Origin of the sequence: Sulfitobacter sediminilitoris (assembly GCF_010667575.1) — a bacterium.
Lineage (GTDB): Bacteria > Pseudomonadota > Alphaproteobacteria > Rhodobacterales > Rhodobacteraceae > Sulfitobacter > Sulfitobacter sediminilitoris.
In genome coordinates, this window is sequence record NZ_JAABNT010000004.1 from 223,829 (window position 1) to 280,365 (window position 56,537).

General features: G+C 58.8%; 55 protein-coding genes (2 of these 55 running past the window's edge). 19 read left to right on the forward strand and 36 right to left on the reverse strand.

Annotated elements, in window-relative coordinates; translation table 11 throughout:
- The 4 genes in view from atpD to GV827_RS08905 are tightly spaced (at most 19 nt apart) and all read right to left on the reverse strand, a layout consistent with a single transcriptional unit that may run on beyond the window.
- Positions 1–125, reverse strand: the beginning of a protein-coding gene (atpD, locus tag GV827_RS08890) for a F0F1 ATP synthase subunit beta (RefSeq protein WP_164353436.1). The gene continues 1,300 nt to the left of window position 1, outside the view; only the first 125 of its 1,425 coding nucleotides appear in the window; it begins with the start codon at positions 123–125; its stop codon lies off the left edge, out of view.
- 19 nt (positions 126–144) lie between these two features.
- Positions 145–1,023 carry a F0F1 ATP synthase subunit gamma gene (locus tag GV827_RS08895; protein ID WP_164353437.1) on the reverse strand — a complete coding sequence of 293 codons (879 nt, stop codon included), beginning with the start codon at positions 1,021–1,023 and terminating at the stop codon, positions 145–147.
- 14 nt (positions 1,024–1,037) lie between these two features.
- Positions 1,038–2,576: a F0F1 ATP synthase subunit alpha gene (gene atpA / locus GV827_RS08900; protein WP_164353438.1), complete on the reverse strand. Its 1,539-nt coding sequence runs from the start codon at positions 2,574–2,576 to the stop codon at positions 1,038–1,040.
- The gene (locus GV827_RS08905; protein WP_328823131.1) at positions 2,577–3,137 is read right to left on the reverse strand and encodes a F0F1 ATP synthase subunit delta; all 561 of its coding nucleotides are present in this window, start codon (positions 3,135–3,137) and stop codon (positions 2,577–2,579) included.
- A 359-nt stretch (positions 3,138–3,496) separates the two neighbouring features.
- Between GV827_RS08905 and GV827_RS08910 the strand changes: the two genes are divergently transcribed.
- The gene (locus tag GV827_RS08910; protein WP_204325799.1) at positions 3,497–4,939 is read left to right on the forward strand and encodes a hypothetical protein; all 1,443 of its coding nucleotides are present in this window, start codon (positions 3,497–3,499) and stop codon (positions 4,937–4,939) included.
- An 84-nt stretch (positions 4,940–5,023) separates the two neighbouring features.
- Here GV827_RS08910 and GV827_RS08915 read toward each other — a convergent pair whose 3' ends face one another.
- On the reverse strand, positions 5,024–5,851 hold the full coding sequence (locus GV827_RS08915) for a class II aldolase/adducin family protein (RefSeq protein ID WP_164353441.1): 828 nt from the start codon (positions 5,849–5,851) through the stop codon (positions 5,024–5,026).
- Between the two features lie 154 nt (positions 5,852–6,005).
- Between GV827_RS08915 and GV827_RS08920 the strand changes: the two genes are divergently transcribed.
- Entirely contained in the window at positions 6,006–6,833 is an 828-nt protein-coding gene (locus GV827_RS08920) for an alpha/beta fold hydrolase (RefSeq protein ID WP_164353442.1), read from the forward strand.
- A gap of 23 nt (positions 6,834–6,856) precedes the next feature.
- On the opposite strand, the gene GV827_RS08925 is transcribed toward GV827_RS08920, so the two are convergent.
- Entirely contained in the window at positions 6,857–7,615 is a 759-nt protein-coding gene (locus GV827_RS08925) for a methyltransferase domain-containing protein (RefSeq protein WP_164353443.1), read from the reverse strand.
- Between the two features lie 61 nt (positions 7,616–7,676).
- Here GV827_RS08925 and gloB point away from each other — a divergent pair, with 61 nt between their 5' ends.
- The 3 genes from gloB to GV827_RS08940 all read left to right on the forward strand — a co-directional run bounded on the left by gloB (position 7,677) and on the right by GV827_RS08940 (position 11,918).
- Positions 7,677–8,444: a hydroxyacylglutathione hydrolase gene (gene gloB, locus GV827_RS08930; protein WP_164353444.1), complete on the forward strand. Its 768-nt coding sequence runs from the start codon at positions 7,677–7,679 to the stop codon at positions 8,442–8,444.
- A 175-nt stretch (positions 8,445–8,619) separates the two neighbouring features.
- Positions 8,620–10,941: an ATP-dependent Clp protease ATP-binding subunit ClpA gene (gene clpA / locus GV827_RS08935; protein WP_164353445.1), complete on the forward strand. Its 2,322-nt coding sequence runs from the start codon at positions 8,620–8,622 to the stop codon at positions 10,939–10,941.
- The gene (locus tag GV827_RS08940) at positions 10,938–11,918 is read left to right on the forward strand and encodes a M23 family metallopeptidase (protein WP_164353446.1); all 981 of its coding nucleotides are present in this window, start codon (positions 10,938–10,940) and stop codon (positions 11,916–11,918) included. Before clpA ends, GV827_RS08940 begins: the two co-directional genes overlap by 4 nt.
- Before the next feature lie 139 nt (positions 11,919–12,057).
- Here the strand turns inward: GV827_RS08940 and GV827_RS08945 are convergent, their stop codons facing one another.
- The 3 genes from GV827_RS08945 to GV827_RS08955 form a co-directional block, all read right to left on the reverse strand.
- A complete protein-coding gene (locus GV827_RS08945; protein WP_164353447.1) occupies positions 12,058–14,100 on the reverse strand; it encodes a peptidoglycan -binding protein in 2,043 nt (680 codons plus the stop codon).
- Positions 14,101–15,327 carry a biopolymer transporter ExbB gene (locus tag GV827_RS08950; RefSeq protein WP_164353448.1) on the reverse strand — a complete coding sequence of 409 codons (1,227 nt, stop codon included), beginning with the start codon at positions 15,325–15,327 and terminating at the stop codon, positions 14,101–14,103. It abuts the gene before it with no gap.
- 75 nt (positions 15,328–15,402) lie between these two features.
- Positions 15,403–15,933, reverse strand: a complete 531-nt coding sequence (locus tag GV827_RS08955) for a gamma-glutamylcyclotransferase (RefSeq protein ID WP_164353449.1) — start codon at positions 15,931–15,933, stop codon at positions 15,403–15,405.
- A gap of 65 nt (positions 15,934–15,998) precedes the next feature.
- On the opposite strand from GV827_RS08955, the gene GV827_RS08960 reads away from it, so the two are divergent.
- A complete protein-coding gene (locus tag GV827_RS08960; RefSeq protein WP_164353450.1) occupies positions 15,999–16,997 on the forward strand; it encodes a DUF2125 domain-containing protein in 999 nt (332 codons plus the stop codon).
- 104 nt (positions 16,998–17,101) lie between these two features.
- Here GV827_RS08960 and GV827_RS08965 read toward each other — a convergent pair whose 3' ends face one another.
- The 7 genes from GV827_RS08965 to GV827_RS08995 form a co-directional block, all read right to left on the reverse strand.
- Positions 17,102–17,854, reverse strand: a complete 753-nt coding sequence (locus GV827_RS08965) for an extensin-like domain-containing protein (protein ID WP_164353549.1) — start codon at positions 17,852–17,854, stop codon at positions 17,102–17,104.
- 42 nt (positions 17,855–17,896) lie between these two features.
- Positions 17,897–18,820 carry a prephenate/arogenate dehydrogenase family protein gene (locus GV827_RS08970; protein ID WP_164353451.1) on the reverse strand — a complete coding sequence of 308 codons (924 nt, stop codon included), beginning with the start codon at positions 18,818–18,820 and terminating at the stop codon, positions 17,897–17,899.
- A complete protein-coding gene (gene hisC / locus GV827_RS08975) occupies positions 18,804–19,904 on the reverse strand; it encodes a histidinol-phosphate transaminase (protein WP_164353452.1) in 1,101 nt (366 codons plus the stop codon). The genes GV827_RS08970 and hisC overlap by 17 nt, the downstream gene beginning before the upstream one ends.
- A 127-nt stretch (positions 19,905–20,031) precedes the next feature.
- Positions 20,032–20,652: a 30S ribosomal protein S4 gene (gene rpsD, locus GV827_RS08980; protein WP_164353453.1), complete on the reverse strand. Its 621-nt coding sequence runs from the start codon at positions 20,650–20,652 to the stop codon at positions 20,032–20,034.
- 173 nt (positions 20,653–20,825) lie between these two features.
- Positions 20,826–21,356, reverse strand: a complete 531-nt coding sequence (locus GV827_RS08985; protein WP_204325800.1) for a biliverdin-producing heme oxygenase — start codon at positions 21,354–21,356, stop codon at positions 20,826–20,828.
- A gap of 82 nt (positions 21,357–21,438) precedes the next feature.
- Positions 21,439–23,670 carry an ATP-binding protein gene (locus GV827_RS08990; RefSeq protein WP_164353455.1) on the reverse strand — a complete coding sequence of 744 codons (2,232 nt, stop codon included), beginning with the start codon at positions 23,668–23,670 and terminating at the stop codon, positions 21,439–21,441.
- Between the two features lie 284 nt (positions 23,671–23,954).
- On the reverse strand, positions 23,955–24,536 hold the full coding sequence (locus GV827_RS08995; protein WP_164353456.1) for a DNA-3-methyladenine glycosylase I: 582 nt from the start codon (positions 24,534–24,536) through the stop codon (positions 23,955–23,957).
- A 117-nt stretch (positions 24,537–24,653) separates the two neighbouring features.
- On the opposite strand from GV827_RS08995, the gene GV827_RS09000 reads away from it, so the two are divergent.
- From GV827_RS09000 to yddG, 5 genes are all read left to right on the forward strand, one after another.
- Positions 24,654–25,505, forward strand: coding sequence for an EAL domain-containing protein (locus GV827_RS09000; protein WP_328823132.1), 852 nt, complete (start codon positions 24,654–24,656; stop codon positions 25,503–25,505).
- Between the two features lie 151 nt (positions 25,506–25,656).
- Positions 25,657–26,832 (forward strand): acetyl-CoA C-acetyltransferase, encoded by a 1,176-nt coding sequence (locus GV827_RS09005; protein WP_164353457.1) that lies wholly within the window; start codon positions 25,657–25,659, stop codon positions 26,830–26,832.
- Positions 26,833–26,909: 77 nt separating this feature from the next.
- The gene (gene phbB, locus GV827_RS09010; protein ID WP_164353458.1) at positions 26,910–27,632 is read left to right on the forward strand and encodes an acetoacetyl-CoA reductase; all 723 of its coding nucleotides are present in this window, start codon (positions 26,910–26,912) and stop codon (positions 27,630–27,632) included.
- A 316-nt stretch (positions 27,633–27,948) separates the two neighbouring features.
- Positions 27,949–28,890 (forward strand): transcriptional regulator GcvA, encoded by a 942-nt coding sequence (locus GV827_RS09015; RefSeq protein ID WP_164353459.1) that lies wholly within the window; start codon positions 27,949–27,951, stop codon positions 28,888–28,890.
- Positions 28,887–29,747 (forward strand): aromatic amino acid exporter YddG, encoded by an 861-nt coding sequence (gene yddG, locus GV827_RS09020; protein ID WP_164353460.1) that lies wholly within the window; start codon positions 28,887–28,889, stop codon positions 29,745–29,747. The genes GV827_RS09015 and yddG overlap by 4 nt, the downstream gene beginning before the upstream one ends.
- Positions 29,748–29,773: 26 nt before the next feature.
- Here yddG and GV827_RS09025 read toward each other — a convergent pair whose 3' ends face one another.
- The 3 genes from GV827_RS09025 to GV827_RS09035 all read right to left on the reverse strand — a co-directional run bounded on the left by GV827_RS09025 (position 29,774) and on the right by GV827_RS09035 (position 31,012).
- Positions 29,774–29,938, reverse strand: coding sequence for a YdcH family protein (locus tag GV827_RS09025; protein ID WP_164353461.1), 165 nt, complete (start codon positions 29,936–29,938; stop codon positions 29,774–29,776).
- 109 nt (positions 29,939–30,047) lie between these two features.
- Positions 30,048–30,800 carry a tRNA1(Val) (adenine(37)-N6)-methyltransferase gene (locus GV827_RS09030; protein WP_328823133.1) on the reverse strand — a complete coding sequence of 251 codons (753 nt, stop codon included), beginning with the start codon at positions 30,798–30,800 and terminating at the stop codon, positions 30,048–30,050.
- On the reverse strand, positions 30,797–31,012 hold the full coding sequence (locus GV827_RS09035; protein ID WP_164353552.1) for a putative signal transducing protein: 216 nt from the start codon (positions 31,010–31,012) through the stop codon (positions 30,797–30,799). The genes GV827_RS09030 and GV827_RS09035 overlap by 4 nt, the downstream gene beginning before the upstream one ends.
- 69 nt (positions 31,013–31,081) lie before the next feature.
- On the opposite strand from GV827_RS09035, the gene GV827_RS09040 reads away from it, so the two are divergent.
- Positions 31,082–32,080, forward strand: a complete 999-nt coding sequence (locus GV827_RS09040; RefSeq protein ID WP_164353462.1) for a polyprenyl synthetase family protein — start codon at positions 31,082–31,084, stop codon at positions 32,078–32,080.
- Here the strand turns inward: GV827_RS09040 and GV827_RS09045 are convergent.
- From GV827_RS09045 to soxR, 5 genes are all read right to left on the reverse strand, one after another.
- A complete protein-coding gene (locus GV827_RS09045; RefSeq protein ID WP_164353463.1) occupies positions 32,073–32,879 on the reverse strand; it encodes a 4-(cytidine 5'-diphospho)-2-C-methyl-D-erythritol kinase in 807 nt (268 codons plus the stop codon). The two genes, GV827_RS09040 and GV827_RS09045, sit on opposite strands and share 8 nt — an antisense overlap.
- Entirely contained in the window at positions 32,869–34,584 is a 1,716-nt protein-coding gene (locus GV827_RS09050) for a tetratricopeptide repeat protein (RefSeq protein ID WP_164353553.1), read from the reverse strand. Before GV827_RS09050 ends, GV827_RS09045 begins: the two co-directional genes overlap by 11 nt.
- A 163-nt stretch (positions 34,585–34,747) precedes the next feature.
- A complete protein-coding gene (locus GV827_RS09055; protein ID WP_164353464.1) occupies positions 34,748–36,400 on the reverse strand; it encodes an electron transfer flavoprotein-ubiquinone oxidoreductase in 1,653 nt (550 codons plus the stop codon).
- Between the two features lie 84 nt (positions 36,401–36,484).
- Complete coding sequence (locus tag GV827_RS09060) at positions 36,485–37,123, reverse strand: DUF998 domain-containing protein (RefSeq protein ID WP_164353465.1); 639 nt, start codon at positions 37,121–37,123, stop codon at positions 36,485–36,487.
- Between the two features lie 132 nt (positions 37,124–37,255).
- Positions 37,256–37,711, reverse strand: coding sequence for a redox-sensitive transcriptional activator SoxR (gene soxR / locus GV827_RS09065; protein WP_164353466.1), 456 nt, complete (start codon positions 37,709–37,711; stop codon positions 37,256–37,258).
- Between the two features lie 85 nt (positions 37,712–37,796).
- Between soxR and GV827_RS09070 the strand changes: the two genes are divergently transcribed.
- From GV827_RS09070 to GV827_RS09080, 3 genes are all read left to right on the forward strand, one after another.
- Complete coding sequence (locus GV827_RS09070) at positions 37,797–38,177, forward strand: VOC family protein (RefSeq protein WP_164353467.1); 381 nt, start codon at positions 37,797–37,799, stop codon at positions 38,175–38,177.
- 139 nt (positions 38,178–38,316) lie between these two features.
- A complete protein-coding gene (gene greA, locus GV827_RS09075; protein ID WP_164353468.1) occupies positions 38,317–38,787 on the forward strand; it encodes a transcription elongation factor GreA in 471 nt (156 codons plus the stop codon).
- 14 nt (positions 38,788–38,801) lie between these two features.
- Complete coding sequence (locus GV827_RS09080) at positions 38,802–39,860, forward strand: hypothetical protein (RefSeq protein ID WP_164353469.1); 1,059 nt, start codon at positions 38,802–38,804, stop codon at positions 39,858–39,860.
- Between the two features lie 90 nt (positions 39,861–39,950).
- On the opposite strand, the gene GV827_RS09085 is transcribed toward GV827_RS09080, so the two are convergent.
- Genes GV827_RS09085 through GV827_RS09100 form a run of 4 tightly spaced genes read right to left on the reverse strand, consistent with a single transcriptional unit; the run spans position 39,951 to position 43,985 of the window.
- Positions 39,951–42,011, reverse strand: a complete 2,061-nt coding sequence (locus GV827_RS09085; RefSeq protein WP_328823134.1) for a molybdopterin-binding protein — start codon at positions 42,009–42,011, stop codon at positions 39,951–39,953.
- Entirely contained in the window at positions 42,008–42,499 is a 492-nt protein-coding gene (gene mobB, locus GV827_RS09090) for a molybdopterin-guanine dinucleotide biosynthesis protein B (RefSeq protein WP_164353470.1), read from the reverse strand. Before mobB ends, GV827_RS09085 begins: the two co-directional genes overlap by 4 nt.
- The gene (mobA, locus tag GV827_RS09095; protein ID WP_164353471.1) at positions 42,496–43,098 is read right to left on the reverse strand and encodes a molybdenum cofactor guanylyltransferase MobA; all 603 of its coding nucleotides are present in this window, start codon (positions 43,096–43,098) and stop codon (positions 42,496–42,498) included. Before mobA ends, mobB begins: the two co-directional genes overlap by 4 nt.
- On the reverse strand, positions 43,095–43,985 hold the full coding sequence (locus tag GV827_RS09100) for a formate dehydrogenase accessory sulfurtransferase FdhD (protein ID WP_164353555.1): 891 nt from the start codon (positions 43,983–43,985) through the stop codon (positions 43,095–43,097). Before GV827_RS09100 ends, mobA begins: the two co-directional genes overlap by 4 nt.
- 47 nt (positions 43,986–44,032) lie before the next feature.
- Here GV827_RS09100 and GV827_RS09105 point away from each other — a divergent pair, with 47 nt between their 5' ends.
- Positions 44,033–44,752 carry an AzlC family ABC transporter permease gene (locus GV827_RS09105; protein ID WP_164353472.1) on the forward strand — a complete coding sequence of 240 codons (720 nt, stop codon included), beginning with the start codon at positions 44,033–44,035 and terminating at the stop codon, positions 44,750–44,752.
- A complete protein-coding gene (locus tag GV827_RS09110; protein WP_164353473.1) occupies positions 44,749–45,075 on the forward strand; it encodes an AzlD domain-containing protein in 327 nt (108 codons plus the stop codon). Before GV827_RS09105 ends, GV827_RS09110 begins: the two co-directional genes overlap by 4 nt.
- Here the strand turns inward: GV827_RS09110 and GV827_RS09115 are convergent.
- The 5 genes from GV827_RS09115 to GV827_RS09135 all read right to left on the reverse strand — a co-directional run bounded on the left by GV827_RS09115 (position 45,064) and on the right by GV827_RS09135 (position 49,170).
- Positions 45,064–45,672, reverse strand: a complete 609-nt coding sequence (locus GV827_RS09115; RefSeq protein ID WP_328823135.1) for a hypothetical protein — start codon at positions 45,670–45,672, stop codon at positions 45,064–45,066. The two genes, GV827_RS09110 and GV827_RS09115, sit on opposite strands and share 12 nt — an antisense overlap.
- Before the next feature lie 35 nt (positions 45,673–45,707).
- Positions 45,708–45,842, reverse strand: coding sequence for an aa3-type cytochrome c oxidase subunit IV (locus GV827_RS09120; protein ID WP_164353474.1), 135 nt, complete (start codon positions 45,840–45,842; stop codon positions 45,708–45,710).
- 89 nt (positions 45,843–45,931) lie between these two features.
- Positions 45,932–46,405, reverse strand: a complete 474-nt coding sequence (locus GV827_RS09125) for a DUF6173 family protein (protein ID WP_164353475.1) — start codon at positions 46,403–46,405, stop codon at positions 45,932–45,934.
- Positions 46,406–46,411: 6 nt separating this feature from the next.
- Positions 46,412–47,464 carry an MBL fold metallo-hydrolase gene (locus tag GV827_RS09130; RefSeq protein ID WP_164353476.1) on the reverse strand — a complete coding sequence of 351 codons (1,053 nt, stop codon included), beginning with the start codon at positions 47,462–47,464 and terminating at the stop codon, positions 46,412–46,414.
- Positions 47,464–49,170 carry an acyl-CoA dehydrogenase gene (locus tag GV827_RS09135; RefSeq protein WP_164353477.1) on the reverse strand — a complete coding sequence of 569 codons (1,707 nt, stop codon included), beginning with the start codon at positions 49,168–49,170 and terminating at the stop codon, positions 47,464–47,466. The genes GV827_RS09130 and GV827_RS09135 overlap by 1 nt, the downstream gene beginning before the upstream one ends.
- 137 nt (positions 49,171–49,307) lie before the next feature.
- Between GV827_RS09135 and GV827_RS09140 the strand changes: the two genes are divergently transcribed.
- Positions 49,308–50,243 carry an L-threonylcarbamoyladenylate synthase gene (locus GV827_RS09140; protein ID WP_164353478.1) on the forward strand — a complete coding sequence of 312 codons (936 nt, stop codon included), beginning with the start codon at positions 49,308–49,310 and terminating at the stop codon, positions 50,241–50,243.
- A 3-nt stretch (positions 50,244–50,246) separates the two neighbouring features.
- Here the strand turns inward: GV827_RS09140 and GV827_RS09145 are convergent, their stop codons facing one another.
- Entirely contained in the window at positions 50,247–50,816 is a 570-nt protein-coding gene (locus GV827_RS09145; RefSeq protein ID WP_164353479.1) for a YqgE/AlgH family protein, read from the reverse strand.
- A 154-nt stretch (positions 50,817–50,970) separates the two neighbouring features.
- Between GV827_RS09145 and GV827_RS09150 the strand changes: the two genes are divergently transcribed.
- Positions 50,971–51,780, forward strand: coding sequence for a protein-disulfide reductase DsbD domain-containing protein (locus tag GV827_RS09150; RefSeq protein ID WP_164353480.1), 810 nt, complete (start codon positions 50,971–50,973; stop codon positions 51,778–51,780).
- Here the strand turns inward: GV827_RS09150 and GV827_RS09155 are convergent, their stop codons facing one another.
- Together GV827_RS09155 and GV827_RS09160 are read right to left on the reverse strand one after the other, a co-directional pair.
- On the reverse strand, positions 51,781–55,176 hold the full coding sequence (locus GV827_RS09155) for an efflux RND transporter permease subunit (protein WP_408056267.1): 3,396 nt from the start codon (positions 55,174–55,176) through the stop codon (positions 51,781–51,783).
- A gap of 6 nt (positions 55,177–55,182) precedes the next feature.
- Positions 55,183–56,537 carry the 3' portion of an efflux RND transporter periplasmic adaptor subunit gene (locus GV827_RS09160; protein WP_164353482.1) on the reverse strand. Its footprint extends 97 nt past the window's final position, so the window shows 1,355 of its 1,452 coding nt (coding positions 98–1,452); its start codon lies beyond the right edge, outside the window — the gene reads right to left on this strand; its stop codon occupies positions 55,183–55,185.

Genomic DNA, 56,537 nt, shown 5'->3' on the forward strand with positions numbered 1-56,537 from the left:
AGAACCAGTGTCTTGCCCTGGTTCGGTGTGTGAAGAGCGTTCAGGATCTCTGGCAGGTTTTCTTCGAACTGCACGTCAACGACGGCGCCGATGACCTGAGTGATTTTGCCGACTGCATTTGCCATGTCGTTTCTCCGGTTTTGCTTACAGCGCTTCCGCGCCGGAAATGATTTCGATCAGCTCGTTCGTGATGACGGCCTGACGCGAACGGTTGTATTCAATTGTCAGGTTCTCGATCATCTCGCCCGCGTTACGTGTGGCGTTATCCATTGCGGACATCCGTGCGCCCTGCTCAGAGGCTGCGTTTTCAAGCAGACCCGAGAAGATCGCCGTGGCAACGCCACGCGGCAGAAGATCCGCCAGAATGGCTTCTTCGGAAGGCTCGTAGTCGAACAGGGTCGATGCCCCTTCGTCTTCGCCTTTGTCCTCGAACTTGGCCGGGATGATCTGCTGTGCCTGTGGCACCTGGCTGACCACGTTCACGAATTCTGCGTAGAACAGCGTTGCCACGTCAAATTCGCCCGCGTCGAAGCGACCCAAGATGTCTTTGGCAACACCCTGCGCATCAGCATATCCCAGACGCTTAACGTCGGACATATCAACGTGACCGACAAGGTGATTGCTGTAATCCCGCTTGAGCTGGTCACGGCCTTTCTTGCCAACGGTCAGGATCTTCACTGTCTTGCCAGCGGCAAGCAGCTCCTGCGCCTTCACCTTGGCCTTCTTCACGATGTTCGTGTTGAAGCCACCGCACAATCCGCGCTCCGAGGTCATGACAACCAACAGATGCACATCATCCGATCCGGTGCCAGACAGCAGCTTGGGTGCTGAATCCGACCCACCGACCGACGCGGCAAGCCCCGCCATCACGGCATTGAACCGCTCAGCGTAGGGGCGTGCCATTTCGGCAGCTTCCTGCGCGCGGCGAAGTTTCGCCGCGGCAACCATTTGCATGGCCTTTGTGATCTTGCGGGTCGATTTGACCGACGCGATCCTGTTTTTAAGGTCCTTGAGATTTGCCACTGGGCTATCTCCCCTTAAACGTGGTCAGCGGCGTATGAATCGAGCGCTGCTTTGATCTTGTCTTCCAGCTCGTCCTTCACCTTGCGATCGTTGTTGGTGATGTCCTTGAGCAGGTCCGCATGCTTGGAACGCAGGTGGTTCAGCAGGCCTTGCTCCCATGCACCAACCGCAGACACCTCAAGCTTGTCGAGGTAGCCGTGCGTACCTGCGTAGATGACGCAGACGATCTCGGCGTTGGACAGCGGCGAATACTGCGGCTGCTTCATCAGCTCGGTCAGACGGGCACCACGGTTCAGCAGCTGCTGAGTGGCGGCGTCAAGGTCAGAACCGAACTGTGCGAAGGCAGCCATCTCGCGGTACTGGGCAAGCGACAGCTTCACCGGACCGGCGACCGAGGACATCGCCTTGGTCTGGGCCGAGGAGCCCACGCGCGAAACCGACAGACCGGTGTTCACAGCAGGACGGATACCCTGATAGAAAAGTTCGGTCTCAAGGAAGATCTGACCGTCGGTGATCGAAATCACGTTTGTCGGAATAAACGCCGAAACGTCACCACCCTGTGTTTCGATCACGGGCAGCGCTGTCAGCGAACCCGAGCCAAACTCTTCGCTCAGCTTCGCGGAACGCTCAAGCAGGCGGGAGTGCAGATAGAAAACGTCACCAGGATAGGCTTCGCGGCCTGGTGGGCGGCGCAGCAGCAGGGACATCTGACGATAGGAAACCGCCTGCTTGGAAAGGTCATCATAGATGATCAGCGCGTGACGGCCGTTGTCGCGGAAGTACTCGGCCATCGCTGTCGCGGCGTAGGGCGCGAGGAACTGCATCGGCGCTGGCTCAGACGCAGTAGCGGCCACAATGATTGAGTAATCAATGGCACCGGATTCTTCGAGCTTCTTAACCAGCTGCGCAACAGTGGAGCGCTTCTGGCCGATCGCAACGTACACACAGTACATTTTCTTGCTTTCGTCACCGTCAGCGGCCTCGTTCACCTGCTGCTGATTCAGCATCGCGTCAAGCGCAACGGCGGTTTTACCTGTCTGGCGGTCACCAATGATCAACTCTCGCTGACCACGACCGATAGGGATCATCGCATCCACGGACTTCAGGCCGGTTGCCATCGGCTCGTGCACGGACTTGCGGGGGATAATGCCCGGCGCCTTAACATCGGCGATGCCACGCTCTGTTGAATTGATCGGGCCTTTGCCATCAATCGGGTTACCCAGACCGTCAACAACACGACCCAGCAGCGCATCACCGATTGGCACGTCCACGATGGAGTTGGTGCGCTTGACGGTGTCACCTTCTTTGATGTCGCGGTCGTTACCGAAGATAACAACACCAACGTTGTCCGCTTCAAGGTTCAGGGCCATGCCCTGAATACCACCGGGGAATTCGACCATTTCACCGGCCTGAACGTTGTCCAGACCGTAAACGCGGGCAATACCGTCACCGACGGAGAGCACACGGCCAACTTCGGCCACTTCAGCTTCTTGACCGAAATTCTTGATCTGGTCCTTCAGGATCGCAGAAATCTCTGCAGCTTGGATACCCATTTATCCGACCTCTTTCATTGCATTCTGGAGGGAATTGAGCTTCGAGCGGATCGACGTGTCGATCATCTTGGAGCCCACTTTGACGATAAGACCGCCGATGAGAGATTCATCAACGGTCGTTTGAAGCGATACGGTTTTGCCGGTGGTCGCCTTGAGCGACTTGGCAAGCTTGTCTGATTGCGCCTTGGTCAGCGCTTTGGCGGACGTAACCTCTGCGGTGACCTCGCCCTTGTCTTCGGCGATTTTCTCGCGAAGGGTTTTCACCAGTTGCGGCAGCACGAACAGGCGGCGCTTGGAGGCCATCAGTGACAGCGTGTTCGCCATCGTTGGCGACAGCTTCATCTTCTTGGCCAGCGCATCGACGGCGTTGCCCTGCTGCTCACGGGTGTAGATCGGCGAATGGATCAGGTTGCGGAAATCTTCGCTGTCGCTCAATGCGCCCTGCAGGGCGTCTAGATCGGTTTCGATGTCTTTGACCTTCGAGGCCTCTTTGGCCAGTTCAAAAACAGCAGATGCGTAGCGGTGTGCGATGCCGGTGGATATCGAAGCAGTTTCGGACACGTCCATCCTCTCGTTCAGTCAGGCCGGACATACGCGAAGAAGTCGCGTCACCGGATCGTTGGCGCGGCTTGAAATGGTTCAAGACGTCTAAATCAGGGGCCATGTAGCAGAGGGTTTGCCGCACCGCAACACAGTAACGTGCGGTGATGTGACCCCCGACCCCTTTATTTACTGCCGTTAGCGCAAGCGGCCTGCCCCCACATCAAATGTGGCGCTGCGGACCAGATATTCGAAACAATAATCCGATTCTTGCCTCGCTGTCGCCGCGTTTCGCCTCACTGGTGTCAGAATTCTCAGCGAGACAGATAAAAATTGATTCAACCGGCCTGCGCACTGTGGGCTGCCATACGAGGATGAGCATGATGTTCGCCATTGGTTTTCTGTCTCTTTTGTCCGTTGGTTTCGTCGCGATGGCGATGGGAGGCGAGGATGATGTGTCTGACGTCGATCAGACAGAGGACATGCAGGATGACCTTGCGCCCTCCACTCAAGGCGTCGGTCTCGCTGACCCCGGCGCGAACCAATCGCTTGATCTGTCTGATTTCGGTATCGAGGTATCCGAGAACATCGCCGCGGAGGACCTGGTCCGCATAAACGCATTCATTTCCGAGCTTGAGGCCACACCCACCGAAGAAATGGCAAGCCTGATCCAAGAATTCATTGCTGAGCTTGAAGCCTCGCAAGAGGAAGTCGTTGAAGAAGAAGTCAGCGAAGAGAGCACAGAGCAGGAATTTGAAGATACTGCAGAAGACAATGTTGAAGCTGATGCCGAAGAAGCACCCGCGACTTATGAACCCGAGAGCGAAGAAGAAGATGTCCGGCCTCCCATGGGCAATGAATTCCGTGATCCGCTGAAGGTTGCCGAGGAACTTGAACAACAGCGCATTCTTGATGAGTTCGCGGCAGAGGAAGCCCGCCAGCCAGAAAACCTTGTGACGGTGAGCGACAAGGAAGGCGCGGAAATCGCAGATGAATTGGTACTGGCCGAACGGGACGACGACGCACCTGAAACCGACCCGTCCTTCACCGTCACGGCGCCAGACGCTGCAAACTCAATCGAGGTTGGTTTTGATAGCGAGCATACGTTCCAAATTCACCATAATGGTCAGACGACCTCAGTCACAGCTGGTCTCAACAGTGATATCGAAGGCGAAGACGTTCTGCGGACACGCACGATCACAAACGAAGAGGACGAGACCGGCGCGAGCGTACGCACCATCTATTGGACGAAAGAATACGGCACCAGCACTGACATCACGATGGAAGTCGCTCAGGATCATATCGGCACACATGTTGCTCAGATTGATCTGACCAACCCAAATGATGATTTGACGTTCGACTTTGCCTCTGACGTCACGGGCAACCTGCACCTCGTATACGTTGAGAATGAGGAGGGCGGTGAAGGTGAAACAGTAGCGGTCAAACGCGCCTTCGTCATTCAGACTGCAGCGGATGTAAGCAACCTGTCCTCGAGCGACATCGCAGACCTGATTGCCAGCGAAAGCGGTCAGACGGAAGACGGAAGCGTATTGGCAGAAATCTACCTTGGCGAGGATTCACTCCTCATCAATGGTGAACCGGGCAGCGGTGAACCTTACGAGGTGCGGATCAGTAACTTTATCAATGATGAGGCCACCATCACATCCAGCATCGGCTGGTCCTCCATCACCGACCACGACGATGACATCACGGATCAGGGCGCGGAACAGCCGTCAGGTGATGGAATGGGCGGCGGCGAAGAAGACGATATCGCAGAATTGTTCGAGGATTTGGGCCTCAACCCCGGCTTCTTCGGCTTCTGATAGTCAGCCTCTTTGTCTCCAAGAGCCCAGCCGATTAGCCGGGCTCTTACTCGCGACTCGTCCTTCTGCGCGACAACTCTCCGCTCAGCTATCGTATCCCGGATTGCTCCGGTTCAGTTTCCGCATCAAGCCCGGCCAGACCAGATTGTCCCCTGTCCCCGGCTGGAAAGCCGCCGCAGACTGGCGCTGTACGGTATCAGCCATGCTTTGCGGCTCTTCATGCAGCGCGTCTGTCCCCGCGCTTTGCGCGAAAATCTGAGTCTTGCAGGCGTTCTCAAGAAAATACATGCGCAGGAAGGCAATCGCGCAATTCGGCCCCAGCGTCAGTGTACCGTGGTTGCGCAGCATCAGCAGGCTCTTGTCCCCCAGATCGTTCACGATGCGCTCACGCTCATCCAGTTCCAGTGCGATACCCTCATAGTCATGATATGCCAGGTCGTTGTTCACGATCATAGAGAACTGCGTATAGCGGCGCAGCCCTTCGTTCTGCACCGACACCGCGACTCCGTAAGGGGTATGCACGTGGATCACGCACCCCGCATCTTCGCGTGCCGAATGGATTGCCGAATGGATCGTGAAACCTGCTGGGTTGATGAAATAAGGGGTTTCCTGACAGATATTACCGTGCAGATCGATCTTGACCAGACAAGATGCCGTCATCTCATCAAACATGATGCCGTAGGGGTTGATCAGAAAACGCTCCTCTCCGTCCTCATCAGGCAGCCGGGCTGAGATATGAGTGAAAACCAGATCGGTCCAGCCATGCAGCGCACAAAGCCGGTAGGTCGCGGCGAGTTGCACGCGAAGACCCCATTCGGTTTCAGATACCTTGCCCTTGAGCGTCGGCAGATCAGCCGGATCAGGAATGTCGAAACCCGTGCCAAGGCCGGTCGTGGTCGATTGATCGTTCATGTGGTAGGTCCTCCTCTTTGGCGGGAGGTTATTTGAATAATCGGCAAACGTCTTCCCCCTGGTTCAAAAGGATCGGCCGACGTACTTGGCGGGTCATCGTGTCAGAGGACTTATGTCGCCTTCCCTTGCTTTGGGATCGTTGGTAATCACAGGCATGTCGAACTCATATACCCTTTCATCGGATGGCACCCGCATTGCATTCACTTCTGTCGGTGATCCGAAACTGCCCCCCATCCTGTTGATCCATGGCTGGGCCCAGCAGTTCATGTGTTGGCATCCCTTACTGGAGCGCATGCGAGACCGCTTTCACCTCGTTGCCATGGACCTTCGCGGGCACGGTGCCTCCGACAAGCCGGAGAGCGAAGCCGCCTATACTGACACCGCCCTTTGGGCTGACGATGTGACGGCTGTGATCAAAGCTGCTGAGCTTGAAAAACCTGTTCTCGTTGGTTGGTCGTATGGCGCCCGCGTGATCGCCGCCTATCTTGCCACGCACGGAGATGCGGACATCGCGGGAATTGCGTTGGCAGGGGGCATTCTTGCCATCGGTACCGAGCGCGAGAGTTGGATGGCCGGAACCGCCAGCCCCGGCCTAGACCGGGAGCTTTATACGGATGACGTGCCGCGTCGTCTTGCTGCCACGGCGCGCTTCGTGGAGGCATGCACGGCCCAGCCGCTGGACCGGGTATCATACGCCGAACTGGTTGGGTCAAACATGCTCTGCCCGGCGCATGTCCGTCGGGCCTTGTTCAGGGCCAATGTCGATTTGCGGCCAGTCTACGAAAAGCTAGGCTGCCCTGGCCTGATCATTCACGGCACACGGGACGATGTGGTCACCCCGGCAACCGGGCAGGCGGCGGCCAACGCCATCAAAAACGGCCGTTACGTCCCATACGAGGGGGTCGGTCACGCGCCGTTTCTAGAAGCACCTGACCACTTTGCCGAAGATCTTTCGGAGTTCACGACCGCTTGTCAGGGGTAAGGCCTCCCTTTTTCCGCCAGCTATCACCCTTTCCCGTATGTTCGCGCACGTCCGACTGCGGGTTCGGTCAACCCCTCCAGCACGCTCACGCGCTTGCGCTTGCGCTCGCGGGTGCCCTTGGGCGGATATACCAGCTTGGTTGCCTCAACCATGAACGCACCGCCGGCCATCATCGCGGGCACGTGCCGCCCGATGCGCTCAAACAGACCGGCTGATTTCATCCAAACCCGCTGTTGTGACGGAAACTGGTAAAGCGCGCCAACATGACGTTCCGGCAGAAACTGATGCTTGCGCAATTGCGCATCCAGCTGTCCCGGCGAATAGGGACGACCGTAGCCAAAGGGCGTCACATCACGCCGCGCCCACAGGCCGCCACGGTTCGGCACGATAAACAGCACCCTGCCCCCCGGTCCCAGCACACGCCAACATTCCTCAAGCAGATCCGAAGGCCGCTCACTGGTCTCAAGCCCGTGCAGCAGCACCAGCTTGTCAACGTGTCCTGTCTCTATCGGCCAAAGAGTTTCCTCGGTGAGCACCGATGTATTGGGCATGCCCGCTGGCCACGGCATCACCCCCTGCGGTCCCGGCATCAGGGTCACCACCCGGCGCGCATCTTTGAGATAGGGACGCAGCAATGGTGCCGCGAAGCCAAAACCGACGACGGTCTGGCCCTTGGCCTCTGGCCAAAGCTCCAGCATCCGTCCCCGCAAGGATTTCTGCGCCGCACGGCCCAGCGCGCTGCGGTAGTAGAAATTGCGCAGATCCTGCACATCAAGGTGCATTGCGGCCCAGCCTTACCAATGTCAGTCTGAACAGAGCATACCAACGAATGAGGAGAGCGCCATGCCCTTTGATCTGATCACCATTCCCTGCCTGAGCGATAATTACGCATTCCTGCTGCGCGACGAGGAGAGCGGGGAAGTCGCTGTGATCGACGTGCCAGAGGCCGGACCAATCAAGGCCGCTCTGGCGGAACGCGGCTGGACGCTGAGCCAGGTCTGGCTCACCCATCACCACTGGGACCATGTGGATGGGCTGGCGGATCTGTTGGCTGATCACCCGGCCAAGGTTGTTGGCGCAAAGGCGGACGAACATCGCCTTCCCGCCCTTGATCTGGCAGTGGCCAAAGGCGACAAGGTCACGCTCGGCAGTCTTGAGGCAGAAGTTTACGATGTCTCGGGCCATACAGTCGGCCACATCGCCTATTATGTACCGGGAGCCAAAGCCTGTTTCACCGCCGACAGCCTGATGGCCTTGGGGTGCGGGCGGCTTTTCGAGGGCACCGCCGCGCAAATGTGGTCCAGCATGCAAAAGCTCATGGCTTTGCCAGCGGACACGACGATCTGTTCGGGCCATGAATATACAGCGTCAAACGCGAAGTTTGCGCTCACGGTTGATCCTGAGAATACGGCGCTTATATCAAGATCAAACGACATTGACGCGGCCCGGAAAAAGGGCATGCCGACGGTCCCATCGACACTTTCAACCGAACTTGCAACCAATCCCTTCCTGCGCCCCGCCGATCCCGGCATTCGAGCACACCTAGGGATGCCAACCGCCCCGGATGCCGACGTTTTTGCTGAAATACGCAAACGGAAAGACAACTTTTGACTGCGACAAATGGGTGCAAAAAAAGCAGATCACGGACTTTGTGAGCAGTTTTTAGAAGAAAATGCTTGAAGCTGGGCCGCGATCAACCAAACTCTAATACTATGAGGCCATGGTCGGACCGGGGCCCTGTTATCCCACAGCACCTCCCCGACCCCGAAGGATAAGGAGCACACCCGTGCCTTCATTCTCAACTACACTGGAGCAGGCAATCCACGCAGCTTTGGCTTTGGCCAATGCGCGCAGACACGAGTTCGCCACGCTGGAGCATTTGCTGCTGGCGCTGATCGACGAACCGGATGCCGTACAGGTGATGAAAGCCTGTTCCGTTGACGTGGACGAACTGCGCGACACGCTGGTCGAATTCGTGGACGAGGACCTGAGCAATCTGGTCACCGACGTCGACGGATCAGAGGCCGTGCCGACCGCCGCCTTCCAGCGCGTGATCCAGCGCGCCGCGATCCATGTGCAATCATCCGGCCGTACGGAAGTGACCGGCGCAAATGTGCTCGTCGCGATCTTTGCTGAACGCGAAAGCAACGCGGCGTATTTCCTGCAGGAACAGGACATGACGCGCTATGACGCGGTCAACTACATCGCCCACGGCGTGGCCAAAGACCCCGCTTATGGTGAGGCCCGCCCTGTCGCCGGTGCACCAGAGCACGAAGAAGAGGCTCAGGGCGTCACCGATGGCGAAAAGAAGGAAACCGCGCTTGAGAAATACTGCGTAGATCTGAACGCCAAGTCCCGCGAAGGCGACATTGACCCGCTGATCGGACGCGACCTCGAGGTGGAGCGCTGCATCCAGGTGCTGTGCCGCCGTCGCAAGAATAACCCGCTTTTGGTGGGCGATCCCGGCGTGGGTAAAACCGCCATCGCCGAAGGTCTGGCGCGCAAGATCGTAGCGGGCGAAACCCCCGAGGTTCTTGCAAACACCACGATCTATTCACTGGATATGGGTGCGTTGCTTGCCGGTACACGGTATCGCGGCGATTTCGAGGAACGGCTGAAAGCGGTCGTTTCCGAACTCGAAGAACACGAAGATGCGGTTCTGTTCATCGACGAAATTCACACCGTGATCGGCGCTGGTGCAACATCCGGCGGCGCAATGGACGCATCCAACCTGCTGAAACCTGCTTTGGCGGGCGGCAAGCTGCGCACGATGGGGTCAACCACCTACAAGGAGTTCCGTCAGCACTTTGAAAAGGACCGCGCGCTTTCGCGCCGGTTCCAGAAGATCGACGTGAACGAACCATCGGTGGAAGACGCGGTGAAGATCCTCAAGGGCCTCAAGCCCTACTTCGAGGATCACCATTCGGTAAAATACACATCCGATGCGATCAAATCGTCGGTGGAGCTGGCGTCGCGGTACATCAATGACCGTAAATTGCCGGACTCTGCCATCGACGTGATCGACGAAGCGGGTGCAGCGCAGCATCTTGTCGCCGCTTCCAAGCGCCGCAAGACCATCGGCACTAAAGAGGTCGAGGCCGTAGTGGCCAAGATTGCCCGCATCCCGCCCAAGAACGTCTCCAAGGACGATGTCGTGGTCCTCAAGGACCTCGAAGCATCGCTCAAGCGGGTGGTCTTTGGTCAGGACAAAGCGATCGAGGCACTGGCCTCGGCGATCAAGCTGGCACGCGCAGGTCTGCGCGAACCTGAAAAGCCCATCGGCAACTACCTCTTCGCCGGTCCAACCGGTGTGGGTAAAACCGAAGTGGCCAAGCAACTGGCGGATACGCTGGGTGTGGAACTGCTGCGCTTTGATATGTCCGAGTACATGGAGAAACACGCAGTTTCCCGTCTGATCGGCGCACCTCCGGGCTATGTCGGCTTTGACCAGGGTGGCATGCTCACCGATGGCGTAGACCAGCATCCGCACTGCGTGCTGCTGCTGGACGAAATGGAGAAGGCGCACCCGGATGTCTACAACATCCTGTTGCAGGTGATGGACCACGGCAAACTGACGGATCACAATGGCCGCACGGTCGATTTCCGTAACGTTGTCCTGATCATGACCTCCAACGCCGGTGCCGCAGAGCAGGCCAAAGAAGCCATCGGCTTTGGCCGCGACCGCCGCACGGGCGAGGATACGGCAGCGATCGAACGCACCTTCACGCCGGAATTCCGCAACCGTCTGGACGCGGTGATTTCCTTTGCGCCTCTCAGCAAGGACGTCATCCTGCGGGTCGTTGAGAAGTTCGTGCTTCAGCTTGAAGCACAGCTGATGGACCGCAACGTGACCTTTGAGCTGACCAAGAAAGCCGCCGAATGGCTGGCCGAGAAAGGCTATGATGACAAGATGGGTGCGCGCCCTCTTGGCCGCGTGATCCAGGAGCACATCAAGAAACCGCTGGCCGAGGAGCTGCTCTTTGGCAAACTGGCCAAGGGTGGCGTCGTCAAGGTGGGTGTGAAAAAGGGCGATCTGGATCTGACCATTCTCGACCCCGAAACGCCCAAGATCTCAGGCGACAAGCCACCGCTGCTGACAGCGGAATGAGCCTGAGGGCCTTTGCGGCTCTGATATTGTCCTCCGCCAGCTCCGTGCTGGCGGAGGATTTGCTTTTGTCCTTCCCCGTCGACTGCACGCTTGGGCAGGACTGCTACATTCAGCAATACATGGACCGTGACCCCGGCGACGGCTACAGCGATTACCAGTGTCGCGGGCTCAGCTATGATGGCCACAAAGGCACCGATTTCGCCCTCCCCACACGTGCGGACATGCAGGCCGGCGTTGATGTCTTTGCCGCTGCACCCGGTCGCGTGCGCGGCTTTCGTGACGGCATGCCTGACACCGGGTGGACCAGGGAAACCGTTGCCGAAGTTGAAGGGCGCGAATGCGGAAACGGCGTTGTTCTGTTCCATCCCGGCGGCTGGGAAACGCAGTACTGCCACCTGATGCAGGGCTCGATCACCGTCCGCAACGGACAAGAGGTCAAGGCAGGCGACGTTCTGGGACAGATTGGCCAGTCCGGCCGCGCCGAATTTCCGCACCTCCATCTGTCCGTGCGCAAGGATGGCATACCCGTTGATCCTTTCGATCCCGATGGCACCCTCGCCTGTGATAGCCCCGGTGACAGCACTCTTTGGGCAGACACCCCGCCCTACCAGCCCGGCGGCCTTGTTGATGTCGGCCTGACTGACATCATTCCTGAATATGCTGATGTCAAAGCAGGCATCGCGGGTGCAGATACCCTTCCCGCGACCGCACCTGCGCTGGTGGTGTACGGCTTTAGCTTTGGCACCCAGAAAGATGACGTCATGCGCCTGTCCCTGACCGGGCCAGAGGGCGAAGTCATCAGCAGGGACACAAAACTAGAACGAAATCACGCGCAGGCATTCCGCGCCGTCGGAAAGCGGCTTCGCGGTCGCGCCACTTGGCCAGAAGGAACGTATGCCGGCACCGCCACGCTGATCCGCGGGGACACCGTAATCAGCATTTTGCGCACCGAAATCACCATCGCTGGCTCCGACTGAAGCCCATCAATCCGCCTTCGAATAAAGGCCGACGCCGCCCAATCCTCTGCGCAATATCCTTAGTTACAAAAAGCTCACAGTTGCTTTGACGGCCAAGCGTGTCGAAGCATCTTCTGTGTCCGACAGTATCAAAACCCCGCTATTTCTCGGTGAACTTCAGCTCGATGCGCCGGTTCTGTGCCCGCGCATCAGGACTGTCTCCAAGCGCGACCGGCTGATACTGGCCAAATCCATTTGCGGCCAGCCGATCAGGCGGAATGCCTAAGAAATTAATCATGTACTTTACGACGGACAATGCCCGGCCTTGGCTGAGCTCCCAGTTGTCCGCGAACTCACCACCGCCCAAAAGTGGGACGTTATCTGTATGCCCATCAACGCGGATCACCCAGTCAATTTCTGGAGGGATATCACCAGCGACAGACCGCAGAATGTCCGCCACCTTGGCAATCTCCTGACGTCCCTCAGGTGACAGGATTGCCCCGCCGGGCGGAAACAACACCTCGGATGAGAACACGAACCGATCCCCTTCGATGCGCACGCCTTCCTGATTGCCCAAAACATCGCGCAGCCGACCAAAGAACTCCGAACGATACTGCTCAAGATCCTTGGTCTGCTCCTGCAGCGCCTTGGCCTCCGCCTCAAGCCGTGCCCGCTCTGCCGCTTCCAATTCCGCACGACGCCGTTCTTCCGCAGCCACGCGGGCCAGTGCAGTGTTCAAATCAGACCCAAGCGACTGCAACTGAATGTCCTTGGCAGCATCGCGGGCGACCGCATCGTCCAGCAGGGCCTGCAAACTGCCCAATTGGGTGCGCAATGCAGCAACTTGCTGGTTTAACAATTCCGTTTGGCGCTGCGCCTCGGCACTTGCCGCTTCTTCCTGGGCCAAGGCCTCACGGGCAGACGCCAGCAACGCCGCCTGCCGCTCTGCGTCGGTACTCTGATCTCCTGCAAGCGTTTCTGCCGCAAGCCGCGCAGCGACGGCTGCCGCCAACCTTGCGCGCAATGCATCGCGGTCAGCCATCAACTCCGCCGCCGCTGCTTCCTGCGCTTGGACGTTTGCCTGCAAACGCGCCAGTTCTTCGGCACTCTGGGCCTCCTCGGCGGCTGCCGCTGCCCTTTGCCGCTCCAATTCCTTCTGCGCCTGTGTCAATGCGGCTTGCGCCTGAGCTCCTGTTTCAGCCTGCTGCTCAACGGTCTGCAGTCGGATCAATGCCTCGGACAGACGCGCATCCAGTTGTTCTTCCGCCGCTCGCGCTGCAGCCAGCAACGTCAACGTATTTTCTGCCTCCTTACGCTGCGCCTCCAACGCCAGCGTCATCGCGGTCAACTCCGCATCAGCGTCTGCCAGCCTGGCCCGCAAGGCTTCCGCCGCCGCGGCTTCAACCAGCCGCGCCGCTTCCTCAGCACTCAGCGCCTCTGTTGTTGCGTCCACCTGACCCTGCAAACCCGCAACCTGTGCTTCAGCCTCAGCGTTTCGGGCACGTAGCTCTGCAACCTGCGCGTCGGTCTCAGCCTTAAGCGCACGTAGATCAGCGAGTTGTCCTTCCGTCTCGGCGTTCCGCGCACGCAGATCGGCGATCAGGGCATCCAACGCTTCGCGACGTGCCGCTGCAAGGCGGGCAGTTTCAGCCTGCGCATCGATTTCATCGCGCGCTGTGGCCAGCGCCAGGTTAAGTGCTTCCTGTTCACTCAGTAACGACTGCTCCCGATATTCGAGATCTGCAATCTGCCCTTGCGCTGTCTCTTGATCCGCCAGCAGCCCCGCCACCTGCGCCTCAAATCGTGTGATCTGTGCGCCTGCGTCCTCCAACGCAGCCGCCTGCGCGTCGCGCTCTGACGTCAGCGACGCAATCAGCGCGTCCTGCTGAGAAAGCCGCCCCTGTGCGGCATCCAATTGATCCTGCGTCGTATTCAAGGATGCATTCAGCGCGCCCAATCGTGCCTCAAGCTGCGCGTTTGACTGCTCTTCCAATCCCAATGCTTGCGCCAGGGCAGCGACTTCACCTGCCAGCGCGTCCAGCTCGCTCTCTTGTCCGGTGATCCGTTCTGTCAGAACAAATTGCACAACCATGAAAATGGTCAAAACAAACATCAGGACCAGCAAAAGCCCCGTCATCGCATCCACAAAACCGGGCCAGATGGAGCCCTGAAACCGCGTGCCCGTCCTGCGGGAAAGGGCCATCTACCGCTCCCCTCCGCCCGGTTTTTCAGGCGTGCGCACACGGCGGGGGACCAGCGGCTGGCGTCCCGTCGACATTGTCTTGGCCAGCATCGCAATGTCCTGACGCAGCTCCGCCATGGTTTCTTGTCGCCCGGCAGAAATCTCCTCAAGGATACGCAGCATCTGCACGTCAATCGACCGCAGGCGCATCCGGCTTTCGGCATCCATGCCTTCGCCCTGATCCTGCCCCTCAAGAGTGGTGATCAGCTTTTCCTGACCCGCTGCCATGCGTTCCTGACCCGCGGCAATCCGTTCCAGCACAGCCGTCGATGCGGTGTCGATCTGCATCCGTTCGGTCATCCGGTCCACGGCATCTGCCAGCCGGTTCAATTTCTCATCCACCGCCGCACGGCTGACGTTCGACGCCGCGAACATCTGGGTCAGGCTCTCCATCTGCTCGGCCATGTGATCCACCACGCCGGCCATGATGTTCTGCTCTGCTGTGGCGTCTTCGCCTGCGCTGAAACCGACGCGGGTGATGGAGCTAAGCCAGTCTTCAAGCTCTTGATAAAACCGGTTTTGACCATGCCCGGCAAACAACTCCAACAGTCCGACGACCAGCGATCCCGCAAGTCCCAACAAGGAAGACCCAAAGGCGACACCCATGCCACCCAACTGTGCCTCCAGCCCGGTCATCAGACGGCTGAAGACATCCACGCCGCCTTCCCCTTCGGACGGGGCAAGGCTGCGGATCGTGTCCACAACCGCAGGCACGGTTGTCGCAAGACCATAAAACGTCCCCAGAAGGCCAAGGAAAATCAGCATGTTGACGATGTAGCGCGTGATCTCACGCGCCTCATCAATACGGGTCGATACCGAATCCAGGATCGACCGTGTCGAACTTGCCGATACCTGCATCCGTGCCCCACGGGTGCGCAGTAGGGCCGCCAGGGGGGCCAGCATCGGTGGTGCGACCGTCGTCGGATCGGGCTTGTCTGAGGCAAAGTTTTCGATCCACCGGACCGAGCCAATCAACTGAAAAACCTGATAAAAACAGGCCAACACGCCGATGATGAACACGAAAATGATGAAGCCATTCAGATAGGGATTGGCCGCAAAGATCGGGTAGACCGAGGGCAGTGCCAGAAAGGCACCGAACCCAGTCAGCCCCAGCACAATCAGCATCAATGAGATCTGACGGACCGGCTGAGAAAACTGTGGTCGTTGTGTGCGCTCTGACTGCGCCATTAGGCCGTTGCTCCTGACCCATTATGCCTGCTCTGCGCAGACGTTACACTGAAAACAAGCGGCTTTGCCATGGAATTATGTGCAAAGCGCCTTCACCCGAAGGCTGAGCCACTCAAGGTCTGGGTCATGCAGGCCCACTTCATGCAAATGGTCTGCCGTATTGTACAAATATTCGGTGTTCGGCCCCCGTCCGCCCACGGCCTGCGCGATGATCTGCGCCTGTTCTTCAAGCGGCAGACCACCACAATATTGTTCATGGTCTTCATCGATCACATAGACCACCGCCTCGACGACGCGCCCGTCTTCAAGCGAGACCTGCAACGTCTTCTCAATATATGCCGATGAAATCAGTTCCCGCTCACGAAGGTAAGCCAGCGTCTGTTCTTCCTGCCCCGGAGCAACGCGCAGCGCCATGCCGGCACAGGCATGATCCGCCTGCCGGTCCAGCGCCAGCACCAGACCCGGTTCTTCTTCGGTGCCCCGATGGTGGATTGAGCGCATACAGAACGACCGCGCGTACCCCGGCAGCGTGCCAATCACGCTCTCCGCCACCTCGAAACCGGGGTTCCACAGAAGCGATCCATAGCCGAATACCCACATTGCCATCGCGCTGGTCCTTTGTTGCTGTCATCGGTAAACCGCATCTGAACTCCGAGTTAAAGAGGCATAAAATGCGCAGGCTGACGTGGATCATCGTCACAGCGGGATTGCTGTGGTCCTTCCTGTGGCTCACTGCCTCTTTGATGATCAGGAACGGCATCATTGACTGGGCTGCGACCAAACGCGCAGAAGGTTGGGTGGCGCAGATCATGAAGGTTGACGTAGATGGCTACCCGTTTCGGTTCGAGACGCATTTGTCGCCGGTCAGTTTACAGGACGACACGTCGGGTGTGCGGGTCTTCAGCCCCGCCCTCTCTTTTGCAACGCCTGCGTGGTGGCCCGGCTATGCCACACTGACCCTGCCCCAAGACCGGATCGACATTACTGCAGGCGCCTATGCCGTGAAGCTGATGGCGGAGGACGCGCAAGCCGGACTTAGGATACATCCCCGTACGGCGCTCGAACTGGAAAGCCTGCGTCTGGACAGCGCCCAGTGGGACCTCCAGACAGCAAAAGGACGGCTGTTCACTGGCAACACGCTTCAGGCGTTCTTTGACCAAAGCACCACCCAGCCTTCGCTATACGACTTTCAGTTCAGTATTGATGATCTGGCGTTCGGCGATGTGCCTCGCGCTCTGCTTAATATCCCACAGAACTGGCCCTACTATTTCGATACGGCTACAGCGACCGGGGCTGCGGGGTTTTCAGCGCCTCTCGACAGACATTCTGTTCAGGGTGGCATGCCCCCGCCAAACCGGATCGAAATCGTGGACGCACAGGCGATCTGGGGCAGCGTCGAAATCTCGGCGCAAGGCGTTCTGGATATTGACCCGGATGGGAGACCAAAGGGAGATGTCAGCCTGTTCGTGGACAATTGGCGCATCCTATTTGACGTGGCAAAAGCAAGCGACCTTGCCATCCCTGCGCAGGCAGACCTGATGCTGAACGCGCTGGCCAATATCGGCGGGGATCCGGACACTCTAGAGCTCACTCTCAATTTTGCGGACGGCTTGATGTCACTCAGCGGGATCGCCCTCGGCCCGGCCCCGCGCCTGAGAGCACGCCAATAACTCTAAAGCTCTTTCGATATGACGCCTTTAGATAGCGCTGCCTTACATTAAAGATTTCAAAGCGTTAACTGATATCCGGAGGGACGCCCTGATCCAGAAATGCCCTAGCGGCAAAAACTGCCTGAGCGGTAGCGGGCCGTATCAAAATGGAAATGATCCTTGTGAAACCGGTTCGCGTTTGGCCCCAATACGGTGCCAAAAGGTCCGCACGCACCTTTGTGCATCCGCCGCATCGCGTCACTGAACCGTTGCGCATTCCAGCCCGTCAGCACGCTGACTTCGGTCCCATCAGCCAGCTTGAACGCTGAAATGTCGATGGCGCGGCCCTTGCCATGTTCAGACAGCTTTGCGCCTTTCTCATTGTTCCGCGTCCGGCAAGCGTAATGCGCGGCAACCCGGACTGTCCTGAGCCCACCACCCTTTTTCGCCATTGCCGGTTTGGCAGCACTTTCCATCCATGATTTCAACGCGCTGGCCGTGGTGCAATCCATCACGGCCTTCTGACTTAACCCCACACCGGAAACCGAACGTACACGCACGGCATTTTCAACCACACACCCACGCAGCCTACCGGTCACCCGACCAACGGCTTCACCCTGTATGTCCAGATCGCCGCAAACGGCACCCTTTTCACGCAGGCGCTTCTGCGCGCGCCCTTCCTTGGCAACCTTGTTCGTCCGGAACAAGGGACGAAGCGAGGACAGCAAGCCGTTGCGTTGCTTGGCCTCCTGTTGCTCTGTGCTTTGTTCGGGCTGGGCGATAGCGCCCGATTGATCAAGCGTCACAGGCTGGATCGACGCCTCACCGCCACGCGGAACGGGCCTAAGCGATGATGTGGGATCGTCGGCCAACGCCATCTGCGCTGTTGCCAAAAAAAAACCCGGTCACCGCCGCCCTGATCATTCTTTGCGCCCTCCACCGCGACCGAAGTCCGGTGCATCTGTATCCTGTCCCGCCTCGATAATGCCACGTCTAATGGCCCGGGTCCGGGTGAAATAGGCGTGAAGATGCTCACCATCGCCCTGCCGGATGGCGCGCTGCAGGGCAAAAAGTTCTTCGGTAAAGCGTCCAAGGATTTCAAGCGTGGCTTCCTTGTTCGTCAAGAAGACGTCTCGCCACATGGTTGGATCAGACGCTGCAATCCGCGTGAAATCACGGAAACCACCCGCAGAATATTTGATGACCTCGCTATCGGTTACCCGACGCAAGTCATCTGCAACGCCGACCATTGTGTAAGCGATCAGGTGTGGCGCATGGGACGTGACAGCAACCACAAGGTCATGATGCTCTGCATCCATTTCCTCGACAAGCGCGCCAAAGCCCTCCCACAATGCGCGTAGTCGTGCGATGGCGTCCGGATCGGTACCCTCAACGGGAACCAGCAAGCACCAGCGGTTTTCAAAAAGCTCGGGAAAACCTGAACGCGGGCCAGAATGCTCGGTCCCGGCAAGAGGGTGGGCAGGCACGAAATGAACATTGTCGGGCAGGTGCGGCGAGACCTTTTCAATCACGTCGCGCTTGACTGATCCAACATCTGACACCGTCGCGCCAGGCTTGAGATGCGGCGCCATTTCCGCCGCGACATCGCCCATGACACCCACGGGCACACACAGCACAATGAGGTCCGCGCCATCAACCGCCTCCGCGATGCTGTCGCACACACGGTCACAAAGACCAATTTCACGCGCCGTTTCCCGGGTTTCGGCAGATCGGGCATAGCCCGTAACCTCACCCGCCAGCCCGTCACGTTTCATCGCCCAGAACATTGACGATGCGATAAGGCCCAGCCCGATCAGAGCGACGCGTTCATACACTTGTGCCATCTGCGTCTCCGTCCTTGAACTGGCGAATGGCATGAACCACGCGGCGGCAGCTTGCCTCGTCACCCACGGTGATCCGCAGACAGTTGGGCAGATTATAGCTGGCCACCAGCCGGATAATCAGCCCTTGGGATTTAAGATAGGCGTCACAGGCTTCGGCCTCTTTCTGCGATGCCATGCGCGCCAGAACGAAATTGGTGCAGGATACATCCGACGGGATGCCCATCGCCGCCAGTGCATCCGCCAGCCATGTCCGCCAGCGGGCGTTTTCGGCCCGGCAATGATCCACATAAGATGTGTCACGCACCGCTGCCTCCGCGGCGTTGAGCGCCGCTTGGCTCAGGTTGAACGGCCCGCGCACGCGGTTCAGCACGTCAATAACGTCCTTGCTGCCATATCCCCATCCGATGCGCAGACCGCCAAGCCCGTAGATCTTGGAAAAGGTGCGCGTCATCACGACATTCTCGCGCGCCTCTACCAAGGTAACACCGCCATCATAGCCTTCAACGTATTCGGCATAGGCCCCGTCCAGCACGAGCAATGCCTGTGGTGGCAACCCATCCGCAAGCCGCGCAACCTCTGCCGCGCCAATCATCGTGCCGGTGGGATTATTCGGGTTGGCCATGAAAACAAGCGTCGTCTTGTCGGTGCAGGCAGCCAGTATGGCATCCACATCCGTGACGCGCTCGCGCTCTTTCACCTCTACAGGGGTCGCCCCGGCGGCCAGGGCGCTGATCTTGTACATGCCGAACCCGTGTTCGGTATGGATCACCTCTGTGCCCAGCCCCGCATAGGCCTGACAAAGAAACGCAATAATCTCATCCGATCCGGCGCCACAGATGATGCGATCTGCGTGCAGCCCGTACACGTCGGCAATTGCTGTACGCAAGCCGCCGTGGTCAGAAGACGGATAACGATGCAGATCAAGCGCGGCCCGGCGAAACGCTTCCTTGGCTGCCTCCGACGGTCCAAGTGGGTTTTCATTGGACGACAGCTTGATGACGTTCTCTACACCCGTCACATGCGCCGCCCCACCCTGATAGAGCTTAATGTCCATGATGCCCGGTTGCGGCGTGATCTTGTTCATATCCAGACCTTTGCGATTTTGGTGTGTTCTAGCGGCGTGATCCGCTCGCTGCCAGCGCCAAAAGCAAAAGGCTGCGGCGGTTTCCCGTCGCAGCCTTTGTATTCTGGCTTGGAATGGCAGGCGAAGTTTAGTTCTTCGCGTAGAATTCCACGACGAGGTTGGGTTCCATCATGACCGGATAAGGCACATCGCCCAGCGCGGGCGAGCGCACAAATTTTGCGGTCATCTTGGAATGGTCAACTTCGATGTAGTCAGGCACGTCGCGCTCTGGCAGCTGTGTCGCTTCCAGCAGGGCAACCATCTGCTTGGAACGGTCACGCACTTCAACAACGTCGCCTTCTTTGACGCGGTAGGAGGGGATGTTCACTTTCTTGCCGTTCACACGGACATGGCCGTGGTTCACGAACTGGCGCGCTGCAAAAACGGTTGCCACGAACTTGGCACGGTACACAACAGCGTCCAGACGGCGCTCAAGCAAACCAATCAGGTTTTCACCAGTGTCGCCTTTAACACGCTCGGCTTCGGCGTAGATGCGGCGGAATTGCTTCTCGGTCAGATCGCCGTAGTAGCCCTTGAGCTTTTGCTTGGCGCGCAACTGAATACCGAAGTCGGACAGTTTGCCCTTGCGGCGCTGGCCGTGCTGGCCGGGGCCATATTCGCGGCGGTTGACCGGGGACTTTGGACGGCCCCAGATATTTTCGCCCATGCGGCGGTCGATCTTGTGCTTGGCAGCTGTGCGTTTTGTCACGGCTGATCTCCTTCATGTAATGTTAATGAGTAACCCGTGGGTTACTCGATTGAAGGGCGTTGTCCTTTGGGGTTTCCCCCTGACAGGCATCCCCTTGCGAGGGCCACCAACACCAACAGACGGCGCTTATACGGGTAGAATCGGCAGAGTCAATGCAAGTACCGCAGACCCAGTCAAAGTTTGGCATCCGCAGTTGGCGTATCCGTACGATCCTCACAATGGCGGGTCACAGCCTGACCAACACGAAAAAATGTCGCATTTGCGCTTGCTATCAGCTTCTCTTGCCCTGCCGGTTCATCCGCAAATGCCTGCAATGCACCTTTCAACTTGCGCCAAAGGATCGGAGATGTGCCCAAGGCAAAGTAGTTCCGAGGAACCGCAGGCAGGTTTCGTGCAATCGAGGCATTCAGGACGCGCGCGCCAAAGCCTGAACCGTGCAAAACATAAAGCGCGCCCAAAATCTCAACTGGCTCCGTCCAAGCAGCAGAAACCGGACACCAGCGCGTTGCCCTGCGCTTTCCCAGCGCAGAGATGTCGGCAGCCAAAGCGGATACCGCCGGCCCAAGACCAAGCCCGGCAAAAACATCCGCCGCCACACGCCGGGCCTCCACCTCAGTGTATATGCTGTAGTAGGCCAACAGAATTTGCCCGTAGACCTGCACGCTTAGGTCAGGTGCGTTCAGGCGTGCAATCCATGGGTGCACATGCAACGCTCGGTGTGCAGGCGCCGTGGCCTCCGCCAAAGCTTGCCTGACGTCAAAAGCCGAAGAGGCATGCACTGACTGATCAGCCCTCATGGGTCGGCAATCGCACCACAAAACAAGCACCATCCTGGTATTCGGTGTCCAGATGAAGCGTCCCACCGTGGGCATTCACGATCCGCTGACAGATCGCAAGGCCAAGTCCTGCGCCCTCAATCTCATCCTTGGAATGCAGCCTTTGCAATGGCTCGAAAATCCGCTCGGCACCTTTGGCCGCGATACCCATTCCATTGTCAGCGACTGCGATCTCGACAAAGCCGTTCTGTTCCGTGCGCGCAGAGATGGTGATACGCAGGGCACGGTCTGGCTGGCGATACTTGATCGCGTTGGACACCAGATTAAGAAACAGGCGCAGCAGCAGCCGTTCTGTTCCCGAAAGTACCGGCGCGCTTTGCAGGTCAATCTGCGCGCCAGCCTCTTCAATCTGAATGGCCAACAGATGCCAAACGTCCTGGATGATGTCCTGCATCGCCACAGGTTCGAAAACCTGTGTTTGGTTCTCAAGCACCACCAGTTCCAGCAAACCTTCGGTCAAATCCTGCATCCGCTGCGAAGACCGCTGTGCCATCGCATGGGTTTCTTTGACGGAATCTGCTTTAAAGCCGTCCTCGCTCATCCACTCAAGAGCGACGTTGAGCCCGATCAGCGGGGCGCGCAGATCGTGCGCTGCAGTTGCTGCGAATTGGCGCAGCGTTGCGTTCTCTTCTTTCAGCAACAACTGTGCGGCCATAATATCCAAAAATTCCTGAAAAATTTCCCGCGCACTCTGCAATTCCGCCTCTCGCCACGGCAGACTCTGATCCTCGTGTAGCTGTACCCACTTTTCAAATGATGCGCGTGGCCCCAGTGCGCGCGTATCTTCTTTTTCCTCAGGCCGACCTGCCCAGTTGACAGTCCGGGTGATCGGACCGCGGAACCAGATCAACTGGCAGACACGATGCACCACGATAGGTTGGATCAACACGCCACAGGCTGTGTCGATATGCGCCTTGGCAGGGGCCCACTCCTTGTGCAGTGAAATCGTCTGGAACTGATCTGAGGTCACGTGCTTGCGGACCGCCCAGTTTATAAATTCCGAAATGAACTCCGGCGGTGGTGTCTGTCCGGTAACATGAAGATTGTTACCGAACTGGAACGCAAAACCGTCTGCTCCCAGAAATTCGCAAAGCACGGGCATGAGTTTTGACAGGACGGATTCGACGTCACCATCCTTGCGCAAAGCGGCCGCAAATCCGTTTTCAACCTGCCGCAGGCGCGCGATCATGTCTACGACATCGGTTCTTTGTTGCTGAGCGTGTCGCAGCATGACCGCAGTGCCGATCTCTTGCACGAGGCTCCAACAATCGAAAGGCAGGATACCTTCGTTCACATCGTGGATCGCGATCAGCCCCCAAAGTTTGCCGTCATACATCAGACTACTTGAGAACGCTGCGCCAACGTTGATATTGCGCAAATATGCTGTGTGCATTTTCGAGACTGACCGCAAAACAGACCATGTCAGGTCGAGCTGCCCGCCAACGCCAGATTTGCTGTGTATCGGCACCGTGTCATTACGGCTGGACCCAATCGCCCTGTACGGGACGATCGACATGATCTGACGCACCTGTTTCGGTATGTCCCCCGGAGGAAAGCACAGGCCCAGACATGAGGGCAGCGCGTCACTCCGGCTTTCTGCGATGACTTCGCCAGACCAGTCGACATGAAATCGGTAGATTTTGGCCCGGCTATAACCGGTGATATCTCGGACCGCATCCACCGCAATATTCAATGCCTCTTCAAAGCTGGCCGCATGCAGGATGCGAGCGCAAGCCTTGGAGCAAATCCGCATTTTCTTGCGCGCTTCATTGGGCGACGGGCTGTTGTTTGGAATGAATTCGATAATCCGTCGGCCATCGTGCAAATGAGTGACGGTATCATGCGTGATGTCATTGTGCGTGAAGGTATAGTCCAGAACTTCATGCAAAATCTGGGTGTCATCGAGAGCCTCTGCAACTTGCGTTGCAAGGTCGGGGTCAACCGCGTGCAGATTGCATTCCAGCAGGCTGCGCATCGGAATTCCCAGAAATTCAGACGCATTCGCGGAGGCACCGATAATGCTGCCCGTTTCGGGGTCCGCGACAAGTAATGCGCCGTTGGCCTGAACCTCACCAGAGAGGTGGATTTCCTTGCGGTCGCAGTCATGCAGCGAAGTATCGTCAATCTGGTCAAAAAACTGCGTGAGCGATGTCAATCCACTGGTTTGTTGCTGATGTTCCATCGGTAACGTCCTTTCAAACCATCGCTGTGCGCGACCGGAGGCCGGCCACTTTTCCAGACCGGGCGCGTTTTCTTGCCTCTTTGCAGCAACATCGGAGATATTTGTGAACTGGCGCTTAACGCCGGCAGGGCTGACCGCTGCAGAAGCGGACTAAATCCCGCCCTGTATTAGGCTGACTCGGATCAAGCAGGAGAGCCGCGATACCCTGCCTGCCGTAAATAATGCGAGGCCCCAGAGGATGCGAAGAGTATATGAAGACCATATCAAGTGTGAGGTCGGCTGGATCATTCCGTCAAATTCTTCGCTAGCCCGGCGCATTGCGCATGTTGCGGGCAAGAGATCAGATGATCGTTGAACAACCCGCAAGCCTGCATCCACGCGTAAACAATCGTCGGACCGCAGAACTTGAACCCCTGCTTTTTGAGGTCTTTCGAAATCTGCTCTGTCAGTTGCGTTTTGGCTGGCACGTCGGCCAGACGTGTCCAGCGGTTCTGCATCGGCGTGCCGTCCACGTATCCCCACATGAAACGGTCAAAGCCCTCGCGCGCCTCAACCTTTTGCCAGGCTCTGGCGTTATGGATCGTTGCTTCGATCTTGCCACGGTGCCGGATGATGCCCGCATCCGTTAGCAGGCGAGCGACCTCGGGTTCGCCCCATTCGGCAATGACATTCGGATCAAAACCTTCGAAAGCCGCGCGAAAGTTGTCGCGCTTTTTGAGGATCGTGATCCAGCTGAGCCCTGCCTGAAAGCCATCAAGGATAAGTTTTTCCCACAGTGCGCGGCTGTCCCATTCAGGCACGCCCCATTCGGTGTCGTGGTAGTCCTTGTAGATCTGTTCAGGCCCAGCCCAACCACAACGTTCCATCCGTTCCCCCTACCGCCCGGTTTCGAGCAAATACAATTCGTACCAAATTTCCGCTTTAACAGGCGGTTATGATTTTGATGCCCATGCTCTCTCAAGCCCCAGTGAAAGTAAATTGCCGTGATCAACCGTTTCAAAGCACGTCGTGTCGACGTCCCTCCGGGTGCGGACAACCCGAACAACTATGCCGTGACACAGCGTGACAAGGATACGCCCGACATGGTTCGAGATGCGGTGGTACACAAGCAAATGCTGTTGGCCTATCAGCCAGTCATGCGCGCAAGCAACCCCGCGAAGGTCGCCTTTTACGAGGGGTTGATTCGCGTGCTTGACGCCACCGGTCGCGTCATCCCGGCCAGCGATTTTATGCCAAAGGTCGAGGGTACGGATCTGGGCCGCGAAATTGATGTGCAGGCCCTGCGCATGGGTTTGCAGACCCTTAGGGCCAATCCGGGATTGCGGTTGTCGATCAATATGTCGGCCCGCTCTATCGGGTATACGGATTGGAACAAGACGTTGCGCCGCCACCTGAAACAGGATGACACGCTAGGAGAGCGGTTGATCCTTGAGATCACCGAGAATTCGGCAATGCTGGTGCCGGAGCTTGTTGTGAATTTCATGGACGAGTTACAGCCTCATGGCGTCTGTTTCGCCCTGGACAACTACGGTGCCGGCAATACCGCCATCCGGTATTTCAAAGACTTCTTTTTTGACATTCTCAAGATCGACGGCCAATTCGTGCGCGGCATCGCCCAGAACCCCGACAACCGGGCGATCACAGCAGCGCTTTTGTCAGTGGCGGGCCATTTTGACATGCTGACGGTTGCAGAAAACGTAGAAAACGCAGAGGACGCTGCATTGCTGACCCAAATGGGTGTGGATTGCTTGCAAGGGTACTTTTTCAGTGCGCCAACCGTTCAACCCGCGTGGTTGCGCCAGAACCAGCCCAGCGAGCAAGCCAGATCGGGCTAATACGCCTGCACATAGCTGCCATTCCGTCGCGTCAGTTGCCGCGATGCAGCGCATGATGTAAGACCGCCTCCAGAAGGCGGGGGAGTCGCGCTGTGCGTGGAGGCATAGGCGTCACATCATCCCTTGCCACCAGCAAGAGGATTGTCCCCTTATGACCAACGTCGTCATCGCATCCGCCGCACGTACAGCAGTCGGCAGCTTCGGAGGCTCATTCGCCAACACACCCGCCCATGATCTGGGTGCTGCCGTTCTCAAGGAAATCATCGCCCGTGCGGGTGTGGACGCCTCCGAGGTGTCCGAGACGATCCTCGGTCAGGTACTGACAGCCGCTCAGGGCCAGAACCCTGCACGTCAAGCGCATATCAACGCCGGTCTGCCACAAGAGTCTGCTGCCTGGTCCATCAACCAGGTTTGCGGCTCTGGTCTGCGTGCCGTCGCATTGGGCGCACAGCACATTCAGCTGGGCGATGCGAACATCGTGGCTGCTGGCGGTCAGGAAAACATGACGATGTCCCCCCACGCCCAAGCCATGCGCGCCGGACAAAAGATGGGCGACATGAAGCTGATCGATACGATGATCAAGGACGGTCTGTGGGATGCCTTCAACGGCTATCACATGGGTCAAACCGCTGAAAACGTTGCCGAAAAGTGGCAGATCAGCCGCGACCAGCAGGACGAATTCGCTGTCGCATCCCAGAACAAAGCCGAAGCCGCGCAGAAGGCGGGCAAGTTTGCAGACGAGATCGTTGCCTACACGGTACCCGGCCGCAAGGGCGACACCATTGTCGATCAGGACGAATACATCCGTCACGGGGCAACCATGGAAGCGATGCAGAAACTGCGTCCCGCATTCACCAAGGACGGCTCTGTCACCGCCGCGAATGCGTCTGGCCTGAATGACGGTGCCGCCGGTGCCCTGCTGATGAGCGCGGATGAAGCCGAAAAGCGCGGCATTGAGCCGCTGGCCCGCATCGCGTCCTACGCAACCGCTGGTCTGGATCCGTCGATCATGGGCGTGGGCCCGATCTATGCATCGCGAAAAGCGCTTGAGAAGGCAGGCTGGAGGGCCGAAGACCTTGATCTGGTCGAGGCCAACGAAGCCTTTGCCGCGCAGGCCTGTGCAGTGAACAAGGACATGGGTTGGGATCCGGCAATCGTGAACGTGAACGGCGGCGCCATCGCCATCGGTCACCCTATCGGCGCATCGGGTGCGCGCATCCTGAACACGCTCCTGTTCGAAATGCAGCGCCGTGGCGCCAAGAAGGGTCTTGCGACACTGTGTATTGGTGGCGGCATGGGTGTTGCCATGTGCCTTGAGCGCCCCTAAAGAGATCGGGCGCGCAAGAATATTGCGCACCCAGATTCGAATACGACCAAAAATTACCTGAAGGATAGGAGGATATCATGTCCCGCGTCGCACTTGTTACCGGAGGCAGCCGAGGCATCGGTGCCGCCATTTCCAAAGAACTCAAAGAAGCAGGCTATACCGTTGCGGCAACCTACGCCGGCAATGACGAAGCCGCGGCAAAGTTCACCGAAGAGACAGGCATCAAGACCTACAAATGGAACGTAGCTGACTACGATTCCTCCAAGGAGGGTATCGCAAAGGTCGAGGCAGACCTTGGCCCCATCGAGATTGTCGTGGCCAATGCGGGCATCACCCGTGACGCACCTTTCCACAAGATGACGCCAGAGCAGTGGCACGAGGTGATCGACACCAACCTCACCGGCGTATTCAACACCATCCACCCTGTCTGGCCCGGCATGCGCGAGCGCAAGTTCGGCCGTATCGTTGTTATCTCCTCGATCAATGGTCAGAAAGGCCAGTTCGCACAGGTGAACTATGCCGCGACCAAGGCGGGTGATCTGGGTATCGTAAAGTCTTTGGCGCAGGAAGGCGCGCGCGCCAACATTACTGCAAACGCCATCTGTCCCGGCTACATCGCGACGGACATGGTGATGGCAGTGCCTGAGAAAGTACGTGAGAGCATCATCGCGCAGATCCCAGCCGGGCGTCTGGGGGAGCCAGAGGAAATCGCACGTGCGGTCAAGTTCCTGGTCGCCGATGACGCGGGCTTTATTAATGGCTCGACCATCTCGGCCAACGGTGCGCAGTTCTTCGTCTGATCGATTGTTCTTTTTGAAACAACAAAGGGCGGCTCAATCGAGCCGCCCTTTCTTTATGCCGTAAGAAAGCTGCAGTCTTTCAGCTGGAAGTCGAACCGCGCAACCACGCCCATGCGGCTTTCATAGCGGCGGCGCGTTCTTCGTGCGCGTTCAGCATTGCGTTGCGGGTGGTGCGGTTTGTTGTGGCTTCGGTCATGGCTTTGATCCTTTTTCAGTGTGGCTTTAGTGCTTCTGTCTTGAGACAAATATGGGCCTTTGAATCAAAGCTGACAAACGAGACTTTTCAAACCTTCAGTTAAGTTATACTTAATCGAACATGGCGACATCACTTCCCCCTCTCACGGCTCTGCGGGCATTTGACGCTGCTGCCCGGCATATGTCCTTTGCCAAGGCGGCGGAGGAATTGAACGTCACCCCTGCCGCGCTCAGCTTTCAGATCAAATCCCTTGAAGAGCATCTGGGCGCGCCGTTGTTTCGGCGACTGAACCGTGCGGTCGAACTGACAGATGCCGGCCATGCGCTGGCACCGGATGCAAAGGCTGCGTTCGAGATGTTGACGAACGGCTGGCGCGCGGCGCAGCGCATGCAGGATCATCAGTCACTCACCGTGACTGCGGGGCCTGCGTTCACAGCAAAATGGCTGGCCCCGCGCCTGTTTCAGTTTGCCCATGAACACCCTGAGATAGAGCTGCGTTTTTCAGCAACGCTGCGGGCCATGGATTTCGCGCGCGATGATATCGACGTGGCAATTCGGTTTGGCTATGGCCCTGATCCCGGGCTTTATTCACTGCCTCTGGCCGAAGAATGGGTGACGCCCGTCATGTTGCCGGAGATGGCAGAGCGATATCCCACGCCGGAAAGCCTGCGTGAAGCCGTGTTAATCATCGACGATTCTGTTGCGTTTCTGGACCCACCCGCAGATTGGGAGGCATGGTCGGAGGCAATGGGAATTGCGCCTTTGGTACCCACGGGGCCGAGGTTCTCACAGGCGGACCACGCGCTTGACGCCGTTCTTGCCGGGACTGGTGTGGCTTTGGGGCGGCGGGCACTGGTCATCAAGGATTTGGCCGAAGGGCGGCTGGTTGCCCCCTATGGCAAGGTACTAAGCACTGGCGCACGTTTCCGGTTCCTGTGTCCCGAAGGGGCCGAGACACGGCTACAGATCGAGGCATTCAAGAATTGGATGCTCCGCGAAATTGACAAGACGGCGCATATCGCCGAGAGCTTTGAGATGCTTGAAAGACCGATCAAGAAATGAGCCGCAGCCGCGCTACTGCCACCGGATTTGTTGCAGTGCTGCTATGGGCGCTCCTGGCGCTTTTCACTGTCGGGTCAGCCCCGACACCGCCTTTATTGCTGAACACGCTTTGCTTTGCCTTGGGGGGCACACTTGGTCTGATCTGGGCAGCGCGGACCGGAGCGTTGCCAAATCTGCGTAAAATCCCTTTGAAAGTTTATGTTTTCGGCACCCTCGGCCTTTTTGGGTATCACGCGCTGTACTTTTCAGCGCTCAGGTTGGCGCCAGCGGCAGAGGCGGGATTGATTGCCTATCTCTGGCCATTGCTCATCGTCGTGCTCTCGGGCCTGCTCCCCGGAGAACGGCTGCGCGCCGGTCATCTGATTGGAGCATTGATTGGATTTTCCGGCGCCGCACTGATCATTATGGGCGGAAGCGACGGGTTCTCGCCCCAGTACGCCTTGGGCTATGGACTGGCGTTTCTATGTGCGCTGACCTGGTCGAGCTATTCGGTGCTGTCGCGGCTGGTGGGGACCGCGCCTACGGCGACCGTGGCAGTGTTTTGCCTTGCGACTGCAGCGCTTTCGCTACCCCTGCATCTTATGTTCGAGCAAACCGTCTGGCCGCAAAGCGCGCTTGCATGGGCTTCTGTCGCCGGGCTGGGGCTGGGCCCTGTGGGTCTGGCGTTTTTCGTTTGGGATATTGGGGTCAAGCAGGGTGACATTCAGCTTTTGGGTACCAGCTCTTACGCGGCGCCGCTGTTGTCTACGCTTGTGTTGGTCGGAGCAGGAGTAGCCGCCCCAAGCTATACGCTGCTTTGGGCGGCGATCTTGATCACTGGCGGTGCTGTGGCTGCAGCACGCGCCAGCCTTCGCTAAACGGGGGCAACTCCCCTACGTTGAGGCTAACTAGAAAGCCGCGTGATCTCCTCTTTCAAACGCAGTTTTTCTTTCTTCATCGTTGCAACTTCCAGATCATCAACCCCGGGTGACCGTTGGGCGTGTTCAACCGCTTCGCTCATCTCTTGGTGCTTGCGCTTGAGGGTCTCCAGATGTGCAGTGAGAGCCATGTATTCCTCCTTCAATGGATGTAGATCTTGAGTGGATCACAGTTCAGCGTTTGTGTCACGCCGCCCTGCAGCATACCCTCTAAACTAGTAAAGGATTGCTTAACGCCGCCTAGAATTGCAGCGCAGCACCGTCGCGCAAGACTGCCGAAATCGCCGGGACATAGCTGTCACCATCTTGCTGATGGCTGTCGCCTTGGTGCAAAATCAACGGTGGGTGCAGGCGAAACGCGCCCCGCCCGTTCTTGCGTGCACGCAGGATGATCCGTTCCGGAGCGCGGGTAGCGCGCGCTGTGAGCGGCAGCACCTCGATCGACCCCATTTCATGCGGGAGTGCACGGATAATATCTGGCAAGCTTTCCACACGGTGAATGAAATGGGCCATCCCCTTGGGCGCAAGGCGCTTGGCCGCGATGCGGACCCATTTTTCAAGCGAGGTTTCTGCTCCGTGTGCTGCCTCGCGGGCGGGATCATCCGACGCGACAGAAGCGCCACGATCATAGTACGGAGGATTGGCCAGAACGTGGTCAAATTGTCGCTGACGCAAATGCAACGGCATATCCGTCAGGTCCGTTTCGACCACCTCCAGCCTAGCCCCGCCGTTGCGCCGGGCGAGCGCGGCAAACGCTGCATCCCGTTCGACCCCGGTTAAATCAACACCCTCAACGCGCGTCCCAAGACATAAGATCGCCGTGCCGACACCGCAGCCAAGCTCAAGGACACGCTCACCTTTATTCGCAGGAACTGAAGCACTTAGCAGAACCGCATCCATCCCCGCACGGTACCCCTGACGGGGTTGCCACAGGCGCAGGCGCCCACCCAGAAACGCATCATGCGTCAGGTCGGTTTCCGCCTGCCCGCTCACATCCCCAGTTCTATGTTGTTGTCGCGCAAAACCCGTTCGGCAGCGGCATGGTCATCGGGGTGCACCATCAGACGGCGCGGGAAAATCCCGATGCCCCCTTCAAGGACGCTCATGTTTACGTCCATCTCGAAGCAGTCTATATCCTCACCCTCAAGGAGGGCCTGTGCAAAGGCAATGACGGTCATGTCCGTGGTGCGCAAAAGTTCCTTCATATCAGTGGTGTGGGCCAGTTCCGCCAGATTGTCGAGCCTCATTAGCGGGCGAAGAATAAGGTCGAGTCGATGAACATCGAAACAATCATGAAACCACATGACAGGCTGGCCGCCTATCTGGCGGAAGATATGGAGAGGGTCGGCACCCTAATTCGCGAGCGGATGGCCTCGGAACACGCGCCACGCATTCCAGAGGTCACGGCGCATCTGGTTGAGGCAGGCGGCAAGCGCTTGCGCCCCCTGCTGACATTGGCCGCTGCGCGGATGTGCGGCTATGACGGGCCTTACCATGTGCATCTGGCCGCGACGGTTGAGTTTATTCACACTGCCACGCTGCTGCATGATGACGTCGTGGACGAAAGCCAGCAGCGACGGGGGCGGCCCACGGCAAATCTGTTGTGGGACAATCAGTCTTCGGTGCTGGTGGGTGATTATCTGTTCGCTCGGTCTTTCCAGTTGATGACCGAACCTGGATCAATGCGGGTGATGCGCATCCTGTCAAATGCGGCGGCGACCATTGCCGAAGGTGAGGTGTTGCAGCTCACAGCGGCACAGAATCTTGCAACCGATGAGAGCGTATATCTGCAGGTGATCCGGGGCAAAACGGCTGCGCTTTTCTCTGCCGCGACTGAAGTTGGCGGGGTGATCGCAGATGCAGACGATGCGCAGGTGCAGGCGTTATTTGACTATGGCGATGCCTTGGGAATTGCGTTTCAGATCGTCGATGATCTGCTGGATTATCAGGGCGAAACCGGGACCACCGGCAAGAATGTCGGCGATGATTTCCGTGAGCGGAAACTGACGTTGCCGGTGATCAAGGCGGTGGCGAAGGCAGACGCCGAAGAACGCACATTCTGGGTGCGGACGATTGAAAAGGGCCGTCAGGAAGACGGAGATTTGGATCATGCACTGGGTCTGATGCGAAAGCATGGCACCTTGAGTGCGACACAAGCGGATGCACTTAGTTGGGCGGCCAAGGCCAAGATCGCGATTGACTTATTGCCCCAGCACGACGTCAAAGACATGCTGCTTGATCTTGCGGACTACGTGGTCAGCCGGATCAGCTAAGTCGGCAAGGCTGTACCCACCAGTCGGGATGATCGGCGGCAAGTATGGAAGCTGCAGACTGAGCCTGCTCAAGTGTTTCACACAATCCGAAACAGGTCGCGCCGGAGCCGGACATGCGGGCCATAAGTGTGTGCGGACAGGCGTGCAGTGCGTCTATCGCATCAGAGATTGGAGAGGCGCGGGCGATGGCGGGATCCTGCAAGTCGTTCCGTTGGGTTGCCAGCCAGTCAATAAAGGTCTGAGTAGTGGAGAAATGAGGCAGGTCGAGAGGCATCGGAGCGTTATCACGGCTTTGCAATGCCTTGAAAACCTCCGGCGTGGGAACATGAATCCTTGGGTTCACTAGCACGGCGAAAAGATCGGGTAGTCCATTAACCGGGGCAAGGATATCCCCGATCCCCTGCATCCGCTGGGCCGAAGATGCAAGACACACAGGCACATCCGCGCCCAAGCGCGAGGCGCCTGCGCTGACCCCGTAATGGCGCAAGACGGATGCCGCATCCGACGATCCGCCGCCGATCCCGGCCCCGTGGGGCAGATTCTTTTCAACAGTGATATGCGCAGTCTGCCCTGCCATTTCGGCGGCCTGCCAGATCAGGTTACGTCTATCCGTGGGGACACCCTCTGCAAAGGGGCCGGTAACCGTCAGCGAAAGCTGCGCATCAGGTTCGAACCACAGCCGGTCACCGATATCTGCAAACATCACAAACGAGTCTAGCAGATGATAACCATCGTCGCGCCGGCCTGTCACATGCAGGGTCAGATTGATCTTGGCCGGGGCAAAGCCCTCAGATGTCATTGGCGACCTTCAAGGGTGGCGCGCCCTCTTGTTCCAGCACCTTGTCCAGACCGATCTGGAGCTTGCGGCGGATGCGGACCGGGTTTGCTTCGCTGTCATTATCATCCTCTTCGATGAACGACAGGGCACGGCTCCACTGAAACTCTGCCTCGCGGTGACGGCCTACGGCCCAATACACGTCACCAAGGTGGTCGTTGACCACGGGATCGACCGCCAGCAATTCCACGGCACGTTCCATTTGCACGACCGCTTCCTCGTAGCGGCCAAGGCGGTAGAAGGCCCACCCCAGCGAATCCACAATATAGCCGCTGTCAGGGCTTGCCGCGACAGCGCGTTCGATCATGTCCAGCGCCTCATCCAGATTGCGCTTCTGTTCGACCATCGAATAGCCCAGATAGTTCAGGACCTGTGGCTGTTCGGGGTTCAGCTTCAAAGCTGCACGAAAATCGGCTTCCATAGCCTCGTCGTTGCCTGAGCGTTCGTGTGCAATGCCACGAGAGTAATAAAGCACCCAACGGACTGGCGCGGTTTCAGCGGCAAGCTCAATCGCGCGGTCATATGCGGCGATCGCACCTTTGTAATCACCCTGTGCGCGCAGCACATCGCCCAGCGTGGAATGCACCACGGCCAGATCACCATGGGTCCGGGTCAGGTTTTCAAGCACTTCGACGGCCTGACCTTCTTTTCCAGAGCGCCGCAGCGCATCCGCGCGGCCCAATTCAGAGACATGAAACGCCGGGTCGTCAGCCGCCACATCCTTATATTCAAGAATGGCCAGGTCATATTGGCCGAGGCTTTCGAGCAGATCGGCTGTCAGCAACAAGGCATCTACGTGATCAGGGCGCAGATAGCGGGCGATGCGGGAATAGAGCAGCACGTAATAGTCGCCTGCCGCCTCTGACTTCAGGACAGCGGCAAACGTAAAGAACACTTCGGCGATGCCAGCCTGCGCACCGCGCACGTGCGTGAACGGCTTCGCCTCCTTTGCTTCGAGGCGTGCAATCAGCTGGTCCAGTTCCGGATCCGTAGCCTCACCAAAGCTGGCGCGCACCACGGCAAGCGCGTCTTCGTATCGGTCCAATTGCGCAAGTATCTCGGCATGGGCCAGAACCCCGCGCCGCGTTTGACCTGCGGCACCTGCGCCGGCCTGAGAGAAAATCGCCTCGGCACCTTCAAAGTCGCCCACGCTCGCCAGTGCCAAGGCTTTGTGATACATCACAAAACCCTGCATGCCGGCTTCTTGGCTCAGGGTATCAAAAGCAGTCATTGCAGAGGTGACATCACCCGCCCCGACATGGGCCCAGGCCTTGACCAAACCATCCACCCAAGGGCCAATGCCACTTGTGTCAGGTTCGCGTTCAACCAGAGCCTTGTAATCTTCCTGTTTGGCCAGATCGGCGGTGATCACCATGCGCGCGACCTGAGAGCTTTGGTTTTTTTGCTCAAGTAATCGTGCCAGCGGGGCGGCCTTGGCCACGTTGCCCAGCGACAACTGCGCCAGAACCGTGCTTTCCATCAGTTCCACATTGCCCGGATCACGTGCCAGCGCATCCGAGTAATACCGGGCCGCTTGGGCGTAGTCGCTGTTTACGGCAGCGTTGCGCCCAGCAAGGTAGGAACCGGCAACAGATTGCGCGGTGGCAGGGGGCACGAAGGCACCACTTAACAGAAGTGCGGCCATACCAGTAAGGACATTTCGGAGCATCTTGGACTGCCTCATATGCTTTTGTCAGAAGCTATCAGGTCTGTTGGCAAGCGCAATGGGCGGCCATATCGCATGACAGATGTGTGAGCGCGGTCCGCAGGATATCGCGCAAGAAAAAGGCGGGGTAGTCCCCGCCTTCATCTCGGTTGGTCTGCGCAACCGATCACATGTTCGGGTAATTCGGCCCGTCGCCACCTTGAGGCGTGGTCCAGACGATGTTCTGGCTGGGGTCCTTGATGTCGCAGGTCTTGCAATGGACGCAGTTCTGAAAGTTGATCTGAAAGCGTGGCTCTTTGCCGTCTTCCTGAACGAACTCATAAACGCCTGCAGGACAGTACCGCGCCGAAGGGCCTGCGTATTTGGGCAGGTTCACGCTGACCGGAATGCTGGGGTCTTTTAGCGTCAGGTGTGCCGGCTGGCTTTCCTCGTGATTGGTGAAAGAGAAAGCGACGTTGGTCAGACGGTCAAAGCTCAGCTTGCCATCCGGCTTAGGGTAATCGATTTCCTTATGCTTGGAGGCAGGCTCTGTCGCGTCGGCGTCAGACTTGCCATGCTGCATCGTGCCAAAGATCGAGCCACCAAAGAGCGTGTTGCACCACATGTCGAAACCGCCGAAGGCAAGCGACGCGGTGAGGCCCCACTTGGACCACATCGGCTTGACGTTGCGCACCTTTTTGAGGTCAGCACCGATGGCACCTTCACGCACTTCCTTCTCATACTCCGTCAGTTCATCGCCGGAACGATCCGCCTGAATCGCAGCATAGGCAGCCTCGGCAGCCGCTTTGCCGGACAGCATCGCGTTGTGGTTGCCCTTGATGCGCGGCACGTTGACCATCCCGACCGAACAGCCCAGCAGCGCCACACCGGGGGCCACCATCTTGGGCATGGACTGGTACCCGCCTTCGGTGATCGCGCGCGCGCCGTAAGCCACGCGCTTACCGCCTTCCAGCAGATCCGCGACGATAGGATGATGCTTGAAACGCTGGAATTCCATGTAAGGGAAGACATGCGGGTTCTTGTAGCCAAGGTGGACGACGAAGCCCACATAGACCTGATTGTTATCAAGGTGATAGATGAACGATCCGCCGCCAGCGTTCTTGTTCAGTGGCCAGCCCATCGTGTGGGTTACAGAGCCTTCCTTGTGCTTGGCAGGATCGATTTCCCAGATCTCTTTCATGCCGATGCCGTATTTCTGCGGCTCCTTGCCCTTGTCCAATTCGTATTTCGCGATGACCTGCTTGGACAGCGATCCACGCACCCCTTCCGACAGGAAGACGTACTTGCCGTGCAACTCCATCCCCGGCTCATAGCTGTCGCCGATTGAACCATCAGGGTTTTTGCCGAATTCACCGGCCACCACGCCTTTGACTTCGCCGTTATCGCCGTAAACGATTTCAGAGCACGCCATGCCTGGGAAAATCTCGACCCCCAGTTCCTCGGCCTGTTCGGCCATCCAGCGGCAGACGTTGCCCATGGAAACGATATAGTTGCCGTGGTTGTTCATCAGCGGCGGCATGGGGAAGTTCGGCACGCGCAGCTGCCCCGCCTCACCCAGCATGTAGAACTTGTCTTCTTTCACCGGCACCGTGATCGGGGCACCTTTTTCTCTCCAGTCAGGCATCAGCGCGTCGATGCCGCAGGGATCAAGCACCGCACCGGACAGAATGTGAGCGCCCACTTCGGAGCCTTTTTCCAACACCACGACGTTGCAATCAGCGTCCAGTTGCTTGAGGCGGATAGCAGCAGACAGGCCTGCGGGGCCTGCGCCGACAATCACCACATCATATTCCATTGCTTCGCGTTCAATATCGGCCATGGCTGGGCTTTCCTCCGGACAAAAACGGTTTGGATTTCGCTAAACCACGCAGGCGTGCAATGCAATCGGGACGTTGGGTGAAAATCAGCGCGTATCGTCGCGGTTGGCCTGTGCAAATTGCCGCAATGCGATCGCATAAGTGATTGCCCAAACCACTGTAATCACCCCAAGAGCTCGTTCCCAGAGGCCATCCCACTCGGTTGGAAGGATGAAAAAGATCGGCGCGGCGATAGACCATAAGGCAAGGCAGCCCCAAGACACGGTGCTTAGAAATCCAGCAATGCGCCCGCCTTCCAGTGCCATCAACGCAAAGACAGCCGTGAACAGGATACCCAGCGCGTAAACGATATAGATGTGGATCACGATGCCTTCGTTGTCGCCATCGCCATATTCGTTCCGTGCGCCAATGATCACCACGCAAAGAGCCAGCAGCACAAGGGCGAAGGTCAGAAGGCTCCAACGGGTCACGCCGCTATGAACGTGAGAAGATGCAAGGCCGAGGGCAATCAGGGACACGGCAAAGCCATATAGAGAGACATCCTGAATGATCTCATATCGACCTGCGGCCAGATCGCTTACCGTATCAGCGACGAAATCGTGATTGGGCACAACGATCGATCCGACGATGTTTCCGCCAACCAGACCGATCGACCCGATGATCGTGAGCCATACCAAGGTGCGCATGAAGCCGGGGGCGAGGTACTGATGATTGGCCTGGGTCACGGGATTTCCTTTACTTGGGTTACAGATCAACCCCGCGACGCGCACTGATGTTCCAAATGAGGAGCGTGCGAAAAACCTGAATGGTCCAAATGCCAGCGGAAATTTCCCGGAAAGTTTCCCAGCTGCTTTCAATCAGACGCCCGGCGCGTCCCCCATTAGATAGCGGGGTCCCTGCCCTTTTTTGGCCGCCCGGTCCGTGGGATTATAAAGCGCACATGCCTCAAGACTGAGGCAACCGCAGCCGATGCAACCGTCAAGATTATCGCGCAGCTTGGTCAGGGTGTTTATCCGCTCGTCCAAAGCATCGCGAAAGCCTTCGCTGATCATCGCCCAATCCGCCTTGGTCGGAGTACGCCCCCCCGGCAAACGATCCAGCTCTGCCTTGATCTGCGGCAGCGTAAAGCCAAACTGCTGGGCAATCATCACAAAACTCAGCCGCCGCAGGTCCGCCCGTTCAAACCGCCGTTGCCCACCTGCGTTGCGCCAGGGTTTGATCAGCCCCTGCGCCTCGTAATAGCGGATTGCAGACACGGCAAGACCCGTGCGGTCCGCGAGCGCACCAATGGAAAGTCCGTCGTTCAGTGGCATCAGAAATCCCAAAAAATACCTTGACCTAAAGTTAGGTTTAGGAATTACACCGAAAAAGTAAGCACTGCAACAGAAAGGAAATGCCATGCCAGCGATACTCGAACACGTGAACTTCACTGTCTCTGATCCAAGGGCCACCGCCGCCTGGATGGAGAAGCTTTTTGGCTGGCATATTCGCTGGCAAGGCGATGCCATCGCGGGCGGACATACGATCCATGTTGGCAGCGATGACCATTATCTTGCGTTGTATACGCCCGGAAAGTCGATGGCGGCAGAAGGATCAAACTATACGACGGTGGGCGGATTGAACCACATCGCGGTCACGGTGGATGATTTGGACGCGACAGAAAAGGCAATCAAGGATCACGGCTTTGTCACGGGCAACCACGCCGATTATGAACCGGGGCGCCGGTTCTATTTCCACGATACGGACGGAATTGAATACGAAGTTGTGCAATACGACTGACGGCCAGCCTTTGCCGGGCTGTCCAAACCCCTCTTGCAATTCCACGCCACTTTGGGTCAGGTAACCGTCAGCCTGATATGAAAAACGGCTGCGCACAAACATGTTGCGTGCGCGGCCCAGATGACGTGGACTATTGCCCATGGAAAAGATTCCAATGACCCGTGCAGGGCATACCGCCCTCGAGACGGAACTAAAGCACCTCAAATCCGAGGAACGCCCCGCGATCATCAGGGCGATCGCCGAGGCGCGCGAGCATGGCGATCTGTCGGAAAACGCCGAATATCACTCCGCCAAGGAAAAGCAGTCGTTCATTGAGGGCCGTATCAAGGAACTTGAAGGGGCTATTTCGCTGGCTGAAGTGATTGATCCGGCAAAGCTTTCCGGGCCGATCAAGTTTGGTGCAAAAGTCACGCTGGTGGATGAAGACACTGATGAGGAAAAGACCTATCAGATCGTTGGCGAATACGAGGCCAAGATCGAAGACGGGCTTTTGAATGTCAAGTCGCCCATCGCGCGGGCATTGATCGGCAAGGAAGAAGGCGATTCCGTCGAAGTCCGCACACCGGGGGGCGACAAATCCTATGAGGTACTCAAGATCGTCTATGCCTGAGCGGGGAATTGGCCATGGCTGAGACATCGCAGCAACCCCAAGAGACCGAAGACGCCTCCGTGCAAGGTGCTGGCGCGGCCACCCGGCCAACCTCGCTTGGTATCTATGACCGGCCCAAGCCTGAAACGATCTCTAGTATTGAGATCGTCGCCCTTGTCCTGAGTGCCATCTGGCTTTTGGGAGCGGTCTTTTTCTTTCTGCTCCTGCGCGATGACAGCGCGGCAGGCGACAGCGCAGAGAGCCTTCGTTTCCTGATGACCATGCTGGCAATCTTCATGCCCGTGGCGATGATCTGGGTCGCGGCCACAGCCGCCAAGGCCAGCCGGGTGATGCGCGAAGAAAGCCAGCGGCTGCAGGCGGCGATTGATGCCATACGGCAAGCCTATCTCAGCCAGCAGCAGGGGCACCATCTGCGGACCGAGCCTTCGGTAACGCGAAAATTGGATGAGATTGCCGCCGCTGCGCGCAAAACAGAGACCGCGCTGGCGACCTTTCATTCACGCCGGGAAGAAGGTGCGCGGTCCGTCGTGGCGCCCACACAACAGCCAGTTGACGACCAGCCCACCCTTGCCCTTGGCACACAGGCCAGCGATTTGGCGCCGCAGCTGTCGAATGAAGATTTCATCCGGGCGCTGAATTTTCCTGAAACGGCAGAGGATGAGATTGGATTTGCCGCGTTGCGCCGGGCGCTCAGGGACCGTTCAACTTCGCAACTGGTGCAGGCCGCGCAGGACGTGCTGACGCTGATGAGTCAGGATGGCATTTATATGGATGACCTGCGCCCGGATCGGGCACGCCCCGAAATCTGGCGGCACTTTGCGCAAGGTGCGCGGGGGCGGCCGATTGCGCCCCTTGGGGGAATTCGGGACCGGTCTTCTCTGGCGCTGACCAACGCGCGGATGAAGCAGGACCCGATCTTCCGTGATGCGGCACATCATTTCCTGCGGCGCTTTGACAAAACCTTTGCGGAATTTGAAAAGAACGCAACAGACAGCGAGATTTCAGCACTGGCCGATACGCGCACAGCACGGGCGTTTATGTTGCTGGGGCGCTGTGCGGGAACCTTTGACTAAGAGCTTTGTTTCGAAACTCGATTCAGCACTCACCCTGTCGTGAGAAACTGCGCACGAACCGCTGTGCAGACCCGCCCAGATGGATCGCAACTAGACGCCAAAACTGCCGTAAGGGATAAAGCGCACCATATCGCCGGGTGAAATCTCGGCTGCGGGCTCTGGCAATTCAACCAGACCTTCTGCCCAGCTGAGCCCGCTGATCCGCCCTGAGCCTTCAGAGGCAAAAACTTCCGCCTTTCCATCGCGCATGCGTGCCCGCAGATACTCGCGGCGTCCGGCTTTCTTGCGCTTGGTAAAGGCGGCGGGCACGTCAAAACCCTGTGGCTCTGACCAGCCTGCACCGGCAAGCACACCCATCGCGGGGCGTGCGAAAACCAGTGTGCAAACCATGGCTGCGACCGGATTTCCGGGCAGGCCGAACACCGGCACCCCCCGCCAGAGGCCCAGTGCCAAGGGCCTTCCTGGCTTGATCGCGATGCGCCAGAGTGACATGGCCCCAGCCTCTTGCAACAAGGCCGACACATGATCCTCATCCCCGGCAGAGGCGCCCCCGCTGGTCAGGATCACGTCCACCTCAGCACTTGCCGCGTCGAACCGGTTGCGCAGCGCCTCCCGGTCATCGGGCGCACGGCCAAGGTCGATCGCCTCGTGTCCAAAGCGCCTGATCAGGCCCAAGAGCATCGGACGGTTGGCATCAAAAATCTGGCCATCATTTGCCGTCTGTCCCGGTTCAACCAGTTCGTCCCCCGTGGACAACACACCGACCTTCAGCGCTTTGCGCACCGTCACCTCGCTTACGCCCGTGGCGGCCAGCAACGCCAGATCGGCAGCGGTCAGCCTGCGTCCGGCAGTGACAATTACCTCGCTTGCACGCACGTCCTCGCCTGCTTTTCGGGTGTTTGCCCCCTGTTTTACGGGTCCTGAGAACCGAATGCTGTCGCCGTCGCGAACAACATCTTCTTGCAAGACAACTGTATCAACGCCGTCGGGAAGCGCTGCTCCGGTCAACACGCGGATGGCAAACCCGTCCGGCACGGCACCCGGCGCATCCCCCGCAGCAGCACGGCCCTCAATCAAAGGCAGGCTGTGCGCACCCGCAGCGCGCCCCCCTGAGAAACCATAACCATCCACGGCAGTATTGGGGAGCGGCGGGTTGTCCCGTTTGGCGACGATATCCGTTGCGGCGATATGATCCAGCGCATCACCAAGCGAAACGCTTGCTGTGGGTGTCACTGGGCCAAGACGGTCCCGGAGCATGGCAAGGGCCTCATCCACCGGGGTCCAGTGCACACCGGGCGGCAAGGCAAAACAGTCGTTGCGCAAGGGCGGCGCAGTGAGTTCCTCTTCGAAGCCCAGACCAAATATCCACCCCTCTTCAGAGGCTTGCACGTCAAGCATCCTTGCCAGCCGGTCCACCGGCAGCGCTGCGATCTGGCGCGCCACCTCGGCAACCTGCCAGGCGTCCTTGATCATCCCTTCGGGAGGGTCGCCGACCGTGAGCGAGGGCCAGATTTCAACCAGAGCGACATCCCGGTTCAGTTCATCAAAGGGCCATACGGCGGCGGCAAACTGGCGTCTGAGCCGCGCAAGTACGGGCAGACCGGTGAAGACCTGCCCCCCCACGGCCCCTGCCCCGCCCATCTGCCAGCAGGTGAATGCGCCCTTGGCCAAGGTCTCGCTTTGGCGTTTCTCGGAGAATGGGTTGACGTAGTCTTTCTTGTTCGGGGGCAACCCTTCAACCTGTTTGCCATGCGGCGTGAACCAAAATGGACCCCGTCCATGGCCGACGGCGCAGTTGATCTGCCCTGCCAATTCGAACCGGTTATTGTCCGTCGGAGTGTCAGCCAGACGCTCTTCGAACCAGTGCCAAAGGTCGATGGGGTTATCCGATCCCGTCAGCGCGCGGGCGAACCCGGCAGGATAGCCAAAGGGGAAGTCGAAGCCCGCCAGCACGCGCCGACCGGCGGCACGTTCCTGGCTCAAAAGGTTGGTCAGCCAGGTTTCGGCGACCTGTCGGTTGCGCAGATAAACGGGGTCTTCTGCAACGCCGCCGCGATTTACGCCGGCCCAGATTGCATCTTTTTTCGGGGCAGCACCCCGGTCATTGCCACCCGACCAATCGACCATGACGATTGTGTCGAAAGCCGTCACAGGCCGACCTCTGCGAGGATGAAATCCGCGACGGCGGTGGTGTCGTTCAAATCAAAGACCGGGCGGTCAAGATCCAGCGGCACGTCACTTGCCACGGCACGCACGGTGAGATCGTCAGGCGCGATCAGCGGATTACCGGTTTCGGCACGATGCGCTTCGACCTTGGGGTGGCTGTCTCTTTTGTATCCTTCGACCAGCACAAGATCGACGGGGCTCAGTCGCGCCAGCAGCGTCGTCAGGTCCGGTTCCTCCGCGCCGCGCAATTCCTGCATCAACGCGATACGATTGCGCGAGGCCAGCAGAACCTCGCTTGCCCCGGCGGCGCGGTGCCGGAAACTGTCCTTGCCGGGGTGATCCACATCGAATGTATGGTGGGCGTGCTTGACGGTCGAGACGGTGAAACCGCGCCCCGTGATTTCGGTCACCAGACGCTCCATCAATCCGGTCTTTCCCGCGTTCTTCCAGCCGACGATACCGTATAGCCTCATAGCATTGTCTCCGCGCGGGTCAGGTCCTGTGGTGTGTTGACGTTAAAAAACGCATCCTCATCGGGAAACAGGGCCTCGCGCCCGTCGTGCTTTTCGGTCCACAGAACCACCTTGCGCAACCCTCCCTTCAAGGCCGCGCGCAAATCATCGCGCAACGCCACCGGCCAGAGGCCAAATGTCGGGTGGCGCGCGGTGCCGCGCTTGGGGTCTGGGGTCGCCGCAAGGACCAGAGGGTGCGCCATGCCTTCACCTTTCAGCAGCAGTTGCGGGACCAGATCGCAAGGGAAAAACGGGGTGTCGGCAGCGGCTGTGACAAGGGTTTCCCCGCCTTGCGCGGCCACCCAGTCAAGCCCGGCGAGAACACCGGCAAGCGGCCCGGCAAAGCCTTCGATGCTGTCGGCAATAACGGGCATTTCAAACTGTGCAAACCGCGACGGATCCCCGTTGGCGTTCAGGGCCAGACCCGCAACTTGCGGGGCAAGCCGATCGATCACGCGCGACAAGAGCGTTTGCCCGCCAAGCGTCAGCATACCCTTGTCGCCCCCGCCCATGCGGGTGGCCAATCCGCCCGCAAGGATCACACCGTACGGCTGTTTCATGTCTTCGACCCCTTTCGGCCTGCCCGTCTGGGTTCCTCGGCGACTTGTGCCGGATCTGCGTCGCGGATCAGCCGTTCTTCACCGCTGAGGCAGACAAACCGCTGCCCCTTCATGCGACCGATCAAGGTCAATCCGACCTGTTGGGCAATCTCCACGCCCCAGGCGGTGAACCCGGAGCGGGAAGCCAGCACCGGGATGCCCATCATCGCGGTCTTGATCACCATTTCAGAGGTCAGGCGACCCGTGGTATAAAGGATCTTATCTTCCGAAGTTGCCTTTTCGGACAGCATCCAGCCAGCGATCTTGTCCACCGCGTTGTGCCGCCCGACGTCTTCCATGTAGACAAGCGGGCGGTCACCCTGACAAAGCACCGTGCCGTGAATCGCGCCCGCCTCGAGATAAAGCGATGGTGTGCGATTGATCTTGGCGGACAGCACGTAAAGCCAGGAGGTGCGTACGGGTGTATCGGCCAGAACGACGTCGCCAAGCCCTTCCATCATATCGCCAAACACGGTTCCCACGGCGCATCCACTGGTGCGGGTCTTGCGGCGCATCTTTTCTTCATAGTCGGTGCTACGTGCGGTGCGCACGACGACTGTCTCAAGCTCTTCGTCGTAATCGACGCGCGTGATCTCATCATCATCGCGCACCATGTGCTGGTTGCGCAGAAAGCCGAGCGCGAGATATTCGGGATAATCGCCAATGGTCATGGCTGTTACGATTTCCTGCTTGTTCAGGAAAATCGTCAAGGGGCGCTCTTCAACGACGCGGATGGTTGTTTCATCACCATTGTGGTCAACGCCCTGCACCGCACGCGTCAGCCGCGTCGCACTTGGCTCAGGTGCGATCAGGTAATCGCCGATATCAAGGTTCTGCGCCAATTGTATCCCTCTGCCGATGCCGTTACGAGTACATCGTAATCTAGGGATTTCCCATGGCCACCACCACACCGAAATCAGCCTATTTGCGGGGCGTTGTCGACGGATTGCCGTTCATTTTGGTGATCATTCCATTTGCCACCTTGTTCGGGCTGCTGGCAGTCGAGGCGGGACTCAATGTAATCGAAGCGCTCGTGTTCTCTTTGGTTGTCATTGCGGGGGCCGCGCAATTCACAGCGCTGCAACTGATGCAGGAGGATGCCCCGACAATCATCGTCCTTGCCTCGGCATTGGCGGTGAACCTGCGCATGGCGATGTATTCGGCGTCGCTGACACCCTACATCGGGTCAGCCCCGCTGTGGCAGCGGGCCTTGGCCGCCTATTTGACGGTGGACCAGTCCTATATGGTCTCCGTCGCGCAGTTTGAAAAAGAACCGCAGATGACGGTGCCGCAGCGGATCGCGTATTTCTTTGGTGCTGTCACGCCGGTCGTCCCGCTTTGGTACATCTTCACTGTGGTCGGTGCGATGTTGGGGTCGCGGGTCCCCGACAGCTGGGCGCTCGATTTCGCGCTGCCCATCACGTTTCTGGCGATGATCGCACCCATGTTTCGCACATTGGCCCATGTCGTTGCGGCCTTTGTCGCCGTGGTGGTGAGCCTTTTGGCCGTCGGCGTTCCGTTTTCCCTTGGCATCATCATCGCAGGCGTGGCGGGAATGGTGGCAGGTGCCCAGGCAGAGCTGTGGCTGGAACGGCGCAGGGAACTGAGCCAATGATCGACAGGACAACCCTATGGATCGTGATCATTGGACTGGGTTTGGGCAGCTTTTTCCTGCGTTTTGTCTTTACCGGCCTGGTTGGCAATCGCCCCATGCCCGCATGGCTGCTCAGGCATCTGCGCTACACAGCGGTTGCCGTGCTGCCAGCGCTTGTGGCCCCGCAAGTCCTTTGGCCCGCAGCGACAGGTGGCGAACCTGATCCGGCACGCCTTGCCGCGGCTGCAGCGGCCTTGTCAGTGGGGTTGATCACAAAGAACGTATTGGCGGCGATGCTGGCCGGGGGCGTCACGCTTTATGGAATGCTTTACTTATTCCTGTGACTGAACAGCGGCGCGCACGCCCGCGACGATATCGCCGTCATCGTTTTCGTAAAGCTTGGTGGTGATCACGTTGGGATGTTTCGCGATCTGATCCATCAGCTTGACCGGAAAGAACGTCCGCTGCGTATTTTCCAACCCCTCAATCTGGGCAAGGATCGAAGAGGTAGATTGCGCACAGAACCCACCGCCGACAGACCCGTTGGCCTGAACAAGACGCAGCGCCTGTTCAGCCTGCGCATTGGTCAGGGGGATTTCCTGCGCGACAACGTGGAATGTGGATCGGGCATGGGCCGATTTGTAGGCCTGCAGCCAACCCGGCGTGATCCCGTATAGCACATCACCGCGTTCAACCACGCGTTCATCTCGGAAAGATCCGGCAGGGTCAAAGATCACCCGCTGCGAGGCGTTCACCATCAGCGCGCTGTGCCCGCCCTCGCCCGTACGGTTGTTGATCATGGTAAAGAGCGTGATGCTTGGTGGATCAGACGCACGATAGGCCGCTGTTGTCACCGCTATGGGCGAACTGTCCGGGCTGTTATCAACCGAACAGGCCGCAACAAAGGTCAGAGCAGCAAACAGTGCCAGCAGTCTTTTCACAGGGGTCACCCCTTTTGTCACGACCGCCCTAAAGATCAGCGGATGAAGAGCGCCATCAGCACCAGCAGAACAAGAATCACTACAGTGGTCTTGGTGACGAAGGACATGAACCCTTCAAAGGTCTTTTCCTGGGTCTTGATGTCCATGCTGCCATGTTCGTGATCGGCCATTTTTTTGTCCCTCAAATGCGTCGTTTGCGGCTGATTATCTTATTTCCACATCGCTGTCACGCGGTCAAACCACTTGACGACCCTACCGGTCAGGATGTCGCGCCCTGCGCTTTCTCAAGGTCTTCAACCAGCCTGAATCCAATGCGATTTGGGGCCTTGCCGGGGGCCGCTTTGGGCAGCGCGCGAAAAATGACGCTGAGCTGGCTGACGTGTTGCACCAGTTGCGTGCGGGCACCGTCCGAATCTGATCCGTAAAAGGTCACGATATCGGGATCAAAATATCCCATGCCTTCGATCCGCAAAACGCCCGCGTTGCCGCCTGCAAAGCCCATGGCGACCTCATGCTCGTTATCAAGCTGCTCTTCGAAGTTCTTTAGGTAAAGAACCGTGCGCTCATACGCCCATTGGGCAGGGCTTTTCTGACTGACCGGTTTGTCAGTGACACACTTGGGGATCGCCTGCTGGACCACGTTTCGCTGATCAGGATCAGAATGGGCCTCATACATGCGCGGCAGAGCGTCAGCCTCGATCGCTTCGGCCGCCGTCTTGATCATGTCGTCCATGTCCGATCACCCCTTGCGCTGGTAAACCCACGCGCCGTCTGTCTCGCGCAGCGTGCGGCTGGCGTCGCCTGTTTGGTAAAGGTGGCTCAAATGCGCGACCGCTTCAACCAGAGCAAGCCCGTATTCTGCCTCGCCTATTGTTCTTTTGAAGAGCGGGGCAAAGCATTCCGAGGCTGCCTTGGGCGACTCGATATAGCCCAACAATCGCTTTAATGCGCCGTGGTGGTTGTCGATCAGCTGCTCCATCCGCTTGGGCAGACCTGTGAAGGGAAGCTTGTGACCACCCAGCACCAGATGATCCGCACGCGCCAGCGGGGCAAGGCGTTCGCAGGCCTCAAGCCATTCCCCGATGGGGTCGGCCATGGGCTCGGTCGGGTAAACACCGACGTTGGGGCTGATCGACGGGAGGATCTGATCGCCCGCGATCACCAGATTGTCATCCCTGCTCCAGAACGTCGCGTGTTCCGGGGCGTGGCCGTTACCGATGTGAATATCCCATGTACGGCCACCCATCTTGATCGTGTCGTCCTGCTTGATCCGGGTATAGCCCAGCGGCAGTGGAGACACGATGTCGGCGAAATTGAAGGGGCGGTCGGTGCTGCGCTTTTCAAGGATCGCGTTGTCCATCCCGGACTGACGGTAAAAGCTGAGCGTCTCGGCCGGGGCCACTTCCTGTTCGTCAAGCGTCAGCATACGCGCGGTCAGCCACGCGGTTCGGGTCGTTACCAGTTCGGCACCATGTTCGGTCTGAAACCAGCCTGCCAAGCCGACGTGATCGGGATGGTGGTGCGTGACCACGACACGGCTCACAGGCTTGCCACCCAAAGGACCGGCAATGGCTTCCCCCCAGATCGCCTTGGACTTCTTGGATGCAAATCCCGTGTCGATGATGGTCCAGCTATCGCCTTCGTCCAGCGCATAGATATTCACATGATCGAGCTTCATCGGCAGCGGCATCCGCAGCCACAGAACGCCATCGGCCACTTCGATGACCTCGCTGCCATGGGCAGGCGGCGTTTCCCACGGATAGCGCAGACCGGCTGGTGCTTGAGTATTCATCAGGCTGACAACTCGTCTAGGTCCATGGCGTAAAGGTCATCTTGACCGATCCGCACCGTTTCCAGTAGCGCCGCGTGCTCCGGCAGCAGCCGGTTCACGTAGAACCGCGCCAGCTTCTCACGCGGGCCACCCTGGTCAGCCATGGCGGCCTGCAGATGGAAATGTGCGCCCAGCACGCGGGCAAAGGAGTTCAGATAGGGAACCGCCCCCGCAAAGCGATCCGTGAGATCGTCCCGCGAGATAAGCCAGTCGGTCGTTTCCCGCAGCGTCTCGCTCGCTTGCCATACTGCCTCAGCCATCTCGGGCAGATCAGCACGGGCAGCCTCGGCGCCCTCTTCGATTTCGTCCAAGATGCGCGACGCCATTTCACCGCCGTCCATCATCTTGCGCGCGACAAGGTCCATTGCCTGAATGCCGTTGGTGCCCTCGTAGATCGCAGTGACCCGTACATCGCGCAGGAACTGTGCGGCACCCGTCTCCTCGACGAAACCCATACCACCATGCACCTGAATGCCGATATCAGCCACGCGGATACCAACCTCAGTGCCGAAAGCCTTGGCGATGGGGGTGAAAAAGGCTGCGCGAGCCGCCCAGCCAGCATCACCGGTTGCTTCCTCCATATCGATGGCCATTGCACAGCTAAGCGCGATCGCCCGCGCGGCAAAGACATCCGCCTTCATCGTCATCAGCATCCGCCGCACATCCGCATGGGCGGCGATGGTGAACCCGTGGATCGACTTGCCCTGCTTGCGCTCCAGCGCATAGGCCATCGCGTGCTGAAACGCGGCCTCGGCCACGCCGATGCCCTGTCCACCCACGCCAAGACGCGCGTTGTTCATCATCGTGAACATCGCGGCCATGCCTCCCTGCTCCGGGCCGATCAACCAGCCCCTGGCGTTTTCGTATTGCAGCACCGCAGTAGGCGAGCCGTGAATACCCATCTTGTGCTCAAGGCTCACAGTTGTCACGCCGTTGCGCGGGCCGACTGAACCGTCTTCGTTCGGCACGAATTTAGGAACAATGAACAGGCTGATGCCCTTCGTCCCCTCAGGCGCATCTGGCAGACGCGCCAGAACAAGGTGGCAGACGTTCTCCGCAAGGTCATGATCGCCCCAGGTGATGTAGATCTTCTGCCCTGAGATGTTGTAGGTGCCGTCGCCGTTCGCCTCCGCCTTGGTCTTCAGGGCGCCGACATCCGAACCGGCCTGCGGCTCAGTCAGGTTCATGGTGCCGGTCCATTCGCCCGAGATCAGCTTGGGCAGGTAAAGCGCCTTGATCTCGTCGCTGGCGTGGTGCTCCAGCGCCTCGATCTGGCCCTGACCCATCAGGGGCGCAAGCTGAAGCGACAGGCAGGCTCCCGACATCATCTCGTTCACCGCACTCGTCAGGATCATCGGCAGGCCCATGCCCCCGTATTCGGGGTCGGCCGACATCCCGATCCAACCACCTTCCGCGATGGCCTTCCACCCTTCGTCAAAACCGGGGGACGTGCGCACCACCCCATTCTCAAGCCGTGCCGGATGCAGGTCACCCGCCCGTTGCAGCGGTGCCAGAACTTCGTCACAGAGCTTGCCCGCCTCAGACAGGATGGCGTTCGTGACGTCGCTTGTGGCCTCTGCGAATTTCTCCGTCTTCCGAAGCGCTGGCGCGTCCAGAAGGTGGTCGAACATGAAGCTAAACTCATCAACAGCAGCACGGTAAGGCATGCGGGGTCTCCTGTGGAAAGGGGTCGGATGGCTTGGCAAGCCGGACATAGCCCTGCTAAGGGCAACTTGCGAAGTAGCATGAAACGACACGCTTGCCACCCGCAATCAAAACGCCGCGTCACGAGGGCAAAGAGCCGATGAAGACACGCAGACTTTCACCGAACACAGGTGGGATCGAGGAAGCGGCAGCGCTTTTGCGCCAAGGGTTGCTGGTATCGTTCCCCACTGAAACGGTTTACGGCCTTGGGGCAGATGCCTGCAACGGCACGGCAGTGGCGCAGGTTTTTGAAGCCAAAGGCAGACCCACTTTCAATCCGCTGATCGTTCACGTGGCGGATATCGCACAGGCGCGCAGCTATGTGCACTGGTCGGATGTGGCCGAGGTTCTGGCAAGCGCCTTTTGGCCTGGTCCGCTGACATTGGTCTTGCCGCTGAAGGACGGACACGGGCTGTCTGGTCTGGTCACCGCCGGTCTGGACACGGTAGCGATCCGGGTGCCAGCGCATCCAACAGCACATGCGCTGTTGCAGAACTTTGATGGACCGGTGGCAGCCCCCTCTGCAAATCCATCGGGGCGGATCAGCGCGACCACGGCCGATCACGTGCTGTCAGGGCTGGATGGCAAGATTGCGGCAGTGCTGGATGACGGCCCCTGCCCTGTCGGGTTGGAGAGCACCATCGTCGGACTTGTCGGGCCAGAGCCGGTATTGCTTCGTGCAGGCGGCTTGCCTGAGGAAGTGATTGAGCAAGCTTTGGGCCACCCCTTGGGTCAGGCGACCGGGTCAGAAATCACCGCGCCGGGTCAATTGACATCGCACTATGCGCCCGGCGCAACCGTTCGGCTGAACGCAAAAAATCGACGGCCCGGTGAAGTGATGTTGGGTTTTGGCGCGGTTGCTGGTGATCTGAACCTGTCGCCAACAGGTGACCTCACCGAAGCAGCGGCAAATCTGTTCGAATTCCTGCACCAGTTGGATGCACGGCAACTGCCCATCGCCGTGGCGCCCATACCAAACACCGGCTTGGGTCGTGCGATCAATGATCGGCTGAAACGCGCAGCGGCACCGCGATAGCCGTCATGCCCGTCCCGCAGAGGCCGACAGTACCAAGGGGTCAATCCCGAGCGAGCGCAGCGCGGCTTCCCATTTCTCGGCATCGGGCAGGTCAAAGACCAGTTCCTGCGTGGCGTCGGCTGTAAGCCAGCCATTCTGGGCAATCTCTCCGTCAAGCTGTCCCGGCCCCCAGCCTGCATAGCCGAGCGTCAAAAGTGCATGTGCCGGCCCACGGTCTTCTGCAATATCCTCTAACACATCCAGCGTCGCAGTCAGGGCGAAACCGCCCGGAATGACCAGCGTCTGCATGGCAGAGCGGTATTCGTCCGAATGCAGGACAAAGCCGCGCCCCGTCTCAACCGGACCGCCAAAGTGAACGGCAAGTTGGCGTTTAGCCGGACTGGCCTCTTCTGAGAGTTGGTCGAGTACGTTAGACAGGCTGACACCGGTGGCTGGCTTATTGATCACAAGCCCCATCGTGCCTTCTTCTGAATGGGAGGTCAGAAAGACAACCGTATGCGCAAAGCGTGGATCGCCCATGCCGGGCATCGCGATCAACAGTTTACCGGTCAGAGAAAGCGCCTCTTGGCTCATTGGGTCGCCCGTGTTTGGGAACATCTTTGCGCCAAGGATGCCTGTCCCAGCTGCACCATGCAAGGCCATTGGCATCGGTCTTTCGATCCGATGCGAAACATGGCTGATGCAAACGTGACTTGGCAGAGTGCGTCAGATAGCCCATCTAGGGGTCATGATAACCCGTTTCCTAACAGCCCTTGCCCTTGGATGCGCCACGGCCCTGCCGCTTGCCGCTGGCGACCGTTTCGAGACGCCCGTGAAGGGCGAAATACTGACCGGCTGGCAGCAGCCTGATGGCACGCGGATAGCAGCCTTGCGGCTGACACTGGCCCCCGGATGGAAGACGTATTGGCGCACGCCCGGTGATGCGGGCATCCCGCCATATTTTGACTGGTCAGGCTCTGACAACCTTCGCGGTGTGGGCATCACCTGGCCTGCCCCAGAGGTGTTTCTGACCGCGGGAATGCGCACCATCGGATATTCTGGTGATTTGATCCTGCCGATTACATTGGCCCCTTCACGCGCGGGCCTGCCCATGACGATCACAGCGAACCTCGACATCGGCGTGTGCAGCGACATTTGCGTGCCACATCAGATGACACTGACCGCTGTCATAGACGACACTAATACCAAGCCAACGCCAGCCATTGCGGCGGCGCTCGCGGCACAGCCCTATACCGCAAAGGAAGCGGGCGTGACCTCGGCCACCTGCGCGTTGAGCGTTACGGCGGACGGGATGTCCATTCGGGCCACACTTGCCCTGCCGTCCACAGGTGGTGACGAGGTCGTTATCATTGAGCCCGGCCAGCCGGGCCTCTGGATGAGTGAAACACGTACCAAACGCAGCGGCAAAACACTGACAGCGCAGGGCGAGATGATGGCAAGCGGGAACGGGCCAGTTGCTCTTGACCGCTCTGAAATCCGGATCACCGTGCTGGGCAGGAAACACGCAGTCGATATCAAGGGCTGCCCGCCCGAGTGATCAGCTTATGCTGCGGCCACGCAAGATCGCAAAGGACAGCGCGGCAATCACATAACCAGCTAACGCAACGCCTGCCGTACCGGCGATAAATAGCAACAGAGCTCCCGTCATCGGAGACAGGCTTTGCAGCAATGGCAGCGCGGCAGCAAATGCAGGGTGCAGCGCATCATACCAAGCCGCCCAACCCAATGTCAGTGCGCCCCATCCGATAATCATCGCCCACAACAAAACCAATCCAAACCGCATCGCGTTCACCGGGGCGCGCACCCCGCGCCGCATGGCCGCAATCTGACGCGAGAAATCGTGCTGCGTCGCAACCAGCGCAGGCACGACCAAAAGTACCAGCACCATGCCAAATCCCAGACCGTAGACCAGCGTGATCACCGTGGGTTTAAGGAACTGGGCCTGCTGGCTTTGCTCGTAAAGCAGGGGCGCCATGCCCAGCACGGTCGTCATCGTGGTCAGCATGACCGGTCGCAACCGGTCTGCTGCGCCATCGATGATCGAAGGAATGAGGCCGCGCGTTTCTGCGTATTCGTCGATGGTCGTTACCAGCACGATTGAATCGTTGATGATAATGCCCGTCATGCCCACGAGCCCCACGACCGTGAACATACTCAGCGGAACATCCCATAGATTATGACCGTAAATCGTGCCGACCAGCCCGAAAGGAATGATCGCCATCACCACCAGCGGGCGCGTCCAGCTGCCAAAGACCCAAGCCAATACAAAGTAGATGCCGGTCAGACACAGGATCAGACCGGTCATGGCATCATTGAGGAATTCGTCCTCCTGTTCGCTTAACCCAGCCAGCCGGAATTCCACCTGACGTTCCGACGCAATGCGCGGCAGGATATCATTTTGCAGGGCATCCTGAACTTCGGTCGCACGGGACGGATCGTCTTCGGAGATATCACCAGTGACCGAAATCAGGCGGATACCATTCTCGCGCCGCACCGTTGAAAATCCGGTGCGGCGTTCCACGCTCACGATATCTGCCAGCGGCACATACAGACCATCCGGCGTCCGCATCTGCGTACGGTCGAGGAAATCGGCGGTCAATTCTCCTTCGGGCAGTTCCACCCGAATCGTGGCTGAACGCGGTCCTTCGGGATAGGTCGCCGCCTCGATCCCGCCCAAGCGGTGGCGCAGCGCCCGACCCAGCGTGTCGATGGTAAAGCCCAGCGCCTGCCCCTGCGGGGTCAGATCAAGGATCAGTTCCTCCTTGTCATATGCCAGATTGTCCTGCACCGCGCTGACCTCCGGGTAGAGCCTTAGCGCGTCTTGCAGGTCTTCTGAGGCCGCCTTGAGCGTATCAGTATCCGCCCCGTAGAACTGAACGTCGAGTGCATCACCGCCAGGCCCGGAACGCCAGCCCCGGAAGCTGACGGTTTCAGCCAGCGGATGCTGCACCACGCGGTCCTGCAATTCCCCCACGAAGGCAAAACTGGAATAGGGGCGCAGGTCAGCGTCAATCAATTCAATCGAGATCCCGCCAAGCAGATCGTTGTCCTTGTTGTCCGCGCCTGCAAGGCCGTAGCCGGAATTGCCGCCGATTTGCGCGATCACGTAATCAAGCGGGTTGGTGCCATGGCGTTCTTCATATTCCGCGCCCAATTCTTCGGTCGCACGCTGCATTTCGCGCATCATGGCAAGGGTATCGCTGCGTGTAGCCCCTTCGGCCATGATGAAGTTACCCGTGACCGACCCGCGCTCAGGCGCATTGAAAAAGCGCCATTGGACATCGCCCTTAATGAAAAGCGCAGCTTGTGAAGCGAGGACGACAACAACGCTCGCCAAAACCACATATCGCGCCTTGATCACCCCGGCCATGAAAGGTCGAAACGCCTTTTCCCGGAGCCAGACGAAACCCGTGTTCACCACACGGCTTGGCACATCATACCAATGCCGCTTGTCTGCCGCCTTCATTGCGTGGGCCATGTGGTTGGGCAAAATGAGGAAACATTCGACCAGTGATGCCGCCAGAACCGCAATCACGGTGAAAGGGATATCGCGGATCAGATCGCCAAAACGCCCCCCCACGGCAACCAGACCGAAAAACGCAATGATTGTTGTCAGCGTGGCGGCAAAGACCGGCATGGCCATCCGATTGGCGGCATTCTCTGCCGCCTGCATCGCAGTTTCGCCCATGCGAAAACGATGGTCAGTGTGTTCGCCCACAACAATTGCGTCATCCACCACGATGCCCAGCGTGATGATCAACCCAAAAAGAGAGACCATATTGATCGTCAGCCCGCCCAGATACATCAGGGCAATCGCGGCCCCCATCGCAACCGGGATCCCTGCGGCGACCCAGAACGCGGTCCGCGCATTTAGGAATAGAAACAGCAGGCAAATCACAAGGCCAAGGCCCATCAATCCATTGTCGATAAGGATGTCGAGGCGGCCTGTAATCGCAGCAGCCCGCGTGCGGATCAGCTCCAGCGTGACACTGGCAGGCAGACTTGCCTGCAACTCAGCGGCGACACGTTCGACGTCTTCCTGAATGCCGATGGCGTCACCCCGGTCAGAACGGTCCACGCGAACGGATATCGCCGGATCAGGCCCAACAAAGAAACTGCGTTCGCGGTCGACACCTTCCTGACGAACGATCGCGATATCGCCAACCGTCAGCTTGGATCCGTCAGGGTTGGAGCGCAGCACAATGCTTGCAATCTCTCGGGCGGACCTCTTGGCGATGCCGGTGCGCACCCGCGCGTTGGCCCCGGTCACATCACCAGCGGGGTCGGCATCTACTTCTTCGGCAATGGCAGCCGCGATGTCGGCCATGCTGACGTCATAAGCGATCAGCTTGGCTGAAGGCACTTCGACGAGAGTCTGTGGCGCGGCGACGCCCTGTATCGTTGTCCGGGTTACACCTGCCGCGAAAAGGCGCGTGACAAATTCGTCGGCAAACCGTCCCAACTGTTCTGGCGCAAGCGGCCCGGTGATCACCACATCCGTCACCCGGTCGCGCCACGCACCCCGTCTGACGGAGGGGTCTTCGGCCTCTTCCGGCAATGTGGTGATGGCATCCACTGCCGTTTGCACATCGTTGGCCGCCCGCGCCATGTCCCAGCCCGGCTCAAAATCCAGGGACACGATACCCCGGCCCTCGCGCGAGGTACTTGAAGAGCTCTCCACGCCCTCGACCGACAGCAGCGCCGGCTCCAGGACTTGCACGATTGCCGCGTCAACGTCCTCGGCCCCGGCCCCGGTCCACACGGTTGTGACCGTCACGTTATCAACGATCACATCGGGAAAGAACTGCGCCCGCATATTCGGCGCGGAAACGACCCCCGCTACCAGCAACACCAGCAAAAGAAGGTTTGCCGCCGTTCGGTGACGCACGAAGTAGGATAGAACCCCGCCTGCGGCACCGGGAATTTTGCGTATCACGCCCTAGCCCCCCATCCGGCTTTCGATACGGGCGACCATGTTTGCGGGCACCCGTGGCTGCGCCAGTCTTGCTAGCACCCGCGCCTTGGCCTCTTCAGGCATTCTATCGTTGGCTTCCACAAAGGCCACGAGGCGAGCACGGCGCTCCTCTGAAAGCTCCAGCATCTCGGGTTCGCTGGAAATCGGGGTGTCGCGCTGCAATGGTTTTACCGCGATGCCGGCCCCCAGCAGGGGCGAGCGTGCCTCTACCAACTGACGTCCGACGATTGGGCCACGGACCAACACGTCATCCCCCTGTCGGCGCAACATCTCAACAGGGATCGCTTCCAGCCGGTTCTCGCTGTCGAGCACCAGAACCTGACTGTCGGCCCCGATGGCTGAGGCAGGCAAACGCACTACGTTTTCAAGCACCGGTTCCTGCACGCGGACCGTGACGAAGTCACCGGGCTTGAAGCCCTTGGCGCTGTCCAGGAGGGCGAATATCAGCCGCCCCGTCGCGCCTTCGCCCGCGGCAGCGCTTGCACGGCTGATGCGCCCCTTGGCCACAAGGTCCACACCCGCTGCATCCAGCGTGGCGTTTATATCCGCACGGATCAACTGCCCGTCTTCATCCAGCAAACGCGCATATTGCGCGTTGGAAAGACGAAATGACACCTCCAGATCGTTGGGATCAATCAATTCAGCCAAACGCTCATTGGGGGAAACCAGACGACCGACGATCACATCCGTGGCGGACAGGGTCCCGTCGAAAGGTGCTCTCAGCACTGTGTCTTCAAGACGCCGTTCAGCCTCGCCGCGTGCAATCTTGGCTCGCGCCAGACGGGTTGCGGCCTGATCCACCCGCGCCTCTGCCTGCGCAACCGCCTGGCGGCGGGAAACAACGGCCTGCCGCGCTTGCGATGCCGCAAGCTCTGCGGTCTCGGTCAGGCTGGCCGTGCCAACGCCGCGTTCAGCAAGATCGCGTTGCCGCTCAAAAGCACGCTCGCGCAGGGCCGCCTGTTCTGCAGAGGCGGCCAATTCGTCACGCGCCAGCACCAGCGACCGCGCCGCATCGCGCCCCTCAGCCTCGGCATCCAGAACATCGCTGGCAGCACGGTCCACGGCAGATTGTGCATCTGCGGGATCAAGCCGAACCAGCACCTGACCGGCCATCACGGTACCCCCGTCCTCAAACCCATCAGCCAGCTCGATCACGCGACCGCCATCTGCCGCGCGCAGTTCAAGCTGGCGGCGGCTTTGAACCTCTCCAAAAGTCTCAAGCACCGGCATCACATCAGATGCGCTGGCGTTGATCACGTTGACTGCAAAAATACGTTCCCGCGCTGTCGGCCCCTTTGGACCATCCGCCATGCGTTCAC

What these genes read in the sequence shown, in the direction of transcription:
- atpA (WP_164353438.1), bottom strand. Translation starts at nt 2,576, where the DNA reads ATGGGTATCCAAGCTGCAGAGATTTCTGCGATCCTGAAGGACCAGATC.
- GV827_RS08910 (WP_204325799.1), top strand. Translation starts at nt 3,497, where the DNA reads ATGATGTTCGCCATTGGTTTTCTGTCTCTTTTGTCCGTTGGTTTCGTC.
- GV827_RS08915 (WP_164353441.1), bottom strand. Translation starts at nt 5,851, where the DNA reads ATGAACGATCAATCGACCACGACCGGCCTTGGCACGGGTTTCGACATT.
- GV827_RS08920 (WP_164353442.1), top strand. Translation starts at nt 6,006, where the DNA reads ATGTCGAACTCATATACCCTTTCATCGGATGGCACCCGCATTGCATTC.
- GV827_RS08925 (WP_164353443.1), bottom strand. Translation starts at nt 7,615, where the DNA reads ATGCACCTTGATGTGCAGGATCTGCGCAATTTCTACTACCGCAGCGCG.
- gloB (WP_164353444.1), top strand. Translation starts at nt 7,677, where the DNA reads ATGCCCTTTGATCTGATCACCATTCCCTGCCTGAGCGATAATTACGCA.
- GV827_RS08940 (WP_164353446.1), top strand. Translation starts at nt 10,938, where the DNA reads ATGAGCCTGAGGGCCTTTGCGGCTCTGATATTGTCCTCCGCCAGCTCC.
- GV827_RS08945 (WP_164353447.1), bottom strand. Translation starts at nt 14,100, where the DNA reads ATGGCCCTTTCCCGCAGGACGGGCACGCGGTTTCAGGGCTCCATCTGG.
- GV827_RS08950 (WP_164353448.1), bottom strand. Translation starts at nt 15,327, where the DNA reads ATGGCGCAGTCAGAGCGCACACAACGACCACAGTTTTCTCAGCCGGTC.
- GV827_RS08955 (WP_164353449.1), bottom strand. Translation starts at nt 15,933, where the DNA reads ATGGCAATGTGGGTATTCGGCTATGGATCGCTTCTGTGGAACCCCGGT.
- GV827_RS08960 (WP_164353450.1), top strand. Translation starts at nt 15,999, where the DNA reads ATGCGCAGGCTGACGTGGATCATCGTCACAGCGGGATTGCTGTGGTCC.
- GV827_RS08965 (WP_164353549.1), bottom strand. Translation starts at nt 17,854, where the DNA reads ATGGCGTTGGCCGACGATCCCACATCATCGCTTAGGCCCGTTCCGCGT.
- GV827_RS08970 (WP_164353451.1), bottom strand. Translation starts at nt 18,820, where the DNA reads ATGGCACAAGTGTATGAACGCGTCGCTCTGATCGGGCTGGGCCTTATC.
- hisC (WP_164353452.1), bottom strand. Translation starts at nt 19,904, where the DNA reads ATGAACAAGATCACGCCGCAACCGGGCATCATGGACATTAAGCTCTAT.
- GV827_RS08990 (WP_164353455.1), bottom strand. Translation starts at nt 23,670, where the DNA reads ATGGAACATCAGCAACAAACCAGTGGATTGACATCGCTCACGCAGTTT.
- GV827_RS08995 (WP_164353456.1), bottom strand. Translation starts at nt 24,536, where the DNA reads ATGGAACGTTGTGGTTGGGCTGGGCCTGAACAGATCTACAAGGACTAC.
- GV827_RS09005 (WP_164353457.1), top strand. Translation starts at nt 25,657, where the DNA reads ATGACCAACGTCGTCATCGCATCCGCCGCACGTACAGCAGTCGGCAGC.
- phbB (WP_164353458.1), top strand. Translation starts at nt 26,910, where the DNA reads ATGTCCCGCGTCGCACTTGTTACCGGAGGCAGCCGAGGCATCGGTGCC.
- GV827_RS09015 (WP_164353459.1), top strand. Translation starts at nt 27,949, where the DNA reads ATGGCGACATCACTTCCCCCTCTCACGGCTCTGCGGGCATTTGACGCT.
- yddG (WP_164353460.1), top strand. Translation starts at nt 28,887, where the DNA reads ATGAGCCGCAGCCGCGCTACTGCCACCGGATTTGTTGCAGTGCTGCTA.
- GV827_RS09025 (WP_164353461.1), bottom strand. Translation starts at nt 29,938, where the DNA reads ATGGCTCTCACTGCACATCTGGAGACCCTCAAGCGCAAGCACCAAGAG.
- GV827_RS09035 (WP_164353552.1), bottom strand. Translation starts at nt 31,012, where the DNA reads ATGAAGGAACTTTTGCGCACCACGGACATGACCGTCATTGCCTTTGCA.
- GV827_RS09040 (WP_164353462.1), top strand. Translation starts at nt 31,082, where the DNA reads ATGAACATCGAAACAATCATGAAACCACATGACAGGCTGGCCGCCTAT.
- GV827_RS09045 (WP_164353463.1), bottom strand. Translation starts at nt 32,879, where the DNA reads ATGACATCTGAGGGCTTTGCCCCGGCCAAGATCAATCTGACCCTGCAT.
- GV827_RS09050 (WP_164353553.1), bottom strand. Translation starts at nt 34,584, where the DNA reads ATGCTCCGAAATGTCCTTACTGGTATGGCCGCACTTCTGTTAAGTGGT.
- GV827_RS09055 (WP_164353464.1), bottom strand. Translation starts at nt 36,400, where the DNA reads ATGGCCGATATTGAACGCGAAGCAATGGAATATGATGTGGTGATTGTC.
- soxR (WP_164353466.1), bottom strand. Translation starts at nt 37,711, where the DNA reads ATGCCACTGAACGACGGACTTTCCATTGGTGCGCTCGCGGACCGCACG.
- GV827_RS09070 (WP_164353467.1), top strand. Translation starts at nt 37,797, where the DNA reads ATGCCAGCGATACTCGAACACGTGAACTTCACTGTCTCTGATCCAAGG.
- greA (WP_164353468.1), top strand. Translation starts at nt 38,317, where the DNA reads ATGGAAAAGATTCCAATGACCCGTGCAGGGCATACCGCCCTCGAGACG.
- GV827_RS09080 (WP_164353469.1), top strand. Translation starts at nt 38,802, where the DNA reads ATGGCTGAGACATCGCAGCAACCCCAAGAGACCGAAGACGCCTCCGTG.
- mobB (WP_164353470.1), bottom strand. Translation starts at nt 42,499, where the DNA reads ATGAGGCTATACGGTATCGTCGGCTGGAAGAACGCGGGAAAGACCGGA.
- mobA (WP_164353471.1), bottom strand. Translation starts at nt 43,098, where the DNA reads ATGAAACAGCCGTACGGTGTGATCCTTGCGGGCGGATTGGCCACCCGC.
- GV827_RS09105 (WP_164353472.1), top strand. Translation starts at nt 44,033, where the DNA reads ATGGCCACCACCACACCGAAATCAGCCTATTTGCGGGGCGTTGTCGAC.
- GV827_RS09110 (WP_164353473.1), top strand. Translation starts at nt 44,749, where the DNA reads ATGATCGACAGGACAACCCTATGGATCGTGATCATTGGACTGGGTTTG.
- GV827_RS09120 (WP_164353474.1), bottom strand. Translation starts at nt 45,842, where the DNA reads ATGGCCGATCACGAACATGGCAGCATGGACATCAAGACCCAGGAAAAG.
- GV827_RS09125 (WP_164353475.1), bottom strand. Translation starts at nt 46,405, where the DNA reads ATGGACGACATGATCAAGACGGCGGCCGAAGCGATCGAGGCTGACGCT.
- GV827_RS09130 (WP_164353476.1), bottom strand. Translation starts at nt 47,464, where the DNA reads ATGAATACTCAAGCACCAGCCGGTCTGCGCTATCCGTGGGAAACGCCG.
- GV827_RS09135 (WP_164353477.1), bottom strand. Translation starts at nt 49,170, where the DNA reads ATGCCTTACCGTGCTGCTGTTGATGAGTTTAGCTTCATGTTCGACCAC.
- GV827_RS09140 (WP_164353478.1), top strand. Translation starts at nt 49,308, where the DNA reads ATGAAGACACGCAGACTTTCACCGAACACAGGTGGGATCGAGGAAGCG.
- GV827_RS09145 (WP_164353479.1), bottom strand. Translation starts at nt 50,816, where the DNA reads ATGAGCCAAGAGGCGCTTTCTCTGACCGGTAAACTGTTGATCGCGATG.
- GV827_RS09150 (WP_164353480.1), top strand. Translation starts at nt 50,971, where the DNA reads ATGATAACCCGTTTCCTAACAGCCCTTGCCCTTGGATGCGCCACGGCC.